47 protein-coding genes, 2 tRNA genes, 1 other RNA gene and 1 pseudogene (1 of these 51 running past the window's edge) are annotated in these 57,671 nt (G+C 36.0%); 31 read left to right on the top strand and 20 right to left on the bottom strand.

All coding sequences use genetic code 11. From position 1 onward, the window contains the following. Positions 1-160: 160 nt before the first annotated feature. Positions 161-237: transfer RNA gene (locus tag ACFILT_RS00925), tRNA-Met, on the bottom strand. Positions 238-401: 164 nt separating this feature from the next. Here ACFILT_RS00925 and ACFILT_RS00930 point away from each other — a divergent pair. Then, on the top strand, positions 402-1,358 hold the full coding sequence (locus tag ACFILT_RS00930; RefSeq protein ID WP_273790823.1) for a Gfo/Idh/MocA family protein: 957 nt from the start codon (positions 402-404) through the stop codon (positions 1,356-1,358). Positions 1,359-1,407: 49 nt separating this feature from the next. Further along, on the top strand, positions 1,408-2,526 hold the full coding sequence (locus tag ACFILT_RS00935) for a DegT/DnrJ/EryC1/StrS family aminotransferase (RefSeq protein ID WP_375611954.1): 1,119 nt from the start codon (positions 1,408-1,410) through the stop codon (positions 2,524-2,526). Between the two features lie 323 nt (positions 2,527-2,849). Here ACFILT_RS00935 and ACFILT_RS00940 read toward each other — a convergent pair whose 3' ends face one another. Genes ACFILT_RS00940 through ACFILT_RS00950 form a run of 3 tightly spaced genes read right to left on the bottom strand, consistent with a single transcriptional unit; the run spans position 2,850 to position 4,116 of the window. After that, a complete protein-coding gene (locus tag ACFILT_RS00940; protein WP_375611955.1) occupies positions 2,850-3,116 on the bottom strand; it encodes a hypothetical protein in 267 nt (88 codons plus the stop codon). Continuing rightward, positions 3,106-3,492: a hypothetical protein gene (locus ACFILT_RS00945; RefSeq protein ID WP_375611956.1), complete on the bottom strand. Its 387-nt coding sequence runs from the start codon at positions 3,490-3,492 to the stop codon at positions 3,106-3,108. Before ACFILT_RS00945 ends, ACFILT_RS00940 begins: the two co-directional genes overlap by 11 nt. Positions 3,493-3,519: 27 nt before the next feature. Next, positions 3,520-4,116 (bottom strand): DUF1134 domain-containing protein, encoded by a 597-nt coding sequence (locus ACFILT_RS00950; protein ID WP_375613340.1) that lies wholly within the window; start codon positions 4,114-4,116, stop codon positions 3,520-3,522. 214 nt (positions 4,117-4,330) lie between these two features. On the opposite strand from ACFILT_RS00950, the gene chpT reads away from it, so the two are divergent. Continuing rightward, positions 4,331-4,969, top strand: a complete 639-nt coding sequence (chpT, locus tag ACFILT_RS00955) for a histidine phosphotransferase ChpT (RefSeq protein ID WP_375632317.1) — start codon at positions 4,331-4,333, stop codon at positions 4,967-4,969. A gap of 223 nt (positions 4,970-5,192) precedes the next feature. Here the strand turns inward: chpT and ctrA are convergent, their stop codons facing one another. Beyond that, a complete protein-coding gene (ctrA, locus tag ACFILT_RS00960; RefSeq protein ID WP_273790819.1) occupies positions 5,193-5,894 on the bottom strand; it encodes a response regulator transcription factor CtrA in 702 nt (233 codons plus the stop codon). A gap of 563 nt (positions 5,895-6,457) precedes the next feature. On the opposite strand from ctrA, the gene ACFILT_RS00965 reads away from it, so the two are divergent. After that, positions 6,458-6,844 carry a flagellar export protein FliJ gene (locus ACFILT_RS00965; RefSeq protein ID WP_375606932.1) on the top strand — a complete coding sequence of 129 codons (387 nt, stop codon included), beginning with the start codon at positions 6,458-6,460 and terminating at the stop codon, positions 6,842-6,844. A 139-nt stretch (positions 6,845-6,983) separates the two neighbouring features. Here ACFILT_RS00965 and ACFILT_RS00970 read toward each other — a convergent pair whose 3' ends face one another. Then, complete coding sequence (locus tag ACFILT_RS00970) at positions 6,984-7,259, bottom strand: DUF1153 domain-containing protein (protein WP_273790817.1); 276 nt, start codon at positions 7,257-7,259, stop codon at positions 6,984-6,986. Between the two features lie 390 nt (positions 7,260-7,649). Between ACFILT_RS00970 and mnmA the strand changes: the two genes are divergently transcribed. Next, positions 7,650-8,873 carry a tRNA 2-thiouridine(34) synthase MnmA gene (gene mnmA / locus ACFILT_RS00975; RefSeq protein ID WP_375678634.1) on the top strand — a complete coding sequence of 408 codons (1,224 nt, stop codon included), beginning with the start codon at positions 7,650-7,652 and terminating at the stop codon, positions 8,871-8,873. Positions 8,874-9,148: 275 nt separating this feature from the next. Here the strand turns inward: mnmA and ACFILT_RS00980 are convergent. After that, positions 9,149-9,960, bottom strand: a pseudogene (locus tag ACFILT_RS00980) (TrmH family RNA methyltransferase). Positions 9,961-10,725: 765 nt separating this feature from the next. Between ACFILT_RS00980 and ACFILT_RS00985 the strand changes: the two are divergent. After that, positions 10,726-11,634 (top strand): cation diffusion facilitator family transporter, encoded by a 909-nt coding sequence (locus ACFILT_RS00985; protein WP_375618193.1) that lies wholly within the window; start codon positions 10,726-10,728, stop codon positions 11,632-11,634. Positions 11,635-12,927: 1,293 nt separating this feature from the next. On the opposite strand, the gene ACFILT_RS00990 is transcribed toward ACFILT_RS00985, so the two are convergent. Next, the gene (locus ACFILT_RS00990) at positions 12,928-13,767 is read right to left on the bottom strand and encodes a DUF1460 domain-containing protein (RefSeq protein ID WP_375638346.1); all 840 of its coding nucleotides are present in this window, start codon (positions 13,765-13,767) and stop codon (positions 12,928-12,930) included. A gap of 758 nt (positions 13,768-14,525) precedes the next feature. Between ACFILT_RS00990 and ACFILT_RS00995 the strand changes: the two genes are divergently transcribed. Then, a complete protein-coding gene (locus ACFILT_RS00995) occupies positions 14,526-15,746 on the top strand; it encodes an MFS transporter (RefSeq protein WP_375678631.1) in 1,221 nt (406 codons plus the stop codon). A gap of 1,048 nt (positions 15,747-16,794) precedes the next feature. Here the strand turns inward: ACFILT_RS00995 and carA are convergent. Beyond that, the gene (gene carA / locus ACFILT_RS01000; protein WP_375611964.1) at positions 16,795-17,991 is read right to left on the bottom strand and encodes a glutamine-hydrolyzing carbamoyl-phosphate synthase small subunit; all 1,197 of its coding nucleotides are present in this window, start codon (positions 17,989-17,991) and stop codon (positions 16,795-16,797) included. A 214-nt stretch (positions 17,992-18,205) separates the two neighbouring features. Here carA and ACFILT_RS01005 point away from each other — a divergent pair, with 214 nt between their 5' ends. Further along, the gene (locus tag ACFILT_RS01005) at positions 18,206-18,700 is read left to right on the top strand and encodes a GatB/YqeY domain-containing protein (protein ID WP_375679446.1); all 495 of its coding nucleotides are present in this window, start codon (positions 18,206-18,208) and stop codon (positions 18,698-18,700) included. A 677-nt stretch (positions 18,701-19,377) separates the two neighbouring features. Here ACFILT_RS01005 and ubiC read toward each other — a convergent pair. The 4 genes from ubiC to ACFILT_RS01025 form a co-directional block, all read right to left on the bottom strand. Then, positions 19,378-19,884, bottom strand: a complete 507-nt coding sequence (gene ubiC / locus ACFILT_RS01010) for a chorismate lyase (protein WP_375678628.1) — start codon at positions 19,882-19,884, stop codon at positions 19,378-19,380. 1,094 nt (positions 19,885-20,978) lie between these two features. Beyond that, a complete protein-coding gene (locus ACFILT_RS01015) occupies positions 20,979-21,230 on the bottom strand; it encodes a GlsB/YeaQ/YmgE family stress response membrane protein (RefSeq protein WP_375611967.1) in 252 nt (83 codons plus the stop codon). An 855-nt stretch (positions 21,231-22,085) separates the two neighbouring features. Beyond that, entirely contained in the window at positions 22,086-23,777 is a 1,692-nt protein-coding gene (locus tag ACFILT_RS01020) for a Na/Pi cotransporter family protein (RefSeq protein ID WP_375678627.1), read from the bottom strand. Between the two features lie 69 nt (positions 23,778-23,846). Beyond that, positions 23,847-25,064 carry a mechanosensitive ion channel family protein gene (locus tag ACFILT_RS01025; protein WP_375678626.1) on the bottom strand — a complete coding sequence of 406 codons (1,218 nt, stop codon included), beginning with the start codon at positions 25,062-25,064 and terminating at the stop codon, positions 23,847-23,849. A 134-nt stretch (positions 25,065-25,198) separates the two neighbouring features. Here ACFILT_RS01025 and dnaG point away from each other — a divergent pair, with 134 nt between their 5' ends. The 3 genes from dnaG to ACFILT_RS01040 all read left to right on the top strand — a co-directional run bounded on the left by dnaG (position 25,199) and on the right by ACFILT_RS01040 (position 30,614). After that, positions 25,199-27,136, top strand: coding sequence for a DNA primase (gene dnaG, locus ACFILT_RS01030; protein WP_375678625.1), 1,938 nt, complete (start codon positions 25,199-25,201; stop codon positions 27,134-27,136). 390 nt (positions 27,137-27,526) lie between these two features. Then, complete coding sequence (gene rpoD, locus ACFILT_RS01035) at positions 27,527-29,542, top strand: RNA polymerase sigma factor RpoD (protein ID WP_375611971.1); 2,016 nt, start codon at positions 27,527-27,529, stop codon at positions 29,540-29,542. A 610-nt stretch (positions 29,543-30,152) separates the two neighbouring features. After that, positions 30,153-30,614: a YcgN family cysteine cluster protein gene (locus ACFILT_RS01040; protein ID WP_375628795.1), complete on the top strand. Its 462-nt coding sequence runs from the start codon at positions 30,153-30,155 to the stop codon at positions 30,612-30,614. 29 nt (positions 30,615-30,643) lie between these two features. Here the strand turns inward: ACFILT_RS01040 and ACFILT_RS01045 are convergent, their stop codons facing one another. Further along, on the bottom strand, positions 30,644-31,387 hold the full coding sequence (locus tag ACFILT_RS01045) for an SIMPL domain-containing protein (RefSeq protein WP_375613351.1): 744 nt from the start codon (positions 31,385-31,387) through the stop codon (positions 30,644-30,646). Positions 31,388-31,557: 170 nt separating this feature from the next. Here ACFILT_RS01045 and ACFILT_RS01050 point away from each other — a divergent pair. Both ACFILT_RS01050 and ACFILT_RS01055 read left to right on the top strand, forming a co-directional pair. Next, positions 31,558-31,634 (top strand) — tRNA-Ile (locus ACFILT_RS01050). 1,696 nt (positions 31,635-33,330) lie between these two features. Further along, the gene (locus tag ACFILT_RS01055) at positions 33,331-33,513 is read left to right on the top strand and encodes a hypothetical protein (RefSeq protein WP_273790801.1); all 183 of its coding nucleotides are present in this window, start codon (positions 33,331-33,333) and stop codon (positions 33,511-33,513) included. On the opposite strand, the gene ACFILT_RS01060 is transcribed toward ACFILT_RS01055, so the two are convergent. Continuing rightward, positions 33,437-33,751 (bottom strand): helix-turn-helix domain-containing protein, encoded by a 315-nt coding sequence (locus ACFILT_RS01060; RefSeq protein ID WP_007347852.1) that lies wholly within the window; start codon positions 33,749-33,751, stop codon positions 33,437-33,439. The genes ACFILT_RS01055 and ACFILT_RS01060 overlap by 77 nt on opposite strands. A gap of 608 nt (positions 33,752-34,359) precedes the next feature. Between ACFILT_RS01060 and ACFILT_RS01065 the strand changes: the two genes are divergently transcribed. From ACFILT_RS01065 to ACFILT_RS01080, 4 genes are all read left to right on the top strand, one after another. Then, complete coding sequence (locus tag ACFILT_RS01065; protein WP_375679447.1) at positions 34,360-34,485, top strand: hypothetical protein; 126 nt, start codon at positions 34,360-34,362, stop codon at positions 34,483-34,485. Between the two features lie 15 nt (positions 34,486-34,500). Next, entirely contained in the window at positions 34,501-34,755 is a 255-nt protein-coding gene (locus tag ACFILT_RS01070) for a hypothetical protein (RefSeq protein ID WP_375611976.1), read from the top strand. 306 nt (positions 34,756-35,061) lie between these two features. Next, positions 35,062-35,373, top strand: a complete 312-nt coding sequence (locus tag ACFILT_RS01075; protein ID WP_375613354.1) for a hypothetical protein — start codon at positions 35,062-35,064, stop codon at positions 35,371-35,373. 52 nt (positions 35,374-35,425) lie between these two features. Further along, a complete protein-coding gene (locus ACFILT_RS01080) occupies positions 35,426-35,596 on the top strand; it encodes a hypothetical protein (RefSeq protein ID WP_375613355.1) in 171 nt (56 codons plus the stop codon). Positions 35,597-36,128: 532 nt separating this feature from the next. Here ACFILT_RS01080 and ACFILT_RS01085 read toward each other — a convergent pair. Further along, positions 36,129-36,308 carry a DUF1508 domain-containing protein gene (locus ACFILT_RS01085; protein ID WP_273790798.1) on the bottom strand — a complete coding sequence of 60 codons (180 nt, stop codon included), beginning with the start codon at positions 36,306-36,308 and terminating at the stop codon, positions 36,129-36,131. Between the two features lie 389 nt (positions 36,309-36,697). Continuing rightward, positions 36,698-37,237 (bottom strand): helix-turn-helix domain-containing protein, encoded by a 540-nt coding sequence (locus ACFILT_RS01090; protein WP_375611979.1) that lies wholly within the window; start codon positions 37,235-37,237, stop codon positions 36,698-36,700. 352 nt (positions 37,238-37,589) lie between these two features. Between ACFILT_RS01090 and ACFILT_RS01095 the strand changes: the two genes are divergently transcribed. Continuing rightward, positions 37,590-38,642, top strand: coding sequence for a DUF475 domain-containing protein (locus ACFILT_RS01095; RefSeq protein WP_375679448.1), 1,053 nt, complete (start codon positions 37,590-37,592; stop codon positions 38,640-38,642). Between the two features lie 117 nt (positions 38,643-38,759). Here ACFILT_RS01095 and ACFILT_RS01100 read toward each other — a convergent pair whose 3' ends face one another. The 3 genes from ACFILT_RS01100 to ACFILT_RS01110 form a co-directional block, all read right to left on the bottom strand. Then, positions 38,760-38,960 carry a hypothetical protein gene (locus ACFILT_RS01100; RefSeq protein WP_375678624.1) on the bottom strand — a complete coding sequence of 67 codons (201 nt, stop codon included), beginning with the start codon at positions 38,958-38,960 and terminating at the stop codon, positions 38,760-38,762. A 154-nt stretch (positions 38,961-39,114) separates the two neighbouring features. Next, the gene (gene pncA, locus ACFILT_RS01105; protein ID WP_375678623.1) at positions 39,115-39,723 is read right to left on the bottom strand and encodes a bifunctional nicotinamidase/pyrazinamidase; all 609 of its coding nucleotides are present in this window, start codon (positions 39,721-39,723) and stop codon (positions 39,115-39,117) included. Positions 39,724-39,769: 46 nt separating this feature from the next. Next, positions 39,770-40,306: a hypothetical protein gene (locus tag ACFILT_RS01110; protein ID WP_375611982.1), complete on the bottom strand. Its 537-nt coding sequence runs from the start codon at positions 40,304-40,306 to the stop codon at positions 39,770-39,772. 160 nt (positions 40,307-40,466) lie between these two features. On the opposite strand from ACFILT_RS01110, the gene ettA reads away from it, so the two are divergent. The 13 genes from ettA to ACFILT_RS01175 all read left to right on the top strand — a co-directional run. After that, on the top strand, positions 40,467-42,116 hold the full coding sequence (ettA, locus tag ACFILT_RS01115) for an energy-dependent translational throttle protein EttA (protein WP_375613359.1): 1,650 nt from the start codon (positions 40,467-40,469) through the stop codon (positions 42,114-42,116). A 667-nt stretch (positions 42,117-42,783) separates the two neighbouring features. Next, on the top strand, positions 42,784-43,722 hold the full coding sequence (locus ACFILT_RS01120; protein WP_375679449.1) for an ArsR/SmtB family transcription factor: 939 nt from the start codon (positions 42,784-42,786) through the stop codon (positions 43,720-43,722). A 2,203-nt stretch (positions 43,723-45,925) separates the two neighbouring features. Further along, on the top strand, positions 45,926-46,303 hold the full coding sequence (locus ACFILT_RS01125) for a hypothetical protein (RefSeq protein ID WP_375678621.1): 378 nt from the start codon (positions 45,926-45,928) through the stop codon (positions 46,301-46,303). Between the two features lie 1,375 nt (positions 46,304-47,678). Beyond that, on the top strand, positions 47,679-48,188 hold the full coding sequence (locus ACFILT_RS01130; RefSeq protein ID WP_375678620.1) for a lytic transglycosylase domain-containing protein: 510 nt from the start codon (positions 47,679-47,681) through the stop codon (positions 48,186-48,188). Between the two features lie 83 nt (positions 48,189-48,271). Next, positions 48,272-48,662: RNase P RNA component class A (gene rnpB / locus ACFILT_RS01135), an RNA gene on the top strand. Between the two features lie 264 nt (positions 48,663-48,926). Further along, positions 48,927-49,925 carry a 16S rRNA (cytosine(1402)-N(4))-methyltransferase RsmH gene (gene rsmH / locus ACFILT_RS01140; RefSeq protein WP_375678619.1) on the top strand — a complete coding sequence of 333 codons (999 nt, stop codon included), beginning with the start codon at positions 48,927-48,929 and terminating at the stop codon, positions 49,923-49,925. Further along, a complete protein-coding gene (locus tag ACFILT_RS01145) occupies positions 49,922-50,326 on the top strand; it encodes a hypothetical protein (protein WP_375611988.1) in 405 nt (134 codons plus the stop codon). Before rsmH ends, ACFILT_RS01145 begins: the two co-directional genes overlap by 4 nt. Beyond that, on the top strand, positions 50,326-52,068 hold the full coding sequence (locus tag ACFILT_RS01150) for a peptidoglycan D,D-transpeptidase FtsI family protein (protein ID WP_375613364.1): 1,743 nt from the start codon (positions 50,326-50,328) through the stop codon (positions 52,066-52,068). Before ACFILT_RS01145 ends, ACFILT_RS01150 begins: the two co-directional genes overlap by 1 nt. Before the next feature lie 23 nt (positions 52,069-52,091). Then, the gene (locus tag ACFILT_RS01155) at positions 52,092-53,543 is read left to right on the top strand and encodes a UDP-N-acetylmuramoyl-L-alanyl-D-glutamate--2,6-diaminopimelate ligase (RefSeq protein WP_375678617.1); all 1,452 of its coding nucleotides are present in this window, start codon (positions 52,092-52,094) and stop codon (positions 53,541-53,543) included. Further along, on the top strand, positions 53,540-54,961 hold the full coding sequence (gene murF / locus ACFILT_RS01160; RefSeq protein ID WP_375679450.1) for a UDP-N-acetylmuramoyl-tripeptide--D-alanyl-D-alanine ligase: 1,422 nt from the start codon (positions 53,540-53,542) through the stop codon (positions 54,959-54,961). The genes ACFILT_RS01155 and murF overlap by 4 nt, the downstream gene beginning before the upstream one ends. Before the next feature lie 22 nt (positions 54,962-54,983). After that, a complete protein-coding gene (gene mraY / locus ACFILT_RS01165) occupies positions 54,984-56,054 on the top strand; it encodes a phospho-N-acetylmuramoyl-pentapeptide-transferase (protein ID WP_375678615.1) in 1,071 nt (356 codons plus the stop codon). A gap of 4 nt (positions 56,055-56,058) precedes the next feature. Further along, positions 56,059-57,453 (top strand): UDP-N-acetylmuramoyl-L-alanine--D-glutamate ligase, encoded by a 1,395-nt coding sequence (gene murD / locus ACFILT_RS01170; RefSeq protein WP_375678614.1) that lies wholly within the window; start codon positions 56,059-56,061, stop codon positions 57,451-57,453. Positions 57,454-57,596: 143 nt separating this feature from the next. Continuing rightward, a protein-coding gene (locus ACFILT_RS01175) for an FtsW/RodA/SpoVE family cell cycle protein (RefSeq protein ID WP_375678613.1) crosses the window boundary here: on the top strand, positions 57,597-57,671 show its start. The gene runs 1,080 nt beyond the window's last position; the window shows 75 of its 1,155 coding nt (coding positions 1-75); its start codon is at positions 57,597-57,599; its stop codon lies off the right edge, out of view.

A 57,671-nucleotide genomic window follows, 5' to 3' on the forward strand; every position in this document is an offset into this window, starting at 1 on the left:
CATCTTTAAAACTCTTTGAGAAAAAATAAATTGGTACAAAACCTAGTGTCAAAATATACAAAACCTGCTGGCAAGCTACACTGCTGGCAAGCTACAGGTACAAAACCTAGTGGCAAAATATACAAAACCCGCTGGCAAGCTACACACAATAAAAAAGCAATGGTAGCGGAGGAGGGATTTGAACCCCCGACACAAGGATTATGATTCCTCTGCTCTAACCTACTGAGCTACTCCGCCAAAATAAGCAATCATAATTGTCAATAATTACATCTTTTGCGGATATAAGGGGTAGAATAGTAAGATGTCAAGCGTCGTTTTTAAGCTTTTCTCTTGTCATTCTATTTTATCCTCGATATGTAAAAGTGTAATTTTCATATGATAAAGTAAGGTAAGGCATGAAAATGGTGCCACGTGTAGCGGTTTTAGGATGCGGTCATTGGGGTGAAAATCATATACGGACACTCCACTCTCTCGGGGCTTTAGCAGCAGTTTCTGATATTGATAATGATCGTGCTGCTAGTTTTGCAACACTGTATGGTGTAGAGGTTGTTACACCAGATGATCTTTTTACTCATCGAGATATTGATGCGCTGGTATTAGCGTTGCCGCCACAATTGCATACGCAAAATGTGCTCCGTGCTGTTAAAAATGGTAAAGATGTTTTGGTGGAAAAACCAATAGCCTTGAATGTTTCTGATGCTAAACGCCAAGTTCAGGAGGCTGAGGCCTATGAGCGAGTTTTTATGGTGGGCCATATTTTGCGTTTTCATCCAGCTTTTGAAAAAATGTGTGAATTGGTGAAAAACGGAGATGTGGGAGATGTGCGATATATTTATTCTCATAGATTAGGCTTTGGAAAATTTCACACACACAGTGATGCTTTATGGGATCTTGCCCCTCATGATCTTTCAATGATTTTGGCGTTGACAGGATGTGAACCTTCCGAAATTCGCGGTGAGGGGGCTGCTGTCGTTGATCAGATTTCTGATTTTTCTCATATTCATATGATTTTTCCAAATGGTGTGCGTAGTCATCTTTTTACTTCACGCTTGAGTTCTTATCGTGAGAGGCGTTTAATTGTTGTTGGAACAAAGGCTATACTCGTTTTTGATGATATGGAACCGTGGAGTCGTAAATTGGCAATGCACCATTTTGCCGTTTGGAAAGAAAATCAAGAGTGGGCTTTTAGCATGGATGAGCTGAATTACATTGATGTTTGTGAAGATTTGCCGCTTACTTGCGAATTACGGCATTTCCTTCATTGTATTGAAACGCGTCAATCACCTCGTACAAATGGTGATGATGCTATTGCGGTTTTACGGATTTTAACAGCTGCTGATGTCAATTATGATAGATAAAAGAGATAGGTAGCGCTTTTGCATTCTTGTGATGATCAATGGAGTTAATATGCAATTCATCGACCTTGGGGCGCAGCGTGCGCGTATTGAAGATAAAATTAATTCTGCAATTGCGCATGTAGTCGCTAGTGGTAAGTATATTTTGGGGCCAAAAGTAACAGAATTTGAAGAGAAATTGGCAGAATATCTTGGCGTTAAACATGTGATTGCATGTGCTAATGGAACAGATGCTTTGAAGATGCCTCTTATGGCTAAAAATATTGGTCCAGGGGATGCTGTTTTTTGTCCTAGTTTTACGTTTTCTGCAACGGCTGAAGTGGTTGCTTTGGTGGGGGCTAAACCTGTTTTTGTTGATGTTTTACCTGATACATTCAATATTGATGTTGAAAAACTTTCTCACGCTATCGAAATGGTAAAAAAAGAGGGACGTCTAAAGCCAAAAGCTATTATTGCCGTTGATTTATTTGGACTTTCTGCTGACTATGTGCAAATTGCTCAAGTGGCTGCAAAGGAAAATCTTTTTGTAATTGAAGATGCTGCTCAATCTATGGGGGGGAGAAGCGGTAATACTATGTGTGGTGCTTTTGGTGATGTGGCTGCTACAAGTTTTTATCCTGCAAAACCATTAGGATGTTATGGTGATGGAGGCGCTATGATGACCAATGATGATCATTTTGCAGAACTTTTACGCTCTATTTTGTTTCATGGTAAAGGTGAAACGCAATATGACAATGTACGTATTGGTATGAATTCGCGCCTAGATAGCATTCAGGCTGCAATTTTACTAGAAAAGTTTGCGATTTTTGAAGATGAAATGGAAAAGCGTGTGGAAATTGCTCAACGCTATTCCAATGGCTTAAGAGATATTGTTACAGTTCCAGAAATAGGAGAAAATATTCGTTCTGCTTATGCACAATATACGATTAAGGTAAAAGAACGGGATAAATTAAAAGATTTTTTACAAAAAAATTCTATTCCTACAATGATTTATTATAAAACTCCTTTACATCAACAGCCAGCTTATAAACACTTCCCTTATGTAAAAGATTCCCTTTCTGTTTCAGAGTCTTTAGGAGAGTGTGTTTTAAGTTTACCAATGCATCCTTACTTGACACAAACGGATCAGGATATGATTATCAAAAAAATAAGAGATTTTTATCACTCTTGAGAGCGTGTTTTTATCCTTAAAATTATGGTCAAAGCTCTATTGGTGATCCATCTTAGAAGGTATTTTTTGTTAGAGTGTGTGGCCAATATTTTGGTATTATTTCCTTTCTAGGACCTATGAAATGTTGTCCTTTAGAGCGGTGATATGATTAGAAAGTGAAGCTTCTAGACAAGAAGATATTTTTTAACAGAACGGTATGGGCTAAGAAACTTTGTCCTTAGCTTAGCAAAAAAGTCACGTTTAGTAAAAAGGATTTGGGTTATGAAAGTTACAATGAACCTTTGTTGATTTTACTCTTCATTTAAGGTGTTTTAAAAGATAACTTATTTAACAGGGCTTTTGGAGAGAAAAGTTATTTTTTGGCGAATACGTGATGCTAGGTCATTTTTGCTTTTGGATTTTTGAATCAATGTGTTGATGGGTGATGTATTCCCCTCTTGTAGCGCTATTTGAGCTGCCAATGTTGCTGCAAGTTCTTTTGTTTCTTCTCGGAGTTCTTCTAGCAATTGGTGGTTGGCGGTCGTGTCCAGCTCATGAGTTTGGATTTTTTGTAAGCGTTGCTGATAGTGTGCGACTTTTTCACGCATCATTTGTCTTTCCTTTGGAAGTGTGTAGTGTGGCGATATTTTGTTTGATTGCTATCGCTTCTTTGGTGAGAGTATCTTTTGTGGGGAGGCATAGCCGATAAAATTGTTCTGTTACTTGGCTCAATTGTATTTTTTGTTGGACATATTTTTTTTGCAAAAATTCGTACTTTTGTTGGTTGTTTGCTAATTCTACAGCATGTTGTGCACGAAGAAAATCGTGATTTGCTTCTATTTCCGCGAGTGATAATGGCATTTTCGCACAAACATCTTTATACGCAAAATGAACGGCTTTACGCCAAATAAAAGGAGATAAAAGCACCAGTAACCAGGAAGTAAAAGCAACTCCAAGTATAAAAAAAAGAAATGATTGAATAAGCATAATACCCCTTTTCAAATAAGAAACCGTTTAAAATGGATTCCATGTCGGTCTATGTGTTAATTTTAAATATCCTATATTGATACCAAGGCGTGCGCCGACTCCTGTACGTATTGGGATTAACAAGGTATTATGGTATTTTAGGACATGAAAACCAACACCTGCAATTAAATAGGCCGAACCTGAAATACCACCATAGCGTCTCCATAAATTATTTATGCCATTAAGATTGTAAACTAAGATCATTAAACGGGAGCCTTGGCCGCCAAAATCCCATCCTACTGAGGGACCTTGCCAAAAAACTTTATGTTGACCATAGCTTTTGGTAAAAACCATTCCTTCGCCATAGGTTAATCCAGCAAAAAAGGCACCAGAAGCTTCTTCTCCTAAAATATAGGCATTGGGATAACCGTATTTTGAAAAAATATTTTGAATTGCAACAGCCAGACCACTGGCTGTTTTTCCAAAAAAAATATGACCAGAATCAATAATTTCTTGGAGTGAATAATGAGGTTCGTTTTGCTCTATTGGTTTTAGTCGAGCTTGTGTAGTGTTTATGGTGATGAATAAAAGGAAGATTAAAGATATAATATTTTTGTACCAGTATTTGAGCAGAGAGAGAGCCATGGAGTTTTCTCCTTTTATTAGTGATAAACAAAAAGATAATATTAGAATTTTCATTCTATTCAAATAAAAAATAAGATATAAGGTTATTTAAATTCTTGAATTTATTTCTGAATTTTTTAGCATGATTGTTAATGTTTCCTATTATGCATCAGATGTTAAGAGTTTTTCTTTAAAATAAAGTTTGTTTTTTTGAATCTAGGAGTTTTCAATCATTATGACGTTAGATATTTCTTTGAAGCCTATGGATCTTGCTGCTTTGCTTTGTAGTCGTATTTGCCATGATTTGATTTCACCTGTGGGGGCTATTCAAAATGCAATGGAGCTTTATGATGAAGGAGGAGCTGAAGAAGATGCTTTACAATTGGTGCGTTTATCCGTTGCGAGTGCTGCTGCACGTCTACAATTTGCGCGATTGGCTTTTGGTTTTGCTGGTGCAAGTGGAGGACAAATAGATACACGGACTGCAGAGCAGGTTGCTCAACAATATATGAAAGAAGAAAAAGCAACTTTAAAATGGCAAGCTTCTTCTTTATTGTTAGAAAAAGATGAAGTTAAACTTTTGCTTAATTTATTATTGATTGCAAACGCAACAGTTTCTCGTGGTGGTGAAATTGTTGTTATGATTTTGCAAGAAGAAAATAAACGTTCTTTTCGATTTGAGGTTTTCGGTAGAACTCTCCGTATACCCCCTCATTTTCTTGCGTTATTTCGTGGAGAAGTTCAAGAAGAGCTTATTGATGCACATGTCATCCAATTTTATTACACAATGTTACTTGCTCAGATGACAGAGATGAAAATAAATATTGATGAAAGTGATGGTTGTATTGTTTTAGAAAGTGTAAAAAAGCTTTGAATAAGAGAGAAGCGCTTAAGCTGTGTTGGGAAAAGTGGCTTCGATTGAACTTATGAGTGATAAGGTTATATGTGTAAATTGGGTGTGGTTACTTCTTAAGCTTTAAGCGCTTTCTATATGAGATTTTTAGTGTGCGAGTTCTCTACTTTTAACAGAGAAAAGATCTCTGGAAAAAATCTCGGCCCGCTACACTCCGAGATTTTACAATGTGCATGTTCACTGCTTAAGCGGTTTTTCGTACGTTCTCTTCAACTGGATCACGTAATACATAACCACGTCCCCAAACTGTATCAATGTAATTTACACTGGAAGAGACTGCTTCCAATTTTTTCCGCAATTTACAAATAAAAACATCGATAATCTTTAGTTCTGGTTCATCCATTCCACCATAGAGATGATTGAGAAACATTTCCTTGGTAAGGGTGGTACCTTTGCGTAAAGAGAGAAGCTCTAACATTTGGTATTCTTTACCGGTTAAGTGAACAGGGCGCCCTGCAACTTCGACAGTTTTTGTGTCAAGGTTAACGGTGAGATCTCCGGTAACAATAACCGATTGTGCATGTCCTTTTGAACGACGAACAACTGCATGGATACGTGCAATGAGCTCATCCTTATGAAAAGGCTTCGTCATATAGTCGTCTGCTCCAAAGCCAAAACCACGAACCTTATCTTCAATGGCATTCATACCAGAAAGGATTAGGACAGGAGTTTTTATTTTTGCCAACCTTAGAGTCCGCAAGACATCATACCCTGACATGTCAGGCAAATTCAGATCAAGCAAAATGATATCATAATCATAGAGTTTTCCTAAATCGATACCTTCTTCACCCAGATCAGTGATATAAACATTAAAGTTAGCCGACTTTAACATCAACTCAATGCTTTGAGTAACTGCTCTATCATCTTCAATTAATAATACGCGCATTTTAGATCCCTCACTTTGCTCCTTCACGAATCATAAGGAGCATTTCTATTTTATATCAGTTAGCAAAACCACTGTTATAAAAACAATTCATTAAATCAAACACTTATAACAAAGCGTTTATGAACATTTCAGTAGTACGCGTAACAATCACTACTAAATTCCCCACTATCCATGATAGTGGTTAACAAAATATTTTTATTTTTGAAAGAGGCTACAAAATTATTTTAGAAAAATCCTATATTTTTTAACATAATAAAAAAGGAGAGCTTTTTCTATAAACTTTAACTTAAAAAAATTTGTAAAAGAGCTTTATAAATTACTTTTTTACAATTTCAGTGTTTATTTACTGAGCTTTAAACCTCTTCAGTTTATAATGGGGGAAAAGTTAAAGAAATAGTTATTGCTCTTTAAAGCAGATTGTATTTTCAGATGCTTTAATGCAAGGCAAAAATTATTATAATTTCAAGTTAATAGACTGTTTTTGTCGGATAGATATATAACTAAAAGATATTTATTGGGTGTGAATGCGAGTTTTGAGTTGGCGCAATCAAGGAGTAGTGAGTATGAAGCCACGAGAAAATATGGTGCGATTGAGGATGTTTCAAGTGCGTGGAAAGCGCCGTGAAATTGCACAGCTTGAGATGATGATCGCAGAATTTGAACGAATGGTGTTAGAGTTGGAAGCACAGATTACTCATGAAGAACGTAAATCTGGAAACAATGATGTTCACCATTTTGCTTATTCTGCTTTTGCGCGTGCAGCGCGGCAAAGACGTGATAATCTGATCAATTCAATTCGTGATTTAGAACTTCAAAAAACAAATGCTGAAATTGCTCTCCATGAAGCTAATACAGAGCTGCAACGTGCACAGCTTTTGGAAGCACGAGAAAAGAAGATTGCTGCGGATGATAAGGATATTTTGATTCAATCTAATTCAATGGTTGGCTAATTTAATGGCTGGATGATAAAAGCAATTATTGAAAAATCCATTCTTTCAAGTTTATCTTTTGGATATAGTATAAAACAGCCAAACTTTTATCAAGTTTGGCTGTTTTATAGATTGCTTTATGTTATTAATCAATGGCAACTTAATGCCTGTAGTGTTGAATCTTGGTCGTTCGTAATCCCGCTAAACCGTGTTCATCGATTAAACTTTGCCATGAAAGAAATTCTTCCACGGTCAAAGTATAACGGTGGCACGCTTCGTCAAGACTTAACAATCCACCTCTGACAGCCGCAACAACTTCAGCTTTGCGACGAATCACCCAGCGCCGTGTTGTTTGCGGCGGTAGGTCGGCAATTGTAAGCGGACTTCCATCTGGCCCAATAACATATTTCATTTGTGTTTTTATCAAGTTGCTCATTCGTATCCTCTACCTTTAGTCAAGGACTTGATTCGTTTATAGAGCATGAAATTTAAAAAAGAGCTAAAAGCGCTGAAAGAAAAAATTAATAAAGTGATTGGGTATGTAAAAAGAAGCTCAAGTTGAAGTGTGTAGAAGAGATTCTTGCAATATTTTACCGGATTTTTCAAAAGAGAAAAAAGGTTTTCTCCTAAACGATTACCATTATGCCTTATTTCTATCATTCTTTTTTTGTTTGCAGCAGCTTTTAAGAAAGTAATGCCTATGGTTGTGGAAAGGATAAAAAAATAATATAAAGACAATCAATCGTGTAAAAGTGCTAAAGAGCGTGCATCAGAATGTCAACATATGGCTAGCCATTAAACAGAGCATTAAATAGAGAATGAATACATGTTTTTAAACAGTCTTGATTTACCAGGACAACCTGAGGATTCTCGCATTGTTGTTGCAATGTCGGGGGGGGTTGATTCATCGGTTGTTGCAGGTCTTTTGAAAAAGGAAGGGTATAATGTTATTGGCATTACGTTGCAGCTTTATGATCATGGGGAAGCAACGCATCGGGTGGGGGCGTGTTGCGCAGGACAAGATATTGAGGATGCACGCCGCGTTGCAGAAACACTAGGAATACCGCATTATGTTCTTGATTATGAAAAGCGCTTTCGCGAAGCTGTTATTGATCCTTTTGCAGAAAGTTATGCTCATGGAGAGACCCCAGTACCATGTATTGCATGTAATCAAACGGTTAAGTTTGCTGATTTATTAACAACGGCACGCGAATTGGGAGCAGATGCTTTGGCTACGGGACATTATATTCGTTCGCGTTCCCACGGAGCGCATCGAGCACTCTTTCGTCCTCTCGATAATGATCGTGATCAGAGTTATTTTCTCTTTGCAACGACACAAGAACAAATTGATTATTTGCGTTTTCCACTTGGTGACCTTCCAAAAGCCCGCGTTCGTGAAATGGCAGCAGAAATGGGCTTTGTGGTTGCCAATAAGCATGATAGTCAGGATATTTGTTTTGTTCCACAAGGAAAATATTCAGATGTTATCGCAAAACTGCGTCCAGAAGCAGCTAATCCTGGCGTTATTGTCCATATTGATGGAAAGATTTTAGGTAAACATTCGGGAATTGTTAATTATACGGTTGGTCAACGTCGTGGTATTGGGGTGTCAACGGGTGAAGCGCTTTATGTGGTTTATCTCGATGTGGAAAATGCACGTGTTATTGTTGGACCGCGTGAAATGTTAGAAACGCATAAGCTTTTTTTACGTGATGTGAATTGGCTTGGTGATGAGTCGTTAGATAAATTTCCTTCTCAAGGTATTGAGGTGGCTGTAAAGGTGCGTTCAACGCGTCCTCCTCACCTTGCGCGTTTACATTATAAAGAAGGTATTTTTTCCGTTGATTTATTGGAATGTGAAAATGGTGTGGCACCAGGGCAAGCTTGCGTTCTTTATGATGGAAATGGTCATGAGGCGCGTATTCTTGGGGGAGGATTTGTAACACATTCAGAACGTGCAGCCGATACTGAAATGATGTTGAAGCGCGTTTTATGCAATCTCGAAACAAAAGATTCTGTTTCCTCAGAACTAAAAACAACAGCTTTATAAAGCATAGTAAATTGATTTAATGATATCTTTTAACCTTAAACTAGAATGAGAGACTTCCGGAAGATTTTCTCATTGAAAGTTTATTTTATAATTGAATCCATCAACATTATATTTTCTGCACGTCATAAGTGGGGTTAGGGTGTGAAAAGTGATGAAAAAAATGTAAAAATGTTTTTTATCAATGCTTTCAAAGGCTAGGGAACGGTAATGTTATTGGAGACTGGTAGATAACATACAACATTGGGTATGTTCTATAACTTGAAGTGTTATCATCTTTAGTGGTCAAAGTTGGTAAAATGAGCAAGTGCAATACCTGAGGCTGTGACAACATTAAGGCTGTCAAAACCGTCAGTCATGGGAATACGTAAGGTGTTTGATTGTTGTAGTATGTGGAGTGGTAAGCCATCGCCTTCTGTTCCAAAAATAAGTGCTATTCTTTTGCTTTTGTTGGCTTGTTTGATAGTGTGTGTGAGGCAGAAGGGGAGAGTGCATAAAGATGAAAGTTTTCATCGTTTAGAGCAGCTATAATGTCATCTATATCAGCGTTTTGCGTATAGGGTACTTTTAAAGCAGCGCCGGCAGACACTCTTATTGATTTGCGATACAGTGGATCGCATGAGGTTTTGTCGACAATAATGCCATTACTGGCAAAGGCTGCTGCATTACGAAAAATTGATCCCATATTATCGTGATTCGAGATACCACATAAAACAAGAATCAAAGCTTTTTCTGGAAGATGTTGTAAAAAACTTTGTAAAGATGGCAGTATTTTGCGTTTACCAATACCCAGAACACCACGATGAACATGGAAGCCGGTGATATTATCCATAACTTTTTGTGGAACGCAATAAATGGGACATAGGGGCTGTGTTTTTTCTAAAAGCGGTAGAAGTCCAGAGAGACGGTTTGCTACGATGAGCAGTGAGATGGCAGAAAACTCTTTTGAGTGTAGTAATGCGGACAATGTTACTTTGCCTTCAGCAATAAATTGATGTTGCCGTCCAACAAGATCTTTTTCACGGATATTATGATAGGCTTTTAGGCGTGGATCATCTGTTTCATTGATTGTTATGATATTCAAATGCATGCGAGATTTTTAGTGCTTTTTTCTTATGATTTCCAGATGTTAGAATTTGTTTTATTTAAAAAGAAGAGATAAAAAAATATTTTTTAAAACTTATGGTAGAATTTATGTTGACAACATGCAACCATAGGTATAATGTAAAAATACTGATACGGAATCATATATTTTTCTTGTATCGGGTGCAGTGTCTTGGGTCCCCGCTATTTCCCAAGCTCTGTATGCCCTTAATTTCTAAGGGAAAAGAATCTGGGTCCCCAATGCCCAGATTCTTTTTTTTGAGGGTAATCATTGTTCTTCTTTTTATATCTAAATTTTTTAATAAATCATATTTTAAAGTCCAGTTGACCTGTAAGGTTACAGTAGAGTGCTAAGATATTTTTTCTAAGGTGCAAAGATGACTTATAGATGGGTTATAATGCACATCATAAGATTAAAAAATAATGCATGATCATGATAGATTTGAGCAAAAACAAGTTTTTCGTTTATGAGAAGTGAGATGGCTTTAAGTTATTCAGAAAACGATTAATAATGAAGGTTATGTGTTTGATTGCTCTTGGGAAAACTCTTCTTTCTATTATTTTCTCTCTTCTTTATTTATTGGTGCTGTTCGTGTAACTGAGCAGTTTTTACGATAATAATGGTGAGCTGAGGCGTTTATTGTATGATGAAGCTTCTGTAATATTGAGGAAAGATCGTCGTTATGCCAAAAGTATAATGATATGGTTGAAAATATTAATTCCCTATTTCGTGAAGAAAAGGATGAGGTTCATGGATGTAAAAATCAATATACAAAGCTTAACTTTATACTCTATTTTTATTGCGTGTATTGTTTTTGCTTTGAAATATTGGGCATATCACATCACAGGTTCGGTTGCACTTTATTCTGATGCATTGGAATCAATCGTTAATATTCTTGCGTCATTAGCAGCATGGTGGGCTGTTAAAGTGAGTATGAAGCCAGCAGATCATGATCATCCCTTTGGGCATCATAAAGCGGAATATTTTTCCGCAATTCTTGAAGGGGTACTCATTATTATTGCGGCAATTGTTATTTTAAGAGAAGCATGGATAGCTCTTTCTACCGTTAAATTGTTGCAGAAGCCTGGAATATGGCTTGCTATTCATCTTATTGCAACTGTCATAAACTGTATGTGGGGAATGGTTCTTATTGGGCAGGGAAAACTCCATCGCTCACCGGCTCTTAAAGCTGATGGAGTACATTTTATAACTGATGTTTTTACGTCGCTTGCAATTTTAATTGGTTTGATTGCCGGTTTTGTCGGAGGATGGGGAGCTTTAGATCCAATTTTAGCGATAATCGTTGCCGTTAATATTCTCTTACAGGGCTGGAAGGTGATTAGAAATGCTGTTCAGGGATTAATGGATGTTGGCGTTGAATTGAATGAAAGCATGCGGATTCGTGAGCTGATTTCTGCAAATGCATCTGGTGCGCTTGAGGTCCATGATTTGCGGACGCGTGTTGCTGGGAGGGTTACTTTTATAGAGTTTCATTTGGTTGTGCCTGCTATAATGCAGGTAGGAGAAGCACATAAAATTTGTGATAAAATCGAAGCTGTTCTTCAAAAAGAATTTGATAATGTGCGTATTTCTATTCATGTCGAGCCTGAAGATGAGGCAAAATTGCCTCCTGGTACAACGGTGATCCCTTTTATATAAAAAGATTTTTTCAAATTGTCTGTTATGTTATAAGGGCTGTTTTTTTATGATGGAGCGATTCATACCTCTCGAAAATACGATGATGCTCTTTTGTTGATTTTATTTTTGCATCAATCAAGTATACAAGGTTAAATAGAGTATTTAAGGCAAGATTTATTCTATTTTGTTAAAACACTGTCATTTAAGGTGTGGTGAGATAAGGCATATAAAATTTGATCTATTAAGTGTTTTTAGAGTATGGAGTAAATATTCAAAATACGACTTACCGCTGTATTCTTTTGTAAGTGAATCTCATGAAATGGTTAGCAGCTTAAATCCACTTAAGAGAACGGATTGTTTACAGACTTTCAGGAGTAGATGTTTCGTCTCTTAGGGCGAAGAGGAGTGAAGCCTTCGTAATAAGTTTAATGAGATTTAATTATAAATTTTATATAAAAGTTATGAATAGGGTTTTAAAGTTTGTGATCATAGATTAATCATCATTATTGTTGCTAATAAATGTATTGTTTTATCGATACAATGGATTCTGTTTAGAGTGTTCTTTATTGCATGAAGGATGGGGACTCATTAAAGAATGAAAAAAAATAATGCTCATGTCTCTACTCTTTGAAGGATATTATTGTCGTTGCTGTAGAAAATCGCAAAGCTGAACTAAAGAATGATGCTAAAGATAGAAACTGGTTTTAATTGATGCTTTCATATTTTCATTCCAATCTGGCATCAAAATTTTACAAGGACTCGTACAGTATTGGTGCATCCTAATCATAAATATGCTTCTACATTAGAGCTATTTTAATTGATAGACAATAACAAAAAGCAAAGACTTTATAAGGAAAACAATGCTATAAAGTCAAAAATTTATATGCAATAAATTAGAGAGGTAGATTGAATTTTTATAAAATACTTTATGAAACAACACCAAACATATCTGGCTTTACTTTTACTTATTTTTACAAACGTTCGTTTGTGTTTTTTGCGTTATATTCGTAAAGATCAGATTAGCGGTAATCTAAAGATAACTCTTGGTTGAGAATATGAAAGGAAAGCGTGATACTATAATAGAGTCTTTTCTGTCTTTAATCTTTCAACCAGTAAAAGTGATTACAAATCCGTGATTTCTCCAAAAATGATTTTGTCAGACCTATAAACAAAGTTAGATCAAAACGACTTTTTTCTCTTAAAACTGTAAACAAATATATTATATCCGTATAGCTTGAACGAAGTTAGATGTTTACCTGAATAACGACAGTATATATTTTAAGAATAGAGAAGATATTTCATATCGCTATGATGTTATTCAAGAGCTCTTAAAACAATGATTCCTGGTGTTTTTTCAACATAATTCATAAAAGGAGAATCAACGACTTTTTCGTTTTCTTTTCGTGAAGAAGCATTTCTTAACATTGGCCCTTTATCTGTCATGATAAAGAAGCCCACATGTGTTACATCCAATCCAGCAAGTTTCGTATAAATACCAATGAAATCACCAGACTGTAAACGACCTATCACCTCCTCATTAATAAAGTTACTTGGAATATACGTTATCGTGCGTTTCACAACTGGCAACCCAGGTAGATAGCTTTCACCATCAGCTTTTTTGTTGAGATATTTTTCTATTTTTACCGCATGGGGACTTATTTCAGCGGTAATATCAGTGGCGAGTTTATATTCTCTATAAGCCCAATCCGTAAAAAAATGTTTCCGATTTAAAAAATCAACATTACCGTTAATATAACGCGTTTTTATGACGTTATTTATGAATTCTGTTTGGGATGTTGATTTGCGCAATGCTTCAACATAATCCAGATAAGTGAAGCAATCTAAGCCTCTAAAGTCAATAATCAGTTTTTCTGGTGTATTTTCTGAGCCATGTAACATATTTGCTTGGTAAGGTGTCCCTAAAAAAGCTTCAGAAAGAAAGTCAATTAGTGCCCCTTTTTCCTGATAATTTGTTTCTGAACGTTTTTTGAGAAGAGTATTTAATTTATTTAGAGTATAGGGATCTAGGTTTACGTTGGTTGTTTGTTGTGTTTTTATTTTATTTTCTAAAATACTCTCTTGTGAATCAGAATCCTGAACATCACATCCTGTTACCAACATTAATATGAGAATTAATAGGGATATTTTTCGCATTTTATACACCATTTTTGAATTAAAAATTCATGACGAACTATTTCTAAAAGTGCTATTTTTTTAAATGCTTATCATGATCATCGTTAGATTTAATGGTAGCATACAATCATTAAGAGTATCAATGAATATAAGGATAAAATAAGGTTCCACAAATTGCAAGCGATATGAATATTTTCTAAGATTATAGAATTAAAGAACTTTCTCTATAATATACTTATTTTTTAATCAAAATTATTGTCAAATAAATACTTTTAAAAATATGATGAGCTTTTTACGTTGTTAAGCTATTCTGGTGATGCTGCTTTAACCTTATAGCATATTCTGAGGGTAAGAAAATTTTTTAAGAGCTTATCTTTTAAAAGGTTTCAATTACTATAGTATATCTAACGTATCTGATGGAATTGAGATTCCTGAAAACGGTGGGATGAGAGGGGGAAACGATGTCTGATAAAATTCATCATAATGTCTCTAAAACTATTGGAAATACTTTGTGTTTCATGAAATTTTGTTCATGAGTTTGTCGCACAAATATTTTGTTCGTATAATGCAAAAAAATTTTTATTCTTTGACAATGAGATAGCAATTAAATATATACCAATTAAAACGTAATTTTATAGTTTTATCTTGACTCTTACTTAAATTTTTACTTTGTTATTATTTTGTATGTGAAAAGTATACGGTATAGAATACTTTTAAAAGGAAAAAGGAGTTAAAAGAGAGCGGGGGAGTCATTGTATGTGTAAAATAGTGTGTATGTTATGCCAGACCAAATGCTCAATCCGAAATTTGTTCAGCGTGGGCTCGTTTTAGTGTTCATCACTTTATTGTTAGATATTCTTTGTATTGCGATCATTTGTCCTGTTTTGCCTGAATATTTTTCTCAATTAACTGGAAAAGAGGTCAGTACATCTTTTGTAGAAAGAGGAAAATTACTTGCAGCTTATTCAGTGATGCAGTTTTTGTTTGCTCCTGTTATTGGCAATCTCTCTGATCGTTATGGTCGTCGTCCTATTTTGCTTCTCTCTATTATCTGCTTTGCTCTTGATAATCTCATATGTGCTATAGCATGGAGCTATTCTATGTTATTTATCGGACGTCTTTTGTCAGGGATAAGTGGCGCTAGTTTTGCAACTTGTACAGCTTATCTTGCGGATATATCCGATGATAAAACCCGTACACGCAATTTTGGTTTGTTAGGCATTGCATCCGCATTGGGGTTTATTTTAGGATCGTTTATAGGTGGTTTTTTAGGTCAGTTTGGTCCGCGTATTCCGTTTTATTTTGCTGTTGGTTTTTCTCTCATTAATTTTATTTTTTCTTGGGTTATGCTTCCAGAAACCCTTTCTTTATGGAATAGGCGCTTTTTTGATATTAAGCGGGCAAATCCCTTAGGTGCTTTTTGGCATCTGAAACAATACCCGATGGTTCTTTGGGTGTTATTGGTCTTTTTTCTTTATTGGTTTGCGGAATCTGTATGGTTAAGCATTTGGGCTTTCATTGCAAAAGAACGCTATGATTGGAGTTCTTTTTCTATTGGACTCTCCTATAGTGTTTTTGGGGTAGGCCAATTTATTGTAGTCGCTCTCATTTTGCCTTATTTTTCTAAACGATGGAGTGATTGGCATATTGTTATAGTGGGGCTTTTGTTTGCCTCCGTTGCTATGCTGGGTTATACATTCGCGACGCAGGGGTGGATGGTTTATATGGTTTGTGCGTGTACAATGCTTGAATATCTTGTTCATGCACCTATACGTGCGATTGCTTCAGCGCAGGTACCTACAAATGTACAAGGAGAACTGCAAGGAGCGATGACATCTGTTATTTCGTTGAGTTTAACATTTGGTTCTGTTTTTTATGTGTTTCTTTTTGAATGTTTTACAGATAAAAATGCACTGTTTTATTTTTCTGGTGCTCCTTTTGTTGGAGGCTTTTTTCTTCTTGTCGTTGCGACAGTTATTTTTGCCTTGCGGGTACGTTAATTTGTTGAGAGGGGCTGGTACGTACTATTTTGCTAAAGAATGCACAAGATAAACAAAATGTATCATTTTATAGGCAGAAAGTTTTTGTGATATTTGTTTCACAAAGTGTTGTATAAAATATCGATATATCCTTCTCATTTAGTAAAAATAATTTTTTTATTTTGTGATATTGTTTGTAGAGGGGGAGTCCGTATTTTTTCTATTGCTTGCAAATTAATATCCAGTGCTAATGCAGCAGCATATTGAAAACAAAGATTAAAACGTATCTGAGTTAGATGTATCAGTATTGTATGAACAATTCCAAATTTTATATGGCAAATTGGAAGTAAAATATTGCTTATATTTGTTGGCATCACTTCTGGAATCGAAAGAAAACCTCATTTTGGAAGAATATAAAGTTGTAAAATTGAAAAGATGTTTTCTGTTTTGCGATTACTTTTTTATTCGACTTTACAGTTTTCAAAACCATCTACGGCAATATCTTTTAAAAAGTAGAGATTTGTTGCATTGTCTCACACTTTAATTTTTTTATTCTTTAGTAGGAATTATGCTTCTCATGCACAATAGAATGCTTGAAATTGTATTGTGAATCAAATGCTTATTTGAAGGAATAGCTTTCAATGCGTTCACGCTAATTTTGATAGTACCAATAAAGAATATAAGGTAAAAGTCACTGTCAATGGTATATGATCTGCTGTACACTACTTTCTTTACGTATATAAAAGATGCAGCGCATCATTCACTTTGCCAGTTTCCAATGTTCCGATAGCTCTGAGCTTTTGGTATGGTTAGACACTTTACTCTTTTTAAAAATAGTTTTTATCGATACACTTATCTTGCTTGGGGGGAGAAGCCAATGATTTTGATGGATACGACCTTAAGAGGAGAGGAATGAGAAAAATTTAAGCTATTCAGAGCGCTCTTTTTAGTTTCAGAATGATCGATAAGAATATTTATTCAATAAGTTGTAGGTATAAAAATAATATAATTGTGCGTAGGAAGATGATATAATTTAAAGGAGAGAAGTTAAAAGGTGAGGCTTTTTATTTTAAGATATTTTTTTATAATTCATAATGAGATCACTAAAATGCTGAAAGAGGTAGTGGCTATCTTGTGGTCCAGGAGAAGCTTCGGGGTGATATTGAACAGAAAAAACAGGTTTTCCAATGATTCGAATACCACAGTTTGAACCATCAAAGAGAGAAATATGTGTTTCTTGAACATGTTGTGGTAAAGAGGAAGAATCTACGGCAAAACCGTGATTCATCGATACAATCTCAACTTTTCCAGTGTTAAGGTCTTTAACTGGGTGGTTGGCACCATGATGTCCTTGGTGCATTTTCACGGTCTTTGCACCAACCGTAAGAGCAAGAAGTTGATGACCAAGACATATTCCAAAAATTGGTAAATTATGATCAATTAATGTTTTGATTGTTGGAATGGCATATTGAGCCGTAGCTGCGGGGTCTCCTGGTCCATTAGAAAGAAAAACGCCATCAGGGTTCATTGCCAGAATTTCTTTTGCAGTTGTGTGAGCAGGCACAACAGTAATGCGTGCTTTTTGTGTTGCCATAAGGCGAAGAATATTACGTTTAATACCGTAGTCAATTGCAATGATATGAAGATTGTGCACATTGTTTGTACCGTATCCTTTATTCCAACTCCATGGTTTTTCATTCCATTGCATTGATGATTGAGATGTCACGTCTTTCGTAAGGTCAAGATTGACGAGACCTTGCCATTTTTGCGCACGTTTCTTTAAAGAAGGAATATCAAAGTTTCCATTAGCATCGTGTGCAATGACAGCATTTTGTGCACCTTTTTCACGAATAAGAATTGTGAGTGCACGTGTATCAATACCACAAAGTGCAATAATTTTACGCGTTTTAAGCCATTGATGAAGATTTTCATTGGATCGATAATTTGAGGGATGTGTAATGTCTGCTTTGAAAATAGCGCCAACAGCACCATGACAATTGAGAGGAGAGAGATCTTCAATATCTTCGCTATTTGCCCCTACATTTCCTATATGAGGAAAAGTAAAATTAACGATTTGTTGTGTGTATGACGGGTCTGTGAGGATTTCTTCATAGCCTGTGATGGCGGTGTTAAAACACACTTCAGCTTCAGCTATACCTGTAGCACCTGCTCCTTTGCCTTCAATAACGGTCCCATCTGCTAAGACTAAGAGGGCTGTCGGTTTTTTGATACTCCAAGGGTGGCTGGGTGAAGTCGCTTGTATCATAGTATGTATCCACAATTTATTCTCTGAAAGGTATAATGATCAACTTTACACAAAAATCATACCTTTAGCGGATGCTGTGTATATTATTCTGGTAACGTTTCGCTTGAAATAGGCAGTATAAGTACATTCCATGAAGAGGTAAAGTCTTGTTTTAGCTTTTCGAAGATCGAGTCCTTAATTATTTTTTTATTCTCCATTGCAAGATGGATAAAGATTGGTTAAAAGGCATCTTCTTGAACAAAAATTGGATAAATTTATGTTGCGTAACCAGATTGATGGGGCTCTTAGGGCTGCTTTGAAAGCGCAAGATAGTGCGCGTCTTGCTACACTTCGTTTAATGAATGCTGCAGTTAGGGATCGTGATATTCTTTATTATGATGAAGGGAAGCTAGAAGTGGATGATCAGCAGATACAGTCTGTTTTCACTAAAATGCTTAAACAGCGTGAAGAATTGATGCGAGCCTATAAAGAGTCTGGTTGCTTGGAATTGGCAGAGAGAGGACAAGCAGAAATAGAAGTTATTCGTGAATTTCTTCCCTATCAGCTTAAGGAGATGGAAGTAGAACAGGTTCTTTGTGAAGCTTTGGCACAAACAAAGGCAGAAAAATTACGCGATATCGGTAAGGTGATGGCATGGCTTAAGGAACGGTATGCGGGGCAAATGAATTTTTCTAAAGTGTGCAATAGTCTTCGTCAAAAATTGCAATAGATCTTGTTAATTCAAGGGGATTGGAAAATATTTTTTATTGTGCGTCGCCTTTGTAAGTCAGTAGGATGTTGATAAATGTCATTTATCTTGTACATACATACTATTATCAAAAAAATAACTTTTTGATATCAACTAAACTTTTTGGGCTCTCATAGAGCAATGAAATATCTTTTATGTATTATATTTTTCTGTTCTTCAAAGCTGTTAGACCATTAAAAAACAAAAAGATTATAGAGTTTTTACTTTTTTAAAAAGATCTATTGTCAGCACTGTTAAAAATTTTAAAACAGAATGATTAAGCTAATTGATACAGATTTCCAATTTTGGGGAGTGTATTATTGTCTTTTTTGCTGTTTCAAAGCATTTGTTTGATAAAGAGTTACCGTATTTTAGAGTAGTGATTATTCAGCAAAAAATTTAAACGTAGATGGTTTTATCAATATGGTGTGTATCTTTTTAATTCAAGTGCTGGTTTTAATGATAAGAAAATCAGAACTTTAAAACGTTTTTTCTAGGAGAGACATTTTTAAGCTGAGTTTATGAAATAAAAGGATATTTTGAAAAGAAATCTTTGTTTTTAATGTGTTCTTGAGATAATTTTGAAATTCTTTTCTCTGATTAAATCCCTTATAAGCTATATGAAATCTATAAGTTATGCAGAATAAAATGAGTAACCTCTATTTGTGGGGATACAGTGGTGAATCTGTTAAAAATAGTTCAGTTAGCAACAATGGCTTACCCGTTAACCGCAAACGGGAACGGCGTGCCCATAGCGCACCTTGTTGACCAATATGAATGTAATCGCGGGTTAATTTGTCATTGTTAAATAAATAATGTCCTAGAGGTACAGTTCCCAAATGCATCAAGGCTTGATTGTGTAGGAGGGTTTCTTGTGGAATTACAGTGCGTCCAAGGAGCCAAGGTTTATTATCTCCCATTAATATGACTTCGCGTAGCCAATAACGCGCATTTTCGGGGAGATGCTCTGCTTCTTCTGTTAATTTATCTCGCGTAATAAAACATTCGCGTTGTGGTTGAACTTGGAGGCAGGTACAATATTTCTTTAATCGAAGCGTCATTGAGCCCGATTCCATGAGCCAATCGCGAATATTTTCTGGTATTGGAGGATTTTGATCAGAGAACCACTTTAGAGGTGGTAAGATGGAATCTTCAAGATCAGACATCGTTTTACTCCACAGCTAAAGTCTTATTCCATATGTTATGTTGGGTTAAATAGATAGCTCTATTGTAATACAAGGAGTATAAAAGCAGCAAGATTTTAACAGGAAGATATCAAAGGGAAAATCGAAAGCAAAGGTCTTTAAAAGAAGATATGCAGGAAGTATATATTATAGGATTATTTTCATTTAAAAAAGCAAAATAAAGTATTATGTTTTGTTCAAGGCGCTTTCACAATGCATTACGGAAATTTCTTTATCGCATGAGAGCAATGGGAAAAATGTTTCGTGCTTTAAAATTCGTTTGTAACGCATATAAAGAAGAGCTAAAAATTCATCTATGCAAGATGATATAAAGAGGAAATTTTAAGAGGAACAAAACTTTATTTTATACTTTAGAAAGAGAAGAGATATTCAAATCTTTTGAATTGAGATGTAAAGGAGATCGTATTCTTTATAATCAATAATTTTATATTAATGAATATACTTTTTAAAACGTTTAAATATATTATATTATTAAAATTGTGAAATATTACTTCATATAACATAATATGTAGTAATTCTATAATAAATTTACATTAATATTATTTCATATTTATTTTATATAATATTTTATTTTATAGATTAGAAAAAATTCTTTATCATTTTGTGCTTACCTTCTCTTTTTCTTTCTTAAGAATGTAAAAAAGCGCTTCGAGTTTTTCGGTAAAAAGGGTATTGTTGATAGAGTGTATAGGTGTTAAGCATTATACGGTGGAATCTTTAATCATCGTTAGTGACTTTTGTAACCTTATGGGTTGTTATTACAGTGAGATAAGCTGGATTTGCGCACATGGTACAAAAATAATTCGTATTTTGTTAAAGTAACGCAACATATCTCTCCTGATATGCGTAAGTTTATATAGGTATGAAATGGTGCGTTATAAAGTTGTTTACTGCATTTTTTATAATACGGTGATGGTGTATGCCTAAAATCGCAGCTTAAGCATCTCACCATCATATCAAAATTGGTAACAACAAGTTACAGGGGAATATTTTAAACTCTGCTCGTTGTTTCCTAGTTTTGTATTGAATCCCAAAAGGTGTAAAAAATAAATACTCTATGATCGAATTTTTTGTCCTATCCATATAAGAATACAGGCTCCTATAAAACCTGAAATAAGATAGCCAAGCCAACCGGCAAAACTTACACCTAAAAGACTAAAAAGAAAGCTTGCTAGCGCAGCGCCAATAATCCCTAAGATAATATTTAACAATATTCCTGTTTGGCTTTTCATAATATACTGTGCTGCCCAACCTGCAATCCCGCCGATAATAATAGCAGCAATCCAACCGATGTTTGCATTTTCCATGATACCCTCCTTTGCCTGAATTTAAATTGTAACTAGAGTAAACTTTGTAAAAATCAAGGTTTATTCCTTTTTTAACCAGTGGAAAGGATATTTCTTTTAGATATTTTATTTATTACTTTCCTTTATATTAAAATAATACTCACATTTATATTATATATAATACTTAATAAGTATAAATTATATAATACATTTTAATTTATAAACAAATTAATTAATTGAGAAATATGAATAAAAGAAGAAAATATTAGTGAAAATGTTTTAAGAACTCATAAATTGTATTTATAAGCTTTTTAAGCTCTCTCTTAAATTAAAAAAAATTGTGATTAAAGTAATAAGTAAAATGGATATTTAAAAGTTTGGAGCTTGCCAATTGATATCAATGATGTTTGAAATGAAAACTGTTTTGTTAACACGTTATAGCATGGCTGTATAGGTTGAACCTCTACCAATCTTGATATAAACGTTGCATTTTTGTGGGGTTTTGTATTCCTTATAGAGTATTTCTGTTTTGCTGCTACTGTGAAGCGGTTCCCTTTTTACAAGGCGGGTTTAGGTTGGAACTATCATACTCTTGACCTATTCTTTATGTGTTTAACAGTTTTGGCTTTGAGATGGTTAGGCATTTTTACATCTTTCTTCAAGAGTTCTATTCTACACGCTGCTTTGTTTGTAATGTGCAAGCAAATGACTTTGAGCAATTCATCATGAATAGATTTTAAATGAAAGAAACTTACGATGAAGAAAGCTCATTTAAATTGTCGAATAATAAGATATTTTGACTAAATCAATATCTTGACCATATTCAAAATTGAATAATCGATGTGATGTGTGTTTTATTCAAGTTATTTGAAAAGTTTAAGTTTTTTCTGCTTGTTCTTCAGAAGGGTTGCGTAGACGAGAACTTTGAAGAAGTCCCTGTTCTTCTAAAATGGGGTAGATCATTGAGGTCAAAAGAGAGTTGATTTGTTTGAGGTCGCGCACAGTGTCGAGATGAAGACTGGATGATTCTACATTTTTGAGATCCCCTTCACGCAGACGTTTAAAATGTTTTAAACTCATCTCTTTTTCTAAGTTTCGTAGCTGATCTTTTTTTTGTACCAATAGGTGTGCAGTGTGTGTATCACGTGAGACGAGAACGTTAAATGCTATATGCGCGTTGGCTAGTACAATGGCGTGGAAACGAAGGAGGTCACTCCAGCTCTCGCTGCTGAACTGTAAACCTTTTTGTTGTTTCTTTTTAACCAGCATCAACATATTATGAATAATGATATCGCCTGCTTGGTCTAATTTTATACAGGCGCCTAGAAGTTCTTGCGTTTGAAGAGCTTCTTCGTCAGATAATTTTTGTCCCGCTAATCGGGCAAGATAAAGTTTGATGGCGATATGTTTTTTGTCCAATATGGTGTTGAGTTGGTTGAGTTCACGAATAATATTGGGATCAGGCTTTTCATAAAGTCCCATAATTTTTTCTAGCATGATGTCTACAAGATCACAAATATGAATGACTTCACGCATGACATTCGAGAGGGCGAGAGTTGGGCGATCAAGAACACTGTCATCAAGAGCTGTTTGATCAGATAAATTGAGCGTTTTGTCGGCTTGCATTTTTTTTGCACTTATATTCACGATCTGAGTGGTTAATTTTAAAATCCATTTTGAAAGCGGTATTCCAGCAAGGAGAATGAAAACATTAAAAATGATATGGGCGTTGATCACTTGAGTAGGGGCGTTATTGCCAAGCCATGTGATGGGAGGGTGAAAGGAGAGAAATAAGATAAGTATAAAGATTGATCCTGCCCCACGCATGAGTAAATTTCCTAAGGGAACGAGGCGGGTATTAGGAGAGGCGTTGCGCGTTAAAAGTGGTGCTATAAGAGAAGAGCCAAAGTTGACACCAAGAACCATGACAACACAGAGTTGCGTATGGATAAGATCGTAATTGGCAAAATTGACCAGCAAAATGATTCCTGCAATGGATGAATGTAAGAGGTAGGTTAAGCCAGCAGCCAACAAAAAAGTGGAAATAGGATCGGTTGAAAGATAACGAATGATGCTAGGCAAAATTTCGCTTTCACGTAAAGGTTCTGTCGCGGTACTTATCATCTCTAAAGATAAAATCAAAAGACCAATACCGATGACAATACGTCCTATTTGACGCCATTCACGTTTTTCTGTTGTCATGAAGATACAAGTGCCAATTAAAAGACACAAGGGTACAACAAGAGTGAGGTCATAGGTGAGAATTTTTACAACGATTGCTGATCCTAATTCTCCTCCACGTACAGCCATAAGTCCTGCTACTCCAGAGACAAAACCAGATTCAACGAAAGAGCCAACGAGGAGTGTTATTGCTGTAGAGCTTTGTAAAATCATTGCTGTAAAAAGTCCAAAACTTACGGCAAACAATGGTTTTGAAACGACGTGGCACATTTTATATTTAAGTCTGTCACCATAAGCGCGTTCAACTCCTGTGCGCACCATGCGTGTGGCCCAAAGAAGTAAAGAAATAGCGCCGGCAAGATGAAGGAGTACCAATGAACCATTCATGATACTTTATTCTTTCTTTGTTGTTGTGAATGTGGTTGCCTCAAATTAATAAATTGAAGTTTATTGTTTTTATTTCACTTTTGCTTTTAATACTTGATTAAAATCATAACCGCTTGGATTTTGAAAAACCTTTAGACCGAAACAGGGCAGAATGGAATAAAGGTGATCAAAGATATCGCCTTGAATTTGTTCATAGTCGATCCAAACGGTGGTGTTCGTAAAGCAATAGATTTCTAAGGGTAAACCATTTTCTGTAGGAGGTAATTGTCGTGCCATATAGGTCATATTAGGGTTGATGTTTAGATGCTGTTGTAGATAAGCAAAAACATAAGCACGAAAAGTTCCAATGTTGGTTAAACGGCGCGTATTGGCTAAGATATCATGATTTTTATCTAATTGAGCATTCCATTGATCAATTTCTGCTACTTTTTGCGTGAAATAATTTTCTAATAAATTAAATCGGGAAAGATATTTTTGTTCTTCTTTTGTGAGAAAATGGATACTTGATTGATCAATAAAAAGAGAGCGTTTGATGCGTCTTCCACCCGATTCTTGCATTCCACGCCAATTTTTAAAAGGGTCGGTCACAAGTTTACGGATAGGAACTGAGGTGATGGTGTTGTCGAAATTTTGAACTTTAACAGTATGCAAGGCAATTTCAATAACATCACCATCGGCACCGAGATTGGGGATTTCAATCCAATCCCCAACACGAACCATATCAGTGGATGAAATTTGAATACCGGCAACGAGAGAAAGAAGCGTATCTTGAAAAATTAACATGAGAACTGCGGCCATTGCACCAAGACCGGAGAAGAGAATAAGAGGGGAACGGTCAATCAATGTAGCGACCATTAAAATTGTTGCAACAGCAAAAAGTGCAATTTTAGCAATTTGAATATAACCTTTTATTGGTTTTAGTCGTGCTGTTGGTCGTTGTTCGTAAAGGATGTTAATGACATTGAGACAGGAAGAAATTGTCAGGACGACAAAGAAGATAATGAAGGCGTTGGCAACATTACTGATGACAGTGCTAAATGCATCGGGCAATGTTGAGATAAAATTAACACCAATTGAAAGAATAAAAGCTGAAATGATATCCGCTATGTATTGAATAGCATTATTAATATCGATCGTTGTATTTTTGGGGAGAAAAGAAGAGAGTTTTTTTGCTCCGTGAATAAGTAATTTTCGTCCTAGAAAGTTCACTAAAAGGGCAGCTATAGTAAGAATAACAAGCCAAGAAATAGCCTCTAACCACGGATATTGAGCAATAAATTCGATCACTTTTTATTCTCCATTTCTAAAAATATATGCAGTTGAGGGTTTAAAATTTTACAACTGCTTAAGAGGAAGTATTGGAATTATGCTCTAAAGTCGTTAAATATGCAAAAAAGAAATTTCAAACTCTGTGAGAGATAATGCGTTTTCCGCCCGATTTCCTTAATGAACTGCGTACGAGACTCCCAATTTCAACAGTGATTGGGCAACGGGTGGATTTTGATCCTCGAAAAAGTAAGCCTTCACGGGGAGACTTTTGGTGTTGCTGTCCATTTCATGGTGAAAAAACGCCAAGTTTTCATTGTGATGATCATAAAGGGCGCTATTATTGTTTTGGTTGTGGTGTAAGTGGAGATATTTTTACCTTTTTGTGTGAGCTTGATGGATTGCACTTTTCAGAAAGTGTAGAGCGTTTGGCTGATTTTGCGGGAATAAAACTCCCTATTTTGGATTCACAAAGTCATAAACGTCAACTGGAAAAAGCTGACCTTTATGATGTGATGAAAATTGCTACAGATTTTTTCCAATATAATTTACGCGATAAAGAAGGTACGCAAGCACGTCGTTATCTGGATGCACGTGGTGTTACACCAGAGCTTGTAGAGCGTTTCCGCATTGGTTTTGCACCGGTAAGGCGTACAGCTTTGAAAGAAGCTTTGAGTGCACGGGGCATTTCAATAAAGCAAATGGAAGAATGTGGGCTTCTCTCAGTGCATGAGGAGAGCGCGGATTCTTATGACCGATTTAGAAATCGCATTATGTTTCCTATCGAAGATTTGCGCGGACGTGTGGTGGCTTTCGGAGGGCGTGCATTAGAGAAAGAGACACGAGCAAAATATCTCAATAGCCCTGAAACAGTGCTGTTTCATAAAGGAAATATACTTTATAACGCGGCAGCAGCTCGCAAAAATAGTCGCTTTGTTGGCGATGAAAAAATTCATTCACTCCTTGTTGTTGAGGGGTATATGGATGTCATTGCATTGACTAAAGCTGGTTTTGAAGGAGTTGTAGCACCCTTAGGGACAGCATTAACGGAAGCGCAAATTGAGCTTTTATGGCAGATGGGGAAGGAGCCTATTTTGTGTTTTGATGGTGATGATGCTGGTTTAAAAGCTGCTTTTCGTGTTGCTGATCGTGTGTTGCCTCTTTTAAAGGCTGGGGTTTGTGTACGCTTTGTTTTGTTGCCACAAGGGAAAGATCCTGATGAAATTGTTTGTGCTGGTGGAGCACAGCTTTTTTCTTCTTTTTTGCAAAAAGCTATTCCTTTGAGTGAACTTTTATGGTGGCGTGCTACCTATGGAAAGCATTTTGAAATTCCAGAGACACGAGCAGCGCTAGAAAAACAACTAAAACAACAAATTTTTACGATTAAGGATGAAGATGTCCGTCGTTATTATTTGCAAGATGTAAAAAAACGCCTTTTTGATTTTTTTCGTCCCTCTTTTTCGAAAAAAAGGGGGGAAGGGCGATATGGTCAATCTTCACCAAATAGGACCTTTAAAGATCAAACCTTTTCTCTGTTAGCAAATTCTGAAATAGTACGAAATTCTTCGCAATCTATCCCTTTGCGTGAAGCAGTGATTTTACTCACTTTAGCTTACTATCCTGAGTTGTGGTATGAAAATTTTGAAATTCTTTCTGAGTTAGAATTAAAAAATACTCAATTGATAATTTTTCATCAAGCTATGTTGGAAATTCTTGGGGACCAACAGCTTCATGATAAAGAGACGATGGTTGCATTCTTAGAAAAAAGAGGGCAAAAGGCTCTGTTAGAGCGTATGAAACATCTTGTGCAAAATATTGGTATGCGTATTATTCCTGGTGGAGCCCCTATAGAAGATGCGCGTGCTATATTAAAACAAGCTGTCTACTTGCATCTTCAAGAACACCACCTACATAAGAGGTTACAGGATATTGAAGAGCAACTTGTAGAAAATCCTAAGAGTGAGGTTTTTGATCTGCTTCGTGAGGTAAAAAATGAGCTGGAGCAGATGCAGGCAACAGAAGCGTTAATTGAAGGATTTGGAAGTTGGTTGGATGAAAAAATAGACGGGAATACACAAGATACGATAAAATGATTCGCTTTTTTAATGCGAATCAGTCACTTAAATTTTAGATGAGGAAGTTTATGTGGAGTGACATTTTTATAAAGATGACAATTAAATTTTAGGAAAAGCGGGTAAATTTTAGGAAAAGCGGGAAATTGGTTCTTACGATAGGGTGCAGAGATTATCTCAGAAGGGCTGAGAGGTGTCGGGGAAACTTCTGGAGTTTTCCCGCGTTTTTGTCTGGATGTCAAGTTAGTCTGGATGTCAGGGCGTATACAAAATGTATTCTTTCCAATGGTAATCTCTTAACAGGAAGTATATATGAGTAACTATTGGTAGATTTTAGTGAGAACAAAAAAACTGGTCACATGGAAACTATGGTTACATGGAAACTGTGAAGTGATCGAGTGGAGTTATGGTATGGCAACAAAGGTTAAACAGAAAGATAATGCAGAAGTAACAAACCAAGCGAGTTTGGATAGTCCTCTTCTTGATTTTTCTGATGATGCCATCAAGAAAATGATTAAACTTGCCAAAAAAAATGGTTACGTAACAATGGATGAACTCAATGCAGTTCTTCCTTCTGACGAGGTTACATCCGAACAAATTGAAGATATCTTGGCGATGTTCTCTGAGATGGGGGTTAATGTTGTGGATGATGAGGATGAAGTTGAGTCTGAAAATTATGAAGAAGAAGTTACGGTAGAGGGGGGGGATTTAGTAGAAGCCTCTAGCCACGCAATTGCAACGACAACGAATAAACGCGAAGTAACAGATCGTACGGATGATCCGGTGCGTATGTATTTGCGTGAGATGGGAGCTGTTGAGCTTCTTTCGCGGGAAGGCGAAATTGCCATTGCTAAGCGTATTGAAGCAGGGCGTGAGACAATGATTGCGGGACTTTGTGAGAGTCCTTTGACTTTCCAGGCTCTTATTATCTGGCGTGACGAGTTAAAAGAGCAGCGTATTCTTCTTCGTGAAATTATTGATCTTGAAACGACTTATGCTGGTCCAGAAGCAAAGCAGGCTCCTGTTATTGAGCGAAGTGAAGTTGATAAGACAGTAGAAGAAAAAATGTCTTCTGGTATACGTAATATGGGGGAGAGCGCGGGAGAGAGAAACATTGAAGACGATGATGAAGAGGACGAGGACGATGTTAACTTATCGCTTGCTGCAATGGAAAATGAACTTTGTCCTCAAGTTATGGAAACATTGGATTTTATTGCTCAAACCTATGTGAAATTACGAAAATTACAAGATCAGCATGTTGAAAGCAGTTTGGCAGAGCGTAAAGAGGGGGCTCTTACATCTTCTCAGAAGAAGAAATATATTCAATTAAAGGGTGAGTTGATTCAAGCAGTAAAATCCCTTTCTTTAAACCAAAATCGTATCGAAGCTTTGGTTGAACAGCTTTATGACATTAATAAGAGATTGATTCATAATGAAGGTAAGCTGAAACGGATTGCCAATAGCTATGGCATTGGCCATGAGGATTTTTTAAAAGAATACCAAGGGCGTGAATTGGACGCGGATTGGATGAATTATATTGCTGCTTTGCCTACACCTGGTTGGAAAGAGTTTTCGGTGCGTGAAGCAAAAGAAATCCAAAAACTGCGAAGTGAAATACAAAATCTTGCGCAAGAAACGGCTATTTCGATTGGTGAATTTCGTCGGATTGTTATGCAGGTGCAGAAAGGTGAACGCGAATCAACAATTGCAAAAAAAGAGATGGTAGAATCTAATTTGCGTCTTGTCATTTCAATTGCAAAAAAATACACCAATCGTGGTTTGCAGTTTCTTGATCTTATTCAAGAGGGCAATATCGGTTTGATGAAGGCTGTGGATAAGTTTGAATATCGGCGCGGCTACAAATTTTCAACTTATGCAACATGGTGGATTCGTCAAGCTATTACACGTTCAATTGCTGATCAGGCACGTACAATTCGTATTCCTGTTCATATGATTGAAACAATTAATAAAATCGTTCGTACCTCGCGTCAGATTCTCCATGAAATTGGACGAGAACCAACACCAGAAGAATTATCTAGCAAGCTTTCTATGCCGTTAGAAAAAGTACGAAAAGTTCTTAAAATTGCAAAAGAACCTATTTCTCTCGAAACGCCTGTTGGTGATGAAGATGATTCCCATTTGGGTGATTTTATTGAGGATAGGAATGCGTTATTACCAATTGATGCAGCTATCCAAGCTAATCTGCGAGATACGACAACACGCGTTCTTGCTTCATTAACACCACGAGAAGAACGTGTTTTGCGGATGCGTTTTGGAATAGGGATGAATACCGATCACACATTGGAAGAAGTGGGACAGCAGTTCTCAGTTACAAGAGAGCGTATTCGTCAGATTGAAGCAAAGGCACTTCGTAAATTAAAACATCCTAGCCGTTCACGAAAATTGCGCAGTTTTCTCGATTCTTAAATAAAAGAATTCGTGTGCATTTTAATAACTTCCTCCTTCTTCTTAATGAAGGGGGGAGGTGCTTCATGTTGTACTTGGATACTTTCTTGAGAAAAACATAGGAAGAATTTGAACAATCTAGAAAGTTTTCGATGTTTAATGTTTTTCTTAGCTTGGGGGCTTTATACTTCTCTGTCTCAAAAGAATAGATATAGGGCAAAGGGTGGTTATGGAGTAGAGAGTAGGGGGCTTTCAAGAAATGAACGATAAAAACATTACCTTGCGTATAGCGCGGCTCGTTTTTAAGAAATGAGATCTGTTAGGAATAAACTTATATTGCAACATACGGACTTTTTGATGAAAAATGTATGTTCTTTGCGGAATTTTTCTATCATTTTAGGTGACGCATTTTATTCTTTGTTAAGTTTACAAAGAGATGTTTCAATAGGTTATGTTCATTTATATGCGCTATTTTTGAATATTCTCTTTTTATTCAGATAGCTTTTAAGAACATGGTTTAAAGTATACATTGAGTTGAATCTTTTTAAGAGACAGAAATAGATAAAATTATAGAAATTAAACGTTTCATTTTTTATAGATCGTCTTAATTAAAAAAGGTGTGTCTGAGTTTATGAGTGGAGAACTTCCCTTTTGGAAAGTAAAAAAATTAGAAGAGATTTCCATTTCTGAGTGGGAGAGCCTTTGTGATGGCTGTGGCTGTTGTTGTCTCCATAAAGTTGAGGACGATGATACGGGTGACCTTTATGCAACCAGTATTGCTTGTCGTCTTTTAGATGGGGAAACCTGCAGGTGTCGAGATTATGCTCATCGTAAATCAATTGTACCAGATTGTATATCGCTAGACATTACGACAGTTAAAACAGCGCGTTGGCTCCCAGAAAGTTGTGCTTATAGATTAATTTATGAGGGAAAAGATCTTCATTGGTGGCATCCATTGGTATCAGGGGATTGTCAGACGGTACATACAGCGCATATTTCTGCACGCGGACAAATAGAGATTTACGAAGACGAATTATTATCTGAGGAAGATTATCTTTATCACATTACTGGTCTTCTACGTGAAGGCCAGTAATATGATTTTTTATACAACTTGTTTGTGACTTAATCGATCGCAAAGACTACAGTGACGCTCACGTTATAATTTAATTCACCACCTGCAAAATTTGTATTTGCGTAGCTTACATCTGCTGCTCTACTCATGAGACGTGGTGTTGGGTGATAGTAATCATCCTTTTCATTGATTTCAATAATTTTTCCTAATTTTAAATCGGCTGCTTGCGCTATCGTTTGCGCTTTTTCAATGGCTTCAGTAATGGCTTTTTTACGTGCTTCTTGATAAAATGGCTTTGTATCTGCGTTGGTAAAAGTAATGCCGTTAACTGAATTAACACCTAGTGTCATCGCTTGATCAAAGATTTTACCAGCATTGGTAAGATCACGAATGCGCACGGTTAAAGAATTTGAAACATGATAGAGTTTTTCATTATTCTTTTTTTCGTGGTGTTTATCAGAGGTCGACTGATAAATGGATAAGCCTGATGTTTGCAAATCATTTGCTTGGATGCCATTGTTTTTAAAAGCGTTTATAATATCATTGATGGATTGATTATTGGAAGCTAATGCCTTTTGGGCAGTTTTGTCATAGGTAACAACGGCTAGATTAATAATGGCCATATCCGGTGCTGCTTGACTTTCTCCGATTGCTGTCACTGTAATCGTTGCATTTTTCATTTTATTTTCTTCAGCATAAGCACGTACAGTCAACGATGTGGCTAAGAGTGTAAATGCTAATATAACTGTTTTAACCAGAGAACTCTTCAGTGGTTGAATTTTCTTTTCTATCATATCTATACCTTTATATTTGTCAGTTAATTATTCTCTCATTTTTAAGAGTTTTTGTAAAGAAATTAGAGCACTGAAAAAAAAACCAATAGAAAAGAGAAAAAGATGGGTTATAATCTTTGTCAGCTCTTGTATCATAGGGCATTTTAGTTTAGAGAGAAACAACCTATTTAGGGCCTGTAGCTCAATTGGTTAGAGCCAGCGGCTCATAACCGCTTGGTTGGGGGTTCGAGTCCCTCCGGGCCCACCAATAGGGAAATGTACAATAGAAAAATGGATCGCTTATATAAAAGTTTTGAGATTCTACCTTTTTCGTTTTTTATTTATTTTCCTGTTTGTTTTAGAAGCTTTTGGTCGTTGTTTGTTGCAGTTTTTTCTCTCAGTCGCTTTAATATGATGGTATGTTTTCTTAGTCTCATCAAAGAAGTTCTCTCATTTGCAACCTTTTAGCATTTGAATTAACTGATATGGGTCGCTATTTACTTTCTTAATTAATATACTGTTTTGTACTTTTTCTATATGGTGTTCTTCATAAAATAGAAGGCTAAAAGCTTCATTGGATAAGTTTATTTATACTTGTTCTGCAAATAAACAGACCTCAATAAAACCAATTTTAAAGATTGTACCTGTTCAGAACAAATGGCTCAAAAAACATTTAGTGTAAATTTGCTTTTTTCTAAGTGATGTTAATGTCTTTTAGACGTTCGAATAGCATCATTGTGATGAAAGGTTAGTGTATAAGAGAATGTGATCTATGGGCATTGATATGTATCATGGGGCAACGATGATAACATTTGTTGTTATTTTCTTTTTCCCAAGAAAGGAATTCTATTTAATATCTTGAGAAATATTGTTCATAGTGACGGTGGCGTGTTTTTTGAAAAGAATTTTATTAATTGTTCTTTGAAAAGTCAATTGAGTGATTGTTTCTATCGCTTTGCATCATCCAGATTCTATTGTAATAAGCATTTTATTATTCTGTAAGAAATGTTTTCTATGATATTGGAAAATTTGTTAAAATGCCATTTTCTGTTTTTGTGTATTTTTTGCTTAATGTTTAAATTATAGAGTTTTCATGTGATCCGAATTATTATTGAAGAGCAGATGTCTTTTTTGATTTTACTCTGATAAGGAATTGGCAATATTGCGGTAACCCTAGCACTTTTTTGTATTGCTAACATTTTTCTCGTATTGATCGTATAGAGAGTTTTATCTTTATTATGAGTTTTTTCTCTTATGAAAAATTATTGGCAGGGAGGGTGTTTTTTTGGAAAAGTATACTTCTTCTTCAAAGTCATACTTTTAAAATATAATTCTTCATTTGCATAAGGGAATTTCTCTCTTGTTGTAAATCTGTATAAAATTTACGTACAAAGATTGTGCGTGGTGATTCGTTTTATTTTTTTGATAGTATCATTTTTGCTTATGATAGAGACTTATATTAGTATTTACAAGGTGCGTTTAGAGGGGAGGTTACCTGTAAATGTGTTACAGAGTTTTAGGTAGTGTGGCTCTGTTTATAAGAATTTATTCCTATAACATTGTTATATTCTCGCTTTGCAATATTGTTAAAAAAACATAGATGGTGCTATGTAGAATAAATTGTGATGTATTTTTTTCAAAAAAGCTTTTTCGTGTTCTCTTATATAGAGTTCAGGAGTGTCTTCAGGGATATTTTCACATTAGTTTTTATTGGTCCGAATCGCAAGATCTGCGTAACATTATTCGCGTTTTTGATAGATTATACCAATTTTCATAAGAAGGTCTGGATCGTGTGATGCTTTCTGTTTCACCATGGTACATGACTAATAGAACTTCATCTGATTTTGTAAAATAAGTTTGTACACAATTGCTTCCATACTGCCTATTGCAAATATTTTTTTCTAAGGTAGAGATATATTTTAAACGCTTTAGCGTTATATAGTGTGACTACATGGAGTATGACTATGAAGAATGATAAAAAATTTGAAACAACTTTATCTGATATTATTGTGAAATGGGAGTCTTTATCGACGTCTCAAAAGCAAGCGATATTGGATAAAGTAGAAAATTCTACAGATTCTGCTCATTCAACAGAACATTTAAGGCTTCAATCTTCTTTTTATCTCCAGACGAAATCAAAGTTATGAGTTTTAAGTCTTCATCGGAGATGTTGAAACCAGTTATTACATATATGGCACTAGCATTTCCCAGTGTATTCAAAATAGCCATGAGTTTATCTACAGAAGGCCTCTTGCCTCCATTTATCATTTGTTGGACGTAATTTTGTCCACAGCCTGCAGCTCTGCTTATTTCAATCATTGTTCGTCCGTCACTTTTTATCAATTCAACTAAGCGTTGGAACCAATCTTTTTCAGTCTTTGTCATTTTTAGACCTTTACATATTTACGCTATAGCGTTAATATTGCGTTGCGAATCCAGAATATATGATACAAGGAGCGTGAAAATATCCATGTGTAGCTCTTCGCTAAGGAAGCATATAGAGTTGTTTTTAACTAATAACAAAATGTCCCCATACACTTTCAGATTCGAATCAATAAAAATGGTTGCTTAGTTCCACGGTTGTGAAAAAGTAAATGTGTATACCAGAAAGGGCGATACACACTCGTATGTTTATGAGATTTCACTATGATAGTATACGTAGCAGCATTATAAATCAAGATATACCCCAACATCAGAATTTGTAAAAAAAATTCTGCGTTGAGGTAGTGTGTGAATATAACGAAGCTTTAGAGCCTTAAGAGATAGGATAATGGCTGTAGAAAAAATGTAAATTGCATAGATAAAGAATACTGATTTCTTCTTTATTGTAATAAATTAGATCACTATCAGATGGTATATCGTATATATGCGTAAAAAATGGGAAATATCAAAAAAGTGATCTTGGATATTTTATTAAACAGGAAGGTAATCTGATCCACAAAGGTGGTTGTTTGGTAGAATTGTACATTCGATCAATGCCCTTATGGGGATGAATGTGTTTTTATGATGCTGTGGTTTATAATGAAGTCTGTGTTTATAATGATATTGTTATTGATAATAATGCATTAACATATGGTTGTTTAGTTGTTCGTAAGAGTTCGCATGTTTATGAAAAATAAGAACTTTATCGTTATTTGAATATGAGTGGAGATGCATATGTTTATGCTAATGCGGTCTTTTTTGATCAAGTTTTGAATGCTCAATGTATTGAATTTTGTGGTGATACTCGTGATTTTAGAAAGGCTCGAGTTTATAATGATGCTTTAGTTTGTGGTGATGTAAAGATTTGTGGGAAGGCAAAATTTTACAGAAATGCTGTGCTTTGTGACACTGAAGATTTTTGTAATAATGAAAAACTTTCATATATAGCCGCATTCCACATGGCGTAAAAAAGGAAGATAGGAACGATTTGGGCAAGGCTTGTATGATTGGATTGCGTCGTTAGTTTTATTTGACGTTCCTTATTTTTTGTATTTTGTGTCAATAAATGTGTCGCAAATAATTGGTGTGAGTGTAGATTTAGCCGCTTTCAGAGATTTGTTTGCGTCATTTATCAATGCTTTAATGGAGAAAATAAGAACGCCGAGAGTGATTGTTCACACTTGGAACATGCGATTTATTGCATTCTTTTTTTGATTGAGGATGAAACAAATTGGTCAAGATGATCACTTGAGCGACAATTAAGGGAGATCCAAATGAGTGTAAACGAAATTTTATTGGGAGCAATGATTGTTGTTTTGTTGTGCAGCGGGGTTATATTTCGATTTTCTTTATATTATCGCAGTCAAGTGAAAATTTTAAAAGAGGAATCTAGAAGAATAAAGCATGAGTTTTTAAGAGATTCTATGAAGATGACTGAAGAACGAGATAGGGCTATTAGAGAGCAAAGTATGGTGATTAAAAGACGCGACCAAGCAATTGAAAAACTGAAAAAACAAATTAAGCAATATGAAAAAAATGAAAAGAAATATAAAAAAATGCTTAAATCTGAAGATGATAAAGAGTGATTGTATTCATATTTTGCATTAAAGGGTTTGGAAATGTGTTAGGAAGATTGGAATGACGAGAGAGATAAACTTTAATGAAGCCAATTATGGTGCTGATGGAGAGATTGTATTGGAAGAGAATATTCAAGTTTACTCTGATTTTATGACAACATTTAAGGTTATAAGACAGAGCGTCGTTGATCATAAAATAAGAGTTTATGATGATAAACCAGTTTATAGGTAGGCTAGTTATTAAAAAGCGCGTCTATACAATCCAGCAATTTTATATTATTGCTGGAAACAGTTTTGCACGTTCTTTTTAGATGTAAGGTATAAATGCTACGATAGTTTCAGCTAATAGGTATAAAAAATTGCATGATAATAGAAAGAAAGAGATATTTGCTTTTTATGAAGATGAAATGGGTAAGTCAGTTATGATTATCAGATACAGAAGAGGAATATGAACGTAAAAGATATTAATATCTTGTAGAGTAAATATATTTCTCATTGATGATTTATCTTCTCTTCATGTGCGTTTATTTTTTATGAAAAATACAAAACTTAAGAGATTTTCTTTTTGATAAAGGCTATAGAGATTTGTGTGTGATTGAAAATAAACACATAATCTGTAAGAATATGACTGTTATTTGTAAGCGTCAGAAATAATACAAAAAACGCCCTCTCATTGAGGGAAAAACAATCACTGTTCATTTGTCACAAAAATAACTCAACATACCATTATACAAAATAAATGCTTGTTTTAATGGTAAAGAACGTTAGGATTGTAGTTCTCTAATAAGAGCCTTATGTGTAACTTCTTTTATTTGCTCAATATTGATTAGGATATCTTGTTTTGTTGGATAGCCTTTACTAGAAAAAGCAATTTTTTGTGCATCTCCTGAGATTAAACGCCAGTACCATTGATTGTGAACTCCTTGAAACACCTCAAAATACATGTTTCTCACCTCATAAAATAGCTGATAATTTTCAGGATAAATATTTAACTAATCCGTTTGTAAACATTAATGTATGTCTCTATAGGAAGTCGTCAATATATTCCCCTTAAATTTTCTGACCTTAAAAAATAATTTCTATGAGAGCTATTATTCTTTTAACAAGAAAAAATTTATTGTCAATAAGATATGAATGAGAATTTTATACTATAAAATTATTTTTTTTAATTTAAAGACACTATACTTTCATTTACAACGCAAATATTTTTCTGTCGTTACAGAAATAAAGTTTATAAATTATATAAAACTTCACCAGCACGGATAAAGTAAAAAAATACTTCTTTCCATACTGGTGTTTAATCATTTCTTGCTTTTTCTTTTGAAATAGACGTTTATTGATTAGCTATAACCTCTTTTTGGGATACGCTTCGAATGAGTAAATCAATGAATAAGCTAAGGGTATAAGAATTGGCCATTTTAGCTTTCATATCGATAAGAGAGGTTGTAGTTTTAGGGTTAAAACCATTTGATAAACCTTGTCTTGACAAATATTGCTGCAATTTTTCATAAGAACTGTCGATTTTTTCTTGATTTAGTTTTTCGTTACGATCACTATCGGCAAGTGTTTCTTCCAGTCCCTCGATTTTTTTAATAAAATAATTCCAGTCAAAATCACCTTTTGTATATTCGGTGTCAAACATTTTTCCTTGTCCAGTTAAAAGCCAATTAATATTGACACCGTATAACGTGCGGTATGTTTGTAAGACACTAAGATTGGGTTCTCTCTCTCCACGCTCATAAAAAGCAATGGAATTTTTTGTCATGCTAAAACTTTTAGCTAAGGTTTCACGTGATGGATCGCCTAAAGCAAGACGTACATAACGTAAACGTTTTCCAAATATGGTTTTTGATTCAGTTTCAGGACGTGCCACGAATTATCTCCCTCGGTAAATCATCATGGTATAAATCATTAAATAATAAAAGCACACTATGTATTAATATTCTATGATATAATGTCAATATTATAGCTTTAATTTCTTTTTATTTTCGTGGATAGAAAGCAATCTTTCACTTATTGTATTGACAATTGATATTCACTTCAAAACAAAATTCCTTGTTTGCTACATTTGTCTCTTGCTTTTTTTGAGAGAATTTTCATGTAACTTTACCATATATATTCTATACACCTCTGCATTAATAGATGCAACTTTAAAGAGATGCAAACTTTGGATTTGTACTGGGTGTGCTTTAGATGAAGTAGAAAATAAACTTTGAGGAATGATCATGGCCCTATTACGCTATTTTGGGTTTGCTTTTTTTTTCACGATTATTGGTGTCTTTTTAGGAGGGGTTATTGGTTGGTTTGAAACGGAAAGTATTACTGGTTTTCTTAAATATTTTTTTATTTGCGTTGTTTTAGGAATTTTGGAAATTTCTTTATCTTTTGATAATTCTATTATCAATGCGCGTGTTCTTAGTAGAATGAGTCCATTGTGGCGTCGTCGTTTTCTTATATGGGGCATTTTGATAGCTGTATTTGGGATGCGAATTGTTTTTCCATTATTGGTGGTTGTCGTTGCTGTTGGGATTAATCCAATTGCGGCAGTCAAATTAGCGATATGGGAACCACATCGATATGCTGAAGTTTTAACCGATGCGCATATGGGGATTGCTGCTTTTGGAGGAACTTTCCTTATGATGGTTGGCTTAAAATATTTTTTTGATTCTGAAAAAGAAGTGCATTGGCTTAATGTTATAGAGAGACCTGCTCAAAAGTTTGGGGCGCTTGTTGGAATTGATATTGCAATTGTTTTGATTTTGATCTTATTTGTTTCAGCTCAGATTGACGCAGAAAATAAAATAACTTTTTTATTGGCAGCACTTTATGGACTTTTGACCTTTATCGGTGTTGAAGTTGTCGGTCATCTCTTGGATACTCCTCAAAAGACTTTAACAACAGTAGCTCACGGGGGAGTAGGGGCGTTTCTTTACTTAGAAGTTCTTGATGCTAGTTTTTCTTTCGATGGCGTGGTTGGTGCTTTTGCCTTTTCACACAACCTTTTTATTATTGCGATAGGTCTTGGTATCGGAGCATTTTACGTTCGTTCTATGACAATTATGTTGGTTGAATCAGGAACATTATTGCATTATCGTTATTTAGAGCATGGTGCTTTTTATGCAATTCTAGTTCTTGCAGTGATTATGTATCTGCAAACGATTATATCGGTTCCTGAAGTTTTAACAGGACTTGTGGGAGTCTGTATTATTGGAATGGCATTATATTCTTCGATTCGTTTTAAGCATCGTCAATTAGATAAACATGTTGTATCTAAGTAATGGAGATTTCTTCCTTTTTCACACTTTTGTTTATCGCATATCTTTGAATAGAAAGAGGTCTTTTATGCAAAAAATGCCATGTTATTGCTTATTGATGTTTTTGTTTTAAAGAGGAGATCATTGCACGATTTCCCCTCCATGAGGGAAATAATGTATAATCTTTTGGATAACTTTTGACGTATAGAGGCTTTTTGACTTCAATATAAGGTGCAAGTTTACGCTATACTTTTTACCAGCTTTCAGTATCATAACTGCTCTTGCATTTAATGATTCATAAGAAGCCTTTTGGCTGTTTTTTTTTGCAAGATTTTTATTCATACATCAATCCTATTTGTGATGTTTTAAGAGAATGGTGTTGAAATAGGGTTGAAATGAGAGAATTTTACGATATTTTCGTTCCTTACTTAAATAGGTAAAAAAAATTATTCATTATAAATCAGAATGTTATAATGGTAGATGAGAAAAGAATATTTTAGGAGAGCATTAACAGTTCTATCCCTGCTTCGTTCATAGTTTTAAGCATAGTGTTTAGTGATCCGTTTACATCAATACCAGCACAAGCATTTAATGAAACACTGACTTTAAAACCGTATTGTATAGCGTGAAGAGCAGAGAATCCGACACAAAAATCAGTTGCTAAGCCACACATAATGAGCTTAGTAAAACCATGTTCTTTGAGATAAACTTGTAAACCTGTTGGTGTTTTTTGATCATTTTCAAGAAAAGCAGAATAGCTATCCATTTTTTGATTATAGCCTTTTCTAAGGATAAGTTGTGCCTTTTCTGCTCTAAGAGATGGATGGAATTCTGCTCCTTGTGTTCCTCGTATGCAATGATCAGGCCAAAGTATTTGAGGACCATAGTCAAGAATGACTGTATCATAGGGCTTTTTTTCAGGATAACAGGAAGCAAAGCTGCAATGGTTTTTGGGATGCCAGTCTTGGGTTAAGATAACGTGGTCAAAATGATTTATGAGATTATTGACGGCGGGTAAAATAGCATCACCTTGAGGTACGGCAAGTGCTCCACCGAGTAAGAAGTCATTTTGAACATCAATGACGATTAAGGCTTTTTTTTCCATAAATATATTCCTATACGAGATGAGCTTTTATCGTATTTTTAAAAAGCTATATGTCGTCTTGAAGTTTTGAAATGATGTGCTGGATATTGATATTATTTTTATAATTATCAAGCCAAAAGAGGGGGATGGATAAGTTTTTACAATTGGTTTTATAGTTTTTTACGAATTGTAACCACGTACCAATGGGAAGTGCGCTGTAGTCATTTGTTGCTACGTGTTGATGCAAAGCTTTCATGATCATTGGGCTTGGGACGTCAGATCCCATAAGGCGGCGGTCGTTTTGTAAACGTAATTTAAGCCATATCAAGGCAAGGGGTGAAGTCCATTGCTTTCCGTAGCAAAAAATCGATGAAAAAAGAGAAGGATTTTTTACTGCGTAATATAAAGCCCATAAAGCGAGAAAAGAAGGCGCATAGAGAATTGCTTTTCTTTGTGGTATCATATTACATTGATAAGTCGGTTTAATACGATAAAAATACAATGTTATATCTGGTATGGAAAAGAGAGGCAATGTTTGATAACAGGTTTCAGGTACAGCTAAAAAGATTTGCTTTTTGCTCTTTAGGGGGATGTTTTTTTGCATTCAGGACCATACTGGGGCTTGTGAGATTAGAAAAAATGTACCAATATAAAGCGAAAGCTTTTGATACGACGTAAGTGCTATTTACTGTACAGTTTCAAAAAGCAAAAGCAGTTTTTTCAAAATCCTAATCTTTAATATCGCATAATATAAAGAGAAATTTATGGCACGTCAATTTATCTATCATATGGCTGGGCTTAACAAGTCTTACGGCAATAAAAAAGTTCTAGAAAATATTCATTTGTCTTTTTATCCAGATGCGAAGATCGGTATTTTAGGGCCGAATGGTGCAGGGAAGTCAACTATTTTACGTATTATGGCTGGGCTAGATAAGGAATATACGGGAGAAGCATGGATTTCTGAAGGAGCACGCTGTGGTTATCTACCACAAGAACCTTTGCTTGATGCGAGCAAAGATGTGCGTGGTAATGTGATGGAAGGTGTTGCAGATAAACAGGAAATTCTTGAACGTTATAACGAATTGATGATGAATTATAGCGAGGAAACGGCTGATGAAAGCGCACAGCTTCAGGATATTATTGACAGTCAGAATCTTTGGGATTTAGAAAGTCAAGTGGAAATGGCTATGGCTGCTCTTGGCTGTCCGCCAGCCGATGGGGATGTAACAAAACTTTCGGGTGGTGAGAAGCGGCGTGTTGCACTTTGTAAATTGCTTTTGTCAAAACCTGATTTATTACTTTTGGATGAACCGACAAACCATTTAGATGCTGAAACGACGGCTTGGCTTGAGAGGCATCTACGTGAATATCCTGGGGCTGTGCTTTTGATAACCCATGATCGTTATTTTCTCGACAATGTAACGGGGTGGATTTTAGAATTAGATCGCGGTAGAGGTATTCCTTATGAGGGGAACTATTCTGCTTATTTGGGGGCTAAAGCCAAGCGTTTGGCTCAGGAAGGCCGTGAAGAGGCAGCGCGTCAACGTGCTTTATCACGTGAGCAAGAATGGATTGCTTCTAGTCCAAAAGGGCGACAAGCAAAGTCAAAAGCTCGGATTAAGGCTTATGATGAGTTGGTTCAAGCAGCACGTGAGCGCCGTCCTGGAGAGGCGCAAATCATTATTCCTATTGGAGAAAGATTAGGACAAGTTGTTATTGAGGTTGATAATCTCTCTAAAGCTTATGGTGAACGTGTATTGATTGATTCTCTTTCTTTTAAACTTCCTGCTGGTGGCATTGTCGGCGTTATTGGGGCCAATGGTATGGGAAAGTCGACCTTGTTTAAAATGTTGACGGGACAGGAAAAGCCCGATTCAGGTCAGATACGTATCGGTGAAACAGTTCACATGAGTTATGTGGATCAGAGTCGCGATTCCTTGGTGGGGGATAAAACTGTTTGGGAGGAAATTTCTGGTGGAAATGACATTATTAAATTAGGCAAATATGAGATGAATAGCCGCGCTTATTGCGGGGCTTTTAATTTCAAGGGGGCAGATCAGCAGCAGAAGGTGGCAAATTTATCAGGAGGGCAGCGCAATCGCGTACATTTGGCGAAACTTCTAAAAGAGGGGGGGAATGTGCTTCTTCTTGATGAACCGACAAATGATCTTGATACTGAAACATTGGGTGCATTGGAAGATGCATTGGAAAATTTCGCTGGTTGTGCAGTTATCATATCGCATGATCGTATGTTTCTTGATCGATTGGCAACACATATTTTAGCCTTTGAAGGTGATGGTCATGTAGAATGGTTTGAAGGTAATTTTGCTGAATATGAGGCTGATAAAGTTCGTCGTCTTGGGGCGGAATCTCTTAATCCTAAGCATGCAAATTATAAACCTCTTACACGCTAGAATTTTTTATCTTATCGCAACTTTGTTAGAATAATAGTGTATTTTATTGCGTTTGTTATTTCATAAATAAAGTGTGTGTGTACTCTGTGGGAGTTTTTATTCATTGAAAAGAGTAAGAGACACTTTATGAAATTATGACCTAAATAGGGTTATTTTACTCATGATATATAACCGGTTATTTTTTGTAAAACTGCAATGAAAAGGAGGGGATGGAGCGTATAGTATTACTTCTACAAATGCCTTGGTCATTGAGCATTATCATCTTTACTTAATAAAAATGCAAGCTGGCATTATCATGTTATTTTTTCTCAATAGTATGCAGTTCTTGTTTTTAGGTGGGCATAAAAGGTATTTTTATCCATCTGTCCCCTCCGTTTATGAGCTGTAAGAGAATGATTTGGATTGATTTATCATGAATAGATTTGAAATGAGAAAAATCTACGGTATTCCGGTTTTTTATTCAAGTTAAAAATGAATTGATTATTATAAATCAATGTATTCTCATTATAACGAGAAGCAGGGAGATAAGATCTGTTCGTTTTTTACATTAGCCTATTTTTTTCATAGTATGATAAAATAGAGAGAGCAAAATAGATGAGAATATGCGTTGTATGCTTGACTTTTTTTCCTATAAACAAATGTTTATAGGAATGTTTAGGGGATAATTATGAAAAAAAGTGCAAGTTTAGATGCAATGATTGTGCTGCTGAAAGCGGTCGCAGAAGTAAGCCATTTACGTGTTCTTAGGCTCTTACATCATGAAGATTTAACAATTCCTGATTTTATTTTTATTCTTGATCAGTCGCAAGCGTGTATATCACGATATTTACGTTTATTGTACGAAGCACGATTGATTGAGCGTTATCAGAAGGGGGATAGCCTTTATTTTAAGCTTTGTCATGATTTTTGGGGTAAAGACATTGTGATGGGTATTCTTTCGTCTTTACCAAAGAATGATGTGTTGTTAGCGCATGATTTAGAACGTTTGAAGGATGTTAAAAAGCAGCGTCAAAAAACGAGGAAGAAGCATTTCTTACAAAATGCGTTGCAATGGGATGTATTACGGTCATCCTATATGGCAGATCATGGTGTAGAAAACTCGTTACTTGAAATCATTGGCGATAAACCATTTCCGACGATGTTGAATATTGGAAGAGGTGGAGACTCTATCTTAAAATTGTTTTCTAATCTTTATACGCATGCGGTTCAAGTTGTGCTTGATAGCAATGTTTTTCACTTGTCTGTTGGAGATACAACTTTTGATTTAGTTATTCTTCATTGGGTTTTACATTTTCTTGAAAATCCTGAAATATTCCTTCATGAGATATCAAGTGTTTTGCGTCCTCATGGCCGTTTATTGATTGTGGATTTTGGTTATCATGAAATTGAGTCTTCATATTCTGATCAAGTGCATATGCGTTTTGGATTTTCGGCTTTACAAATAGAACAATGGCTTAAAAATGCGGGACTTGTTCTAGAACAAACGGTTTGTCTTACTCCTATACAAAATGAAAACAGTGAGGAGGGGATTGCTACGCTTTGGCTTGCTCGTGATCCGCGTTTATTGGTTGACGATATCAAAGATAAACAAGTAGATTTTGCATAAATCGCGTTTGTTAACGTGCTTTATACTCTGATTTTTCTCAAGAAATAGCGTAGAGATAAAACTTTATTCAATCATTGATAAGCTATTTTTTTTTACATTTGTATTATGTTTTTATATGGGAGTATTGGTGTTTTATAGCGGCGTGTAGGCTGTATAATGAAGCATCTTCTATAGAGTTAAGCCTATGAGGATCATTATTTAAGGTGCTCTTGATATCATATTTATGTTATTAGCTAATATATTGATTTTAAAAGATCATTGATTTTTTTAGACTCAATAAGAGGTTTGAATACAGGAATGTTGTTTCATTTCAAATTTCCTGTTTCAGAATCCGAAAGGGTCTGTTTGTCTGCTACAAAAGAAGGTATTTATCTTAATGATACCGTTTGTAAAAGAAAATACATCTTTCATACATTTTCTAAATGTGAGAGCGGCTGCAATATGATATAATGCCGCACAATATAATATAGTGAAGGCTCATACCTTCATAAATGTCAAAGATGGTGGTGCCCAATAGATCTTAAAATGTCTCTTTAAAACAGGTTTTTAGATAAGGAGTGCCTTGGAACTTTTAGTGTGGGTGCAAAAAGATGCTCTAAAAAGACGAAAAAGTAAAAGGGTAAGACAATGCATTATATTCATAAAAATAAGATCGGCGATGATCTACGGATAGTCTGTGGCTGAAAGTAGGAAAGAAAAGCGTGATATTACACTAAAGTTTCGTATCTCTTTATCATGAGAAGTTATGAAGGTTATTAAATAAGTCCATTGTTTTTGCCAAAAGTATTTTCTTTTTTTTTATGTTTGCCGCTCATCTTATGACGCAGTCCGTGGGTATAGCGTAAAATTGATAGGGCATCATCATTTTATGTTTCAGTTCCTCATGTTACTGCCGATCTTGCTTTAAAATGGTTTATAGAAGATATTTTGACTCTTTTTATGTTTTTTATCCATATGCTTCTTCTTGTTTGTGATGTGCGATAGTATGGCTATTCATTAATTCAATAGACGAAGATTTAAAATAAGGGAACCTTACGTTCTTGAGATCTCTCATGTAAATTGTAAAATGATGAGTTATGATTGTAAATCAATGAATTGTTTACGTTAGAAGAACAGATTATAAAAATTTTTGAGCATAGAAACTACTGTGTGTATTATTTTACGGGATCATTTAAATGATAGAGATTAAGAGAAAATGTCTGCATTGATTTCGGTTTATTATGTTAAAATGCGTTAGAGACTGTTGGTTATTGTAAAATGGTTTATCGTTATTTGGAATGACGATGGGGCGTGATTCGAAAAAAATACCTTCAGAGTTCTCATTTTCTCATAAGATTAAGCTGTTTAAGTTCCTCATTGATTGTTACATGAGGGATGTAACAATATTTTAATGATCATTTACAGAAATTTTTTATAAAGGTAGATAAGATTTTATTTTCTCTAATTTATTGTTTTAATTTAAATAATTCATAGCTTTCTTGCAAGAAGATATTTTCCATTTTTTACGGTTATTTGTGTAAGATTTTAAAAATCTACGTTTTTCTTTTTGTGGTGATTGCTGTTGGAAAAGTGATTCTACTTTTACGTAGTTTGATTTTTATAGGGTGGATACGTAGAAATTACTGTTTTTTAATATGATCATCAGAGTTATGAAAGAAACTATTTAAAAGTTATAATGATCGTAGATTCTAATTGAAGCTTCTTGAAATAAAATTGCTTCAAATTGGGTCATTTTGAACTTTTTTTGCCTAAATTTAAACATTTTTAAATAATTTATAATTCTTTTATGTTTTTTTGCGTAGAAGATGATAAGAATTTCTTGTTGTTTAAAGAATTTTATTCCATAGCAAGAATATTGCATCGGCTATCTTAGTGGTTGATGTAAGAGGACAATCGGGGAACCTCCTCCCCCCCCCCCGCGTGGATCCCCTAGATTGTCTGGCCTGACTGAGGATTTCCTCAGTCAGGCTTTTTGTAATTATTTTAGGAAATGTAAGGTGTTATTAGGGGGGAAGTGTAAGATCTGTTATTGTTTCGCCTATAGTACCTAAATACATAGAGGGGCGAGTCTTATTGGGCGGATAGTGTTAGCGTATTCATTTTTAATAATTTGATTTTTCTTTATTGAGGCATTGTTGCATGTTATAAGGAGAATCATAAAAGGAAGCTATGTTTGTATTCTGTGATCTTTAGGTAAGAGATAATGGGATCTTTTTCACATCGTATTATTTTTATTTTATTTGTATTTTTTATTTCTGGCGCTGTCTTTTTTGCTTCTCAAAGTAGTGCTGTTTATCAGTTTTTTTCCGGTCGCTCTTCTTTTTCTTCTCAGCAGCTTGATGTAACAGAGGCGGAGTTATTAGAGAGATTATCCGTATCTTTTCCAGATATTATCAAGCATCTTTCTAAAATGACCCCTCAACAGCAAGAGTTGTTTATTGCGCAGCTGCGTCGTGATGTAATTGCGCTTGCTTCTAAAAGTGGTCAGAGTCGTGAGCAGGCTCAAAAATCTGGTGAAACTGTTGCTATGGCTCTCTCGAAAGCGATTTCTCGTCCTTCCGTTGCTAATGCTTATTTTTAGCTATTTTTTTAATCGCGCTTTTGGGTTTTATTTTAAGGAGAAAGAGCTTTTCGTGAAATTTTGAAAAGTGCGAGGAGATAATCAATTTGTAAGGTATTAACAAAATTTATCTCTCAAAAGGTAAGCAATTGGAGTATAAGGGTAATGTTGCAATCATTACAGGAGTGATAGAAAGTCTATCAAGGGTATTGGTCCAAGTTAATTGCATTATCAATCGCTACAATGACAAAAGCAGTATTGATTATAATAAAACACGTTAACTGCATTTTATATGCCGGTTATTTTTTTATTTGATATGAGAAAATAAAAATTTTTTAAGAGATATGCTTTTTTGTTCTACGGATTTTAGGATATTTATCCACTTGTATGATTTCTGAAAATGAGGCGCAAGACTGATAAGATGATAGTCTGTGACAAAGAAAAAATATTTGAATGAAGATGAGAGGTCTATTTTTATTTAAAAAGGCTTTGGGGGTATTGAGTTTTCTAACATTTTTCAAAAAAAATAGACACAAGTAAATAGACACAAGTAATTGTTAAGCTTTGTTGTAGGGATAAAAACAGATATAACTTTTTTAGTATATTGTTTTATAATGATAATTTATCATTTTATATTGAATGAGAATCTTAAGAATTGTAAAATCCTCTCATTTTAAATTTATCCATGGTGCAAAAATTAAAATCAGTTTCTTGTATACCACAAGTAGAGGCTTGTGTGGATAAAAACTCTTTTAAAAAGGAATTAAAAAGCTTCTTTGAGACATCTTGAGAGCTAAAAGTCTGTTGCAATATTTTGAATTGGTAAAGAGTATGATGTTTTTAGTATATTTATGAATTTTTTATGCGCAATGATGGGGGGATTTGTTTTGTGATTTTTTGAGGTTTTATCGGACATAAAGAGTGCAGTGGGTGTTTATTAATCAGAGAGACGCGTTGATAACGGTTTATATTTTTTGTGAACCTTTTTTGATATTGAGCATCTTCGGTAAAAAGATGCTCTTGTCTCTCTTTCTTTGAGGGATTGATCTCAATAAAAAAATTAATAATCTTATGTAAAAAATATTACATCTAGTTCAGATGCTATTTTTTTAATATAAAAATTGATTGATACAACAGAGATAGCCGCAAGTTATAGATTATATCATTTTATTTGATACGCTATAATATTAATTATAGTCTTTTTATTTTTTTATTTTATGATATAGAGAAATCTGAGACTTGTGCATAAAGATATATTCTTTTATTTCATAATTTTAGCTTGAAATTATCTTACTATTTCCTTTTTAAAGACGTTCTTTTGCTTTCTTTTTTGTATAATACATTTGCAAATTACTTGCGGCTAGAATTTGAGAATGTTTGAGTGAAGAGAAAGAAAATGCAATTTTTGAAAATCTTGTTAAATACAGCATGTGCTGTATTTTTTGTATTTGATATAAGTTGGACTCATAGTGTCTTAAATGTTGCGGAATCAGGAGAAACCTCAGTGATTGTTGCTTCTAAGATTTCTGCTCGTCCTTATGAGTTTCTTATTCAGAAACTTGCGAATAAATATAATGTTCCCGTTAATTTAGCACATGCTGTTGTAAAAATTGAAAGTAATTATAAGGCAGGTATAAAGGGGGCTGCTGGCGAAATAGGTTTGATGCAAATTAAACCCTCTACGGCACGAGGGTTGGGCTTTAGTGGTTCTGTACAGGATTTGTACGATCCTGCGACCAATCTTGAATATGGTATGCGTTATTTGGCAAGGGCCTATAAACTCAGTGGTGGAAGTACGTGTGGTACAATCCTTAAATATAACGCAGGTCATGCTGCAAAAAAAATGAATTCTATTTCAGCGAAATATTGCGCAAAAGTAAAGACTTATCTGGCTTCATTAAAATAAAAACATCTGTTGAGAGAGGTTTGTCATAAAATATTTTAAGATGCTATTTTCACGGGGCAGAAAATGTTTTATAAACTAGTATGTCAGTCGGCTGGGCAGCCGCGCTTGTCTGATACTGAAATACGGCAGGTGAGGAAAGTCCGGGCTCCATGGAAAGACGGTGCCGGGTAACACCCGGCAGGGGTGACCCTAGGGAAAGTGCCACAGAAAGTAAACCGCCTATTTTTATAGGTAAGGGTGAAAGGGTGGAGTAAGAGCCCACCGCGCATTCAGTAATGAATGTGGCAAGGTAAACCCCACCGGGAGCAAGACCAAATAGAAATGACGTGCAAAATTTAATTTGCAGCCGATTTCCGGGCGAGTCATTCGGGTAGGTTGCACGAGGCGGATGGTAACATCCGTCCCAGATGAATGGTTGCCATGTAAAGTGTAAGCTTTACTCTACAGAACCCGGCTTATAGGCCGACTGATATTTCATGATGATACGCGATATTTTATAAGATCAATTATATATGGTCTTTTATGGAGTCGGTGTGTTTGAAATGGACACTTGAGCAAAGGGTGTTAAAAAAAATTATAACATTTCTTTAAGTATAATGCATTAGGATCTGTTTTGGGATAACTTTAGTTTTTTCGTTCATTGTGATTAATATGAAAGTTGAAGGCTAGATTATTCTAAGATCAGTTGCTATGAGAGAGCTGTTGATTTAAGACAGCATAACTTCAAGACGGATTATTTTGATAAAGCAGGATCAAAGAGCTGAACGCCATATTCCAGTGTTGTTACAGCCAGTTTTGGCTGGGCTTATGCCATTGGTTGGAGCAAAAGTGATTGATGGCACCTTTGGTGCTGGTGGTTATACGCGTGCTTTGTTAAAGGCAGGGGCACAGGTGATTGCTCTTGATCGTGATCCTCATGCTATCAGTGCAGGACAATCGCTTGTTGAAGAATTTTTTCCACGCCTTCGTTTGGTCCATATGGCGTTTTCACAGCTCGATCGTGTCGTTGAAGAGAAGGTGGATGCAGTTATTTTGGATATTGGTGTTTCTTCAATGCAGCTTGATGAAGCAGAAAGAGGTTTTTCTTTTCAAAAAGATGGTCCATTGGATATGCGAATGGCTCAGACTGGTTTTACAGCCAGCGATGTTGTCAATCATTTAAAAGCAAGGGATTTGGCACGTATTTTTAAGATATTAGGGGAAGAGCGTTATGCGGGGCGAATTGCACGGATGATTGAAAAGCGTCGTGTTGTGCAGCCTTTTTTGCGTACAGGTGATTTGGCGTATGCTATCGAAACGTTGATAGGACGTAAGCCGGGAGATCGTATTCATCCGGCAACACGTGTATTTCAGGCTCTTCGTATCTATGTTAATGATGAAATTGGTGAATTGGCATGTGGTTTATTTGCTGCTGAACGCGTTTTAAAAGCTGGAGGCCGTTTGGGGGTTGTCAGTTTTCATTCTCTTGAAGATCGTATGGTCAAAAGATTTTTTTCGGCTCGTTCTGGAGAATGTATGAGATCACGCTATCTGCCAGAAATAAAGGCTGCTCCAGCAACATTTTTTCCTTTGTTTAAAGGTGGGATCACGGCAACTAAAGAGGAGTTACAGAAAAATCCTCGTTCACGTTCTGCGAGGTTGCGTATTGGTGTACGGACTGAAGCAGAGGCTCTTGCAGCAGATATGAAATTATTTGGTTTAGCAGAGATTGCCAGTTTTGAAGGCAGCAAAAAATGACAGTTTTTCGTACATTTGATATGATTTTAGTGTTGATTATGATTTGTATGGCAGGACTTACTTATAAGGTAAAATATGATGTTCAAAAGCGAATGAACGAAGTTCTTCATCTTGAGCATGAAATTGCTGCAGCAAAAAATACGGTAAGTTTGCTTCATGCTGAGTGGGCTGTGATGATAAGGCCTTCACGCATGCAAAAACTTGCGAAACGTTATCAGAAAGAACTTGGGTTAGAGGTTATACAGCCGCGTCAAATCGTGGAGTTTAAAGACATTCCGGTACGGGTACATGATCAAATTGAAGAAGTGATTAAACAAAATATCTTGGAAGATAATCAAGATATTTTGACAAATAATCGGGCTTCTCAGATCAATAGTGTTGTCCAAAAAGGCGCGCAGTAATGAAATCGACTTTTTTATTCTCACAGAAGAAAAAGCGCTTAAAGAATTCGTTGAATAATCATAATGTTTCTGTTCGTCGTCCCTATTCTAGTCGTCCACGTTTGCTTTTTTCGTTGTTCTGCTTTTTAATTTTATATGGCATCATGGGGGCTTGCCTTATTTCTTATGGGTTGGAAGGTGGACAGATTGAAGAAGCAAAAGGGCCTGGAGTTCTTCAATTGATGGCACGGCCTGATATCGTTGATCGTAATGGTCGTTTATTGGCAACAGATATTAAAACTTATTCACTTTTTGCTGAGCCACGACGTATTATTGATGTGGATGAAACAATTGAATTGCTCTCAACAGTTTTGCCTGATCTTAATTGGCAGGAAACCTATAAGCGCTTAAAAAGAAAATCTAGTTTTTCTTGGATACAGCGGGGGTTAACACCAATGCAGAAGACGCAAATTATGGCTCTTGGTATACCAGGAATTGGTTTTCGGACTGAAATTCGTCGTTTTTATCCTGATGGACCTGTAACTTCCCATATTCTCGGTATGGTGAATGTTGATAATCAGGGCATTGCAGGTATGGAAAAATATATTGATGATGCGGGGTTGAGTGCTTTGCGTGCCGCTGGTCTTGCCATGGAAGAATCGTTAAAACAAGTTCAGCTTTCGATTGATGTGCGTGTTCAGGCAATTGTTCATGATGAACTTATTCAGGCTATGAAGCGTTATAAGGCAATTGCTGCAGGAGCTGTTATTTTAAATATACATACGGGGGAAGTTTTGGCTTTGGCATCACTACCAGATTTTGATCCTGGAAATCCTATCGAAGCTTTAAAAAGTGATCGTCTCAATCGGATGACGGCAGGAGCTTTTGAAATGGGATCAATTATTAAAAGTTTTACGACCGCCATGGCACTTGATTCCAATATTTTTCATTTAAACAGTATTATTGATGCTTCAAAGCCAATAAAAGCAAGTAGTGGGTATACTATTCATGATTTTCATGGAAAAAATCGACCCTTAACGTTATGGGAGGTTTTTATTTATTCTTCTAATATTGGTTCTGCTAAAGAGGCATTGGCGATAGGGATTGATAAACATCGTGGTTTTTTACAAAAACTTGGATTACTGGATCGTCTCACAACAGAGTTGCCTGAAGTTGCCCACCCTATTGTGCCACATCATTGGAAGGATATACATTCTATGACGATTTCTTTTGGGCATGGTATGGCAACAACACCCTTGCAAACAGCTGTCGGGGCTGCTGCTTTAATGAATGGTGGTTGGTTAATTGCTCCGACATTTTTAAAACGCACAAAAGAACAAACTCTGCACCATGCAAAACGGGTTTTGCAGGCTAAAACAAGTCAAAATATGCGTTACCTTTATCAATTAAATAGTGATATTGGTTCTGGACGTAATGCAAAAGTAGAAGGCTATCGTGTAGGTGGTAAGACAGGAACAGCTGAAAAAGTTGAAAATGGAAAATATTCTAAAACAAAAAATTTCAATAGTTTTCTTGCTGCTTTTCCTATTGAAGATCCTGCTTATGTTGTTTTAACAATTATCGATGAACCAAAGCCAGAGGAGGGACAGCGTTCAGCAACAGCGGGAATGAATGCTGGACCAATGCTTGCTAATATTGTTCGTCGCACAGCTAGTTTTCTTGGTGTAAAACCCGATTTTAAAAAAGAATATGAGCCTCTTTTAAGTAAAAAGAGCAATTCAAGTTTCGTTAAACAACGGTAAAATGAATATAAAGGTGCGTTATCATGTTGTTGGGAACAGTTTTTACAGAATGTGTTGAAGATGAAAGTCTTTCTTCAATAGAAATAACAGGAATAAGTGTGGATTCTCGGCAAGTTTTGCCGGGCTATGTTTTTGTCGCTGTTCAAGGAAAAAAAAGTGATGGAAGGCACTATATAGATGATGCGATAAAGCGTGGCGCACGAGCAATCGTTACAGATTATCATGCTGTTCTTGAGGATTTATCTGTTCCCATTTTACGTGTTTCTAATGTTCGTCATAGTTTAGCGTTGGCAGCTGCACGTTTTTACGGTTCTCAGCCTGAAACGGTCGTTGCTGTGACTGGTACAAGTGGTAAAACATCTGTTGTCTCTTTTCTTCGGCAAATTTGGACTTATGCTGGATTTTGTGCTGCGAGTATAGGAACGGTTGGTGTTGTTTCTCCTAAACGGAATGTTTATGGTTCTCTCACAACACCTGATCCGGTCGTCTTGCACCGTCTTCTTTATGAAATTTCTCATGAAGGTGTGACTCATGCAGCTCTTGAAGCTTCTTCGCATGGGCTTGACCAAGGACGACTTGATGGAGTCCGTTTAACGGCTGGTGCCTTTACCAATTTAGGGCGAGATCACATGGATTATCACACGGGGGTAGAGGATTATTTGCGGGCTAAAATGAGGTTGTTTGATACACTTTTGCCTGTATCTGCTCCTGCTTTGATTTTTGCTGATGATGTTTATTCACAAAAGGTTATTGATGTTGTTACACAAGCGCGCCGCCGTGTCTTGACAATTGGTCGTAAGGGGCAATTTATCACGATTAATCGTGTCGAACATCAACGCTCAAAACAGTGTATTGAGTGTCGTGTGGAAAACAATATTTATACATTTGATTTGCCTTTAGCTGGAGATTTTCAGGTCGCCAATGCGCTTATGGCAGCGGGGTTAGCAATTGCAACGGGCGTTTCACCTCGTAAGGTTTTTTCTGCGCTTGAAACTTTGCAGGGGGCACCTGGGCGGTTAGAGTTTGTGGGAAAGACAGAAAATAATGCGCTTGTTTACATTGATTATGCCCATAAACCAGAAGCTTTGGAGCAGGTTTTACTTTCTGTTCGTCCCTTTACGCAAGGGCGCTTGATCGTTGTTTTTGGTTGTGGAGGAGATCGTGATCAAGGGAAAAGACCTTTGATGGGAAAAATTGCGGCGGATAAAGCGGACATTGTTATTGTAACGGATGATAATCCTCGCACAGAAATGCCAGAAAAAATACGCAAGGATATTTTACAGGCGGTGCCAACAGCAATAGAGATAGCAGATCGTGGAGAGGCTATTTCTTACGCGGTGGAGCTTTTGAAAATTGGTGATACATTAATCATTGCTGGAAAAGGTCATGAGGATGGCCAAATTATAGGGCAGACAACTTATCCTTTTTCAGATCGTCTGAAAGCGATAGAAGCTTTAGAGGATCGAAAGAAATGACAGCTTTATGGGATAAGCAAGCACTTGTTGCTGCAGTTAAGGGTGTTGTAATGGGAAGCCTGCCAGAAACTTTTTCTGGGGTTTCCATTGATAGCCGTACTCTTGCGGAAGGGGATGTTTTTTTCTGCATTAAAGGGCATCATCTTGATGGTCATGATTTTGCTGCGCAAGCTTATGAACGAGGTGCAGGCGTTCTTATCGTTGCGGAACACCGTTTGAGGGATATGAAAAAGATATCGGCTCCACTCATTGTCGTTCCTGATGTTTTGAAAGCCTTAGAACAACTTGCACAAGCTGCACGCAAACGTTCAAGAGCTAAGATTATCGCGATAACAGGATCGGTGGGAAAAACAACGACAAAAGAAGCTTTGAAACAAGCACTTGCAACGGCTGGGAATGTTCATGCGAATCTCGCTTCTTTAAACAATTGCTGGGGGGTTCCACTCACTTTAGCGCGGATGCCTGTGGAGAGTGATTATGGTATCTTTGAAATTGGCATGAATCACAGAGATGAAATTCGCCCTCTGGTCAAACTGGTTTGTCCGCATGTTGCTCTCATTACGCATATTTGTGCAGGACATATGGGTTTTTTCAAGGATCTTGAAGAAATAGCAAAGGCAAAAGCTGAAATTTTTGAAGGATTGGATGAGGAAGGCATTGCCATTTTAAATGCGGATAGTGATTTTTTTTCTTATCTCGTTCAAAAAGCAAAGAAATGCGGTGTAAAAAAGATCTTAAGCTTTGGTGAGACTAAAGATGCTGATTATCAAGCGCATGATATACGTCTTCTAACCGATAGTTCTTCTATGATTGTGCGTATTGGGGGGCGGGATAGGGAGGTCCAAATTGGTGCTCCAGGACGCCATATTGTGCAAAATAGTTTAGGGGTTATTGCTGCTTGTGATGCTATGGGGGTTGAGCTAGAGCCTGTTTTTCTTTCTTTTCGCCATTTTTCTTCTCAAAAGAGGCGAGGTGTTCGTTATCGACTGTCTTTATCAAATGGGGGTGAATTTTATCTCATTGATGAAAGCTATAATGCAAATCCTGCTTCTATGCGTGCTGCACTTGAGCTTCTTGCTACAGGACCTGTAGGGAAAGGGGGGCGGCGAATTGCTATTTTAGGAGATATGCTAGAGTTAGGGGAGTATAGTGAAAAGCTTCATCGTGATTTAATAAAACCAATACGTCTTTCTGGTGCTAATCCGGTTTTTCTATTTGGTGAGGCGATGAAATCTTTAGTCAGTGATTTGTCTGCTGGTGTTAAGGTTCATTATGCTGAAAATATTGAGAAAATTTTATCGCTTCTTTTAGCAGAAATTTCTTCTGGGGATCTGCTTATGGTTAAATCATCCAATAGCCTTTGTTCATCAAATATTGTGACTGCATTGCTTGATCGCTATAAAGCGGTTTCTTCATAGTTTTAAGAGGTTTTTTTGTTCCATGATGCTATTTTTTTCTTCGTTTAGTGATTGGCTTCCAGGTGTGAATGTATTTCGTTATATTACTTTTCGCACGATAGCGGCTATGCTTACTTCGGGGCTTATCGTCTTTTTGTTTGGACCTAGCATCATTGCTTCTCTTAAATTGCGGCAGGGTAAGGGGCAACCGATTCGTGCTGATGGTCCTCAAACACATTTTAAAAAGGCTGGAACACCTACAATGGGTGGATTGATGATTTTAACCGGCATTGTGGTATCGGCATTTTTATGGGGTAATTTATCGAATATTTACTTTTGGGTATCGCTATTGGTTATGCTTTCTTTTGGGGGAATTGGATTTTATGACGATTATCTTAAGGTCACAAAACAAACAGACAAAGGATTTTCTGGGAAAGCACGATTAAGCTTGGAGTTTTTTGTTGCGGCAATTGCGGCTTTTGCCATCTTGAAAATTGGCTCATCTGGATTAGCTTTGCCTTTTTTAAAAGATTATCTTATCAATTTGGGCTGGTTTTTTATTCCTTTTTCTGCTTTCGTCATTGTTGCGACGGGTAATGCGGTTAATTTAACGGATGGACTCGATGGGCTTGCTATTGTTCCTGTGATGGTTGCAGCTTTATCTTTTGCTCTGATTGCTTATCTTTCTGGTAATATGAATTTTGCTGATTATCTCCAAATCCATTATGTATCGGGAACAGGTGAATTGGCTGTTTTATTGGGAGCTGTTGTTGGGGCAGGGCTTGGTTTTTTATGGTTTAATGCACCACCTGCAGCTATTTTTATGGGAGATACTGGTTCATTGGCTCTTGGAGGACTCTTAGGGACTGTTGCGGTTGCTACGAAACACGAAATTGTTTTGGTTCTTATTGGTGGGCTTTTTGTTGTGGAAGCTTTTTCGGTCGTTATTCAGGTTGGTTATTTCAAATTAACAAGAAAACGCGTGTTTCTTATGGCACCGATACATCATCATTTTGAGAAAAAAGGCTGGACTGAAAGCCAAGTCGTGATACGCTTTTGGATTATTTCGATTGTTCTCGCTCTCATAGGTCTTTCAACACTTAAATTGCGGTGAGAATGTGATTTCTGTTACGTGTTATAAAGGTCAAAAAGTTGCTCTGTTTGGATTGGGACAGTCTGGACTAGCAACGGCACAAGCATTGATGTGCGGTGGCGCAGAAGTGGTGGCGTGGGATGATAGTCCTTCAAGCGTGCAAATGGCTTTTCGGCACAATATTCCAACACGAGATCTCCGTTATGAAGATTGGTCAGAATTTGTTGCATTGATTGTAGCTCCTGGAGTTCCTTTAAGTTATCCTCAGCCCCATTGGGTTGTTGAAAAAGCACGAAAAAAAAATATAGAAATTATCGGTGATATTGAATTATTTGTTCGTGCGCGCCAGCATTTTTTACAACATTATGGTTTGTGTGACCAAGATGTTCCTTTCATTGCGATTACGGGGACGAATGGCAAGTCAACCACAACGGCTTTACTTGCGCATTTGTTGGAAAAAATGGGCTATGATGTGCAGATGGGGGGAAATATCGGAAAAGCAATATTGACGCTTAAGCCATTTGTTAAAAAACGTATCTATGTGATTGAATGTTCATCATTTCAAATTGATCTTACTCCCTCTCTTCAGCCGACCATTGGACTTTTATTGAATTTAACACCTGATCATATTGATCGACATGGGAGTTTTGCCTGTTATGTGCAAACCAAAAGGCATCTGATTGCTCAGGCTTCTCAGGCTTTCATTTCAGTTGATGATGCAGCTTGTCGGGTTTTATATCAACAGTTACTTCATGATGGGAAGCAAATTGAGGCAGTTTCCAAGGATCATTTTGTTGAAAATGGTTTTTATGCAGATGGGACCAAGCTCTTTTCTGTTCGTCAAGGACAGCGTCATATGCTTGCAGATCTTGCTCCTATGGCGGTGTTACGTGGGAGTCATAATGCGCAAAATGCCCTTATGGCATTAGCAACGTTGCAGGCTTTAAAAATAACCGATCCTTCTGTGAACAAGCATTTGGCAAGTTATAAAGGGTTGGATCATCGTATGCAGCAGGTGCGTAAAATGGGGGCGGTTTTGTTTATCAATGACAGCAAGGCTACTAATGCAGATGCAACAGCTCCTGCGCTTTCCACCTTTAATGATATTTTTTGGATTGTTGGGGGACAGGCAAAAAAGGGAGGAATAGAGTCTCTTAGAGAATTTTTTCCTAAAATTCGTAAAGCCTATTTGATTGGGAGCGCGGCGGAAGAATTTGCTCGCACTATTGGATCTTCTTTTCCCTTTTCTATGAGCTTAACTTTGAAAAATGCGGTGCGTGAAGCAGCTGTTGACGCAATGGGTTGTAAGGAAAAAGAGGTGACGGTTCTTTTGTCACCTGCTTGTGCAAGTTATGACCAATTTAAAAATTATGAAATGCGAGGCGAGGCATTTGTCTCTTTTGTGATGCAGTTACAATAAAAAAGCATCAGTTATAAAAAAATATTTTTGCGTTAAGACTCCAGAATCTTTTTTTGTGTAATTTAGTTTTTAAAGTGTTTGTTAAACAGGCTGGGGAACCATATCACTTTGAGATAATTTATAAAATGGATAAGGTGGATACCATGGTGACGCGTGCAGATAGAGATCCAATTGCTAATTGGTGGTGGACGATTGATCGCTCTATCTTTGCAGCTTGT

The sequence above is a fragment of the Bartonella sp. AP7XZML genome, from assembly GCF_042195745.1.
Lineage (GTDB): Bacteria > Pseudomonadota > Alphaproteobacteria > Rhizobiales > Rhizobiaceae > Bartonella.

Coding starts and splice junctions, on each gene's coding strand:
- rpoD (WP_375611971.1), top strand. CDS start 27,527: ATGGCAACAAAGGTTAAACAGAAAGATAATGCAGAAGTAACAAACCAA.
- ACFILT_RS01065 (WP_375679447.1), top strand. CDS start 34,360: ATGTGTTTTTATGATGCTGTGGTTTATAATGAAGTCTGTGTTTATAAT.
- ACFILT_RS00940 (WP_375611955.1), bottom strand. CDS start 3,116: ATGATGCGTGAAAAAGTCGCACACTATCAGCAACGCTTACAAAAAATC.
- ACFILT_RS01075 (WP_375613354.1), top strand. CDS start 35,062: ATGAGTGTAAACGAAATTTTATTGGGAGCAATGATTGTTGTTTTGTTG.
- ACFILT_RS00935 (WP_375611954.1), top strand. CDS start 1,408: ATGCAATTCATCGACCTTGGGGCGCAGCGTGCGCGTATTGAAGATAAA.
- ettA (WP_375613359.1), top strand. CDS start 40,467: ATGGCACGTCAATTTATCTATCATATGGCTGGGCTTAACAAGTCTTAC.
- ACFILT_RS00985 (WP_375618193.1), top strand. CDS start 10,726: ATGGATGTAAAAATCAATATACAAAGCTTAACTTTATACTCTATTTTT.
- ACFILT_RS01130 (WP_375678620.1), top strand. CDS start 47,679: ATGCAATTTTTGAAAATCTTGTTAAATACAGCATGTGCTGTATTTTTT.
- ACFILT_RS00965 (WP_375606932.1), top strand. CDS start 6,458: ATGAAGCCACGAGAAAATATGGTGCGATTGAGGATGTTTCAAGTGCGT.
- ACFILT_RS01110 (WP_375611982.1), bottom strand. CDS start 40,306: ATGCAAAAAAACATCCCCCTAAAGAGCAAAAAGCAAATCTTTTTAGCT.
- ACFILT_RS00950 (WP_375613340.1), bottom strand. CDS start 4,116: ATGGCTCTCTCTCTGCTCAAATACTGGTACAAAAATATTATATCTTTA.
- ACFILT_RS00945 (WP_375611956.1), bottom strand. CDS start 3,492: ATGCTTATTCAATCATTTCTTTTTTTTATACTTGGAGTTGCTTTTACT.
- pncA (WP_375678623.1), bottom strand. CDS start 39,723: ATGGAAAAAAAAGCCTTAATCGTCATTGATGTTCAAAATGACTTCTTA.
- ACFILT_RS01145 (WP_375611988.1), top strand. CDS start 49,922: ATGACAGTTTTTCGTACATTTGATATGATTTTAGTGTTGATTATGATT.
- ACFILT_RS00970 (WP_273790817.1), bottom strand. CDS start 7,259: ATGAGCAACTTGATAAAAACACAAATGAAATATGTTATTGGGCCAGAT.
- ACFILT_RS00990 (WP_375638346.1), bottom strand. CDS start 13,767: ATGCGAAAAATATCCCTATTAATTCTCATATTAATGTTGGTAACAGGA.
- ACFILT_RS01150 (WP_375613364.1), top strand. CDS start 50,326: ATGAAATCGACTTTTTTATTCTCACAGAAGAAAAAGCGCTTAAAGAAT.
- ACFILT_RS01055 (WP_273790801.1), top strand. CDS start 33,331: ATGAAGAATGATAAAAAATTTGAAACAACTTTATCTGATATTATTGTG.
- ACFILT_RS01095 (WP_375679448.1), top strand. CDS start 37,590: ATGGCCCTATTACGCTATTTTGGGTTTGCTTTTTTTTTCACGATTATT.
- dnaG (WP_375678625.1), top strand. CDS start 25,199: ATGCGTTTTCCGCCCGATTTCCTTAATGAACTGCGTACGAGACTCCCA.
- ACFILT_RS00930 (WP_273790823.1), top strand. CDS start 402: ATGGTGCCACGTGTAGCGGTTTTAGGATGCGGTCATTGGGGTGAAAAT.
- chpT (WP_375632317.1), top strand. CDS start 4,331: ATGACGTTAGATATTTCTTTGAAGCCTATGGATCTTGCTGCTTTGCTT.
- ACFILT_RS01120 (WP_375679449.1), top strand. CDS start 42,784: ATGAAAAAAAGTGCAAGTTTAGATGCAATGATTGTGCTGCTGAAAGCG.
- ACFILT_RS01100 (WP_375678624.1), bottom strand. CDS start 38,960: ATGAATAAAAATCTTGCAAAAAAAAACAGCCAAAAGGCTTCTTATGAA.
- mnmA (WP_375678634.1), top strand. CDS start 7,650: ATGTTTTTAAACAGTCTTGATTTACCAGGACAACCTGAGGATTCTCGC.
- ACFILT_RS00995 (WP_375678631.1), top strand. CDS start 14,526: ATGCCAGACCAAATGCTCAATCCGAAATTTGTTCAGCGTGGGCTCGTT.
- mraY (WP_375678615.1), top strand. CDS start 54,984: ATGATGCTATTTTTTTCTTCGTTTAGTGATTGGCTTCCAGGTGTGAAT.
- ACFILT_RS01020 (WP_375678627.1), bottom strand. CDS start 23,777: ATGAATGGTTCATTGGTACTCCTTCATCTTGCCGGCGCTATTTCTTTA.
- ctrA (WP_273790819.1), bottom strand. CDS start 5,894: ATGCGCGTATTATTAATTGAAGATGATAGAGCAGTTACTCAAAGCATT.
- ACFILT_RS01125 (WP_375678621.1), top strand. CDS start 45,926: ATGGGATCTTTTTCACATCGTATTATTTTTATTTTATTTGTATTTTTT.
- ubiC (WP_375678628.1), bottom strand. CDS start 19,884: ATGTCTGATCTTGAAGATTCCATCTTACCACCTCTAAAGTGGTTCTCT.
- ACFILT_RS01155 (WP_375678617.1), top strand. CDS start 52,092: ATGTTGTTGGGAACAGTTTTTACAGAATGTGTTGAAGATGAAAGTCTT.
- ACFILT_RS01015 (WP_375611967.1), bottom strand. CDS start 21,230: ATGGAAAATGCAAACATCGGTTGGATTGCTGCTATTATTATCGGCGGG.
- ACFILT_RS01045 (WP_375613351.1), bottom strand. CDS start 31,387: ATGATAGAAAAGAAAATTCAACCACTGAAGAGTTCTCTGGTTAAAACA.
- murF (WP_375679450.1), top strand. CDS start 53,540: ATGACAGCTTTATGGGATAAGCAAGCACTTGTTGCTGCAGTTAAGGGT.
- ACFILT_RS01060 (WP_007347852.1), bottom strand. CDS start 33,751: ATGACAAAGACTGAAAAAGATTGGTTCCAACGCTTAGTTGAATTGATA.
- ACFILT_RS01080 (WP_375613355.1), top strand. CDS start 35,426: ATGACGAGAGAGATAAACTTTAATGAAGCCAATTATGGTGCTGATGGA.
- carA (WP_375611964.1), bottom strand. CDS start 17,991: ATGATACAAGCGACTTCACCCAGCCACCCTTGGAGTATCAAAAAACCG.
- ACFILT_RS01040 (WP_375628795.1), top strand. CDS start 30,153: ATGAGTGGAGAACTTCCCTTTTGGAAAGTAAAAAAATTAGAAGAGATT.
- ACFILT_RS01085 (WP_273790798.1), bottom strand. CDS start 36,308: ATGTATTTTGAGGTGTTTCAAGGAGTTCACAATCAATGGTACTGGCGT.